The 57671-nt window shown below is 66.9% G+C and carries 52 protein-coding genes (2 of these 52 only partly in view); 43 read left to right on the top strand and 9 right to left on the bottom strand.

The window, feature by feature from the left end; translation table 11 throughout:
- From flgD to FG99_RS04770, 31 genes are all read left to right on the top strand, one after another.
- Positions 1-345, top strand: partial view of a flagellar hook assembly protein FlgD gene (flgD, locus tag FG99_RS04920; protein ID WP_043267665.1) — the end only. 357 nt of this gene lie to the left of the window's left edge; 345 of the gene's 702 nt are visible here — the last part of the coding sequence; its start codon lies beyond the left edge, outside the window; it ends in the stop codon at positions 343-345.
- A 27-nt stretch (positions 346-372) separates the two neighbouring features.
- Positions 373-1680 carry a flagellar hook protein FlgE gene (gene flgE / locus FG99_RS04915; RefSeq protein ID WP_043267663.1) on the top strand — a complete coding sequence of 436 codons (1308 nt, stop codon included), beginning with the start codon at positions 373-375 and terminating at the stop codon, positions 1678-1680.
- Between the two features lie 193 nt (positions 1681-1873).
- Positions 1874-2617, top strand: coding sequence for a flagellar basal-body rod protein FlgF (flgF, locus tag FG99_RS04910; protein ID WP_009620836.1), 744 nt, complete (start codon positions 1874-1876; stop codon positions 2615-2617).
- A 46-nt stretch (positions 2618-2663) separates the two neighbouring features.
- Complete coding sequence (flgG, locus tag FG99_RS04905; protein WP_009620838.1) at positions 2664-3449, top strand: flagellar basal-body rod protein FlgG; 786 nt, start codon at positions 2664-2666, stop codon at positions 3447-3449.
- A 58-nt stretch (positions 3450-3507) separates the two neighbouring features.
- Positions 3508-4200 (top strand): flagellar basal body L-ring protein FlgH, encoded by a 693-nt coding sequence (gene flgH, locus FG99_RS04900; RefSeq protein WP_009620840.1) that lies wholly within the window; start codon positions 3508-3510, stop codon positions 4198-4200.
- A gap of 14 nt (positions 4201-4214) precedes the next feature.
- Positions 4215-5324 carry a flagellar basal body P-ring protein FlgI gene (locus tag FG99_RS04895; protein ID WP_009620845.1) on the top strand — a complete coding sequence of 370 codons (1110 nt, stop codon included), beginning with the start codon at positions 4215-4217 and terminating at the stop codon, positions 5322-5324.
- Positions 5325-5334: 10 nt separating this feature from the next.
- Positions 5335-6552, top strand: coding sequence for a flagellar assembly peptidoglycan hydrolase FlgJ (gene flgJ / locus FG99_RS04890; RefSeq protein WP_043267661.1), 1218 nt, complete (start codon positions 5335-5337; stop codon positions 6550-6552).
- A 26-nt stretch (positions 6553-6578) separates the two neighbouring features.
- Positions 6579-8585 (top strand): flagellar hook-associated protein FlgK, encoded by a 2007-nt coding sequence (flgK, locus tag FG99_RS04885; protein WP_043267659.1) that lies wholly within the window; start codon positions 6579-6581, stop codon positions 8583-8585.
- A 10-nt stretch (positions 8586-8595) separates the two neighbouring features.
- Entirely contained in the window at positions 8596-10185 is a 1590-nt protein-coding gene (locus tag FG99_RS04880; protein ID WP_043267657.1) for a flagellar hook-associated protein 3, read from the top strand.
- A gap of 320 nt (positions 10186-10505) precedes the next feature.
- Positions 10506-10955, top strand: a complete 450-nt coding sequence (gene tagD, locus FG99_RS04875; RefSeq protein ID WP_081884565.1) for a glycerol-3-phosphate cytidylyltransferase — start codon at positions 10506-10508, stop codon at positions 10953-10955.
- A 12-nt stretch (positions 10956-10967) separates the two neighbouring features.
- Complete coding sequence (locus FG99_RS04870) at positions 10968-12569, top strand: CDP-glycerol glycerophosphotransferase family protein (protein ID WP_051878454.1); 1602 nt, start codon at positions 10968-10970, stop codon at positions 12567-12569.
- Positions 12559-13839 (top strand): ATP-grasp domain-containing protein, encoded by a 1281-nt coding sequence (locus FG99_RS04865; protein ID WP_043267655.1) that lies wholly within the window; start codon positions 12559-12561, stop codon positions 13837-13839. The genes FG99_RS04870 and FG99_RS04865 overlap by 11 nt, the downstream gene beginning before the upstream one ends.
- A gap of 37 nt (positions 13840-13876) precedes the next feature.
- Positions 13877-15415, top strand: coding sequence for a glycosyltransferase family 2 protein (locus FG99_RS04860; RefSeq protein ID WP_043267653.1), 1539 nt, complete (start codon positions 13877-13879; stop codon positions 15413-15415).
- An 86-nt stretch (positions 15416-15501) separates the two neighbouring features.
- The gene (locus FG99_RS04855; RefSeq protein WP_043267651.1) at positions 15502-16623 is read left to right on the top strand and encodes a DegT/DnrJ/EryC1/StrS family aminotransferase; all 1122 of its coding nucleotides are present in this window, start codon (positions 15502-15504) and stop codon (positions 16621-16623) included.
- Between the two features lie 10 nt (positions 16624-16633).
- Positions 16634-17911: a CDP-glycerol glycerophosphotransferase family protein gene (locus FG99_RS04850; RefSeq protein ID WP_232244787.1), complete on the top strand. Its 1278-nt coding sequence runs from the start codon at positions 16634-16636 to the stop codon at positions 17909-17911.
- 9 nt (positions 17912-17920) lie between these two features.
- Positions 17921-21448, top strand: coding sequence for a glycosyltransferase (locus tag FG99_RS04845; RefSeq protein ID WP_043267649.1), 3528 nt, complete (start codon positions 17921-17923; stop codon positions 21446-21448).
- Between the two features lie 227 nt (positions 21449-21675).
- Entirely contained in the window at positions 21676-22794 is a 1119-nt protein-coding gene (locus tag FG99_RS04840) for a flagellin N-terminal helical domain-containing protein (protein WP_009620862.1), read from the top strand.
- Between the two features lie 76 nt (positions 22795-22870).
- Complete coding sequence (locus FG99_RS04835) at positions 22871-23242, top strand: flagellar protein FlaG (RefSeq protein ID WP_051878452.1); 372 nt, start codon at positions 22871-22873, stop codon at positions 23240-23242.
- Between the two features lie 75 nt (positions 23243-23317).
- Complete coding sequence (gene fliD / locus FG99_RS04830) at positions 23318-24730, top strand: flagellar filament capping protein FliD (protein ID WP_051878449.1); 1413 nt, start codon at positions 23318-23320, stop codon at positions 24728-24730.
- Positions 24731-24854: 124 nt separating this feature from the next.
- Positions 24855-25235 carry a flagellar export chaperone FliS gene (gene fliS / locus FG99_RS04825; RefSeq protein ID WP_009620865.1) on the top strand — a complete coding sequence of 127 codons (381 nt, stop codon included), beginning with the start codon at positions 24855-24857 and terminating at the stop codon, positions 25233-25235.
- Positions 25236-25261: 26 nt separating this feature from the next.
- Positions 25262-25558 carry a flagellar protein FliT gene (locus FG99_RS04820; RefSeq protein ID WP_043267646.1) on the top strand — a complete coding sequence of 99 codons (297 nt, stop codon included), beginning with the start codon at positions 25262-25264 and terminating at the stop codon, positions 25556-25558.
- Positions 25559-25780: 222 nt separating this feature from the next.
- Complete coding sequence (locus FG99_RS04815) at positions 25781-27256, top strand: sigma-54 dependent transcriptional regulator (RefSeq protein WP_024128246.1); 1476 nt, start codon at positions 25781-25783, stop codon at positions 27254-27256.
- Positions 27257-27378: 122 nt separating this feature from the next.
- The gene (locus tag FG99_RS04810; protein ID WP_141766099.1) at positions 27379-28584 is read left to right on the top strand and encodes a sensor histidine kinase; all 1206 of its coding nucleotides are present in this window, start codon (positions 27379-27381) and stop codon (positions 28582-28584) included.
- Between the two features lie 4 nt (positions 28585-28588).
- On the top strand, positions 28589-30004 hold the full coding sequence (fleR, locus tag FG99_RS04805) for a sigma-54-dependent response regulator transcription factor FleR (protein WP_043267642.1): 1416 nt from the start codon (positions 28589-28591) through the stop codon (positions 30002-30004).
- A 427-nt stretch (positions 30005-30431) separates the two neighbouring features.
- Positions 30432-30767, top strand: coding sequence for a flagellar hook-basal body complex protein FliE (fliE, locus tag FG99_RS04800; RefSeq protein WP_009620871.1), 336 nt, complete (start codon positions 30432-30434; stop codon positions 30765-30767).
- Positions 30768-30790: 23 nt separating this feature from the next.
- Positions 30791-32581, top strand: a complete 1791-nt coding sequence (gene fliF, locus FG99_RS04795) for a flagellar basal-body MS-ring/collar protein FliF (RefSeq protein WP_043267640.1) — start codon at positions 30791-30793, stop codon at positions 32579-32581.
- A 6-nt stretch (positions 32582-32587) separates the two neighbouring features.
- Positions 32588-33604 (top strand): flagellar motor switch protein FliG, encoded by a 1017-nt coding sequence (gene fliG, locus FG99_RS04790; RefSeq protein WP_009620873.1) that lies wholly within the window; start codon positions 32588-32590, stop codon positions 33602-33604.
- Positions 33605-34390 (top strand): flagellar assembly protein FliH, encoded by a 786-nt coding sequence (gene fliH / locus FG99_RS04785; protein WP_051878446.1) that lies wholly within the window; start codon positions 33605-33607, stop codon positions 34388-34390.
- Positions 34380-35735, top strand: coding sequence for a flagellar protein export ATPase FliI (fliI, locus tag FG99_RS04780; RefSeq protein ID WP_043267638.1), 1356 nt, complete (start codon positions 34380-34382; stop codon positions 35733-35735). Before fliH ends, fliI begins: the two co-directional genes overlap by 11 nt.
- A 32-nt stretch (positions 35736-35767) precedes the next feature.
- Positions 35768-36211, top strand: coding sequence for a flagellar export protein FliJ (gene fliJ, locus FG99_RS04775; RefSeq protein ID WP_043267636.1), 444 nt, complete (start codon positions 35768-35770; stop codon positions 36209-36211).
- A gap of 38 nt (positions 36212-36249) precedes the next feature.
- Entirely contained in the window at positions 36250-36900 is a 651-nt protein-coding gene (locus tag FG99_RS04770; RefSeq protein ID WP_043267634.1) for a DUF1345 domain-containing protein, read from the top strand.
- Positions 36901-36906: 6 nt separating this feature from the next.
- Here FG99_RS04770 and FG99_RS04765 read toward each other — a convergent pair whose 3' ends face one another.
- Positions 36907-38361 carry a TrkH family potassium uptake protein gene (locus tag FG99_RS04765; RefSeq protein WP_043267632.1) on the bottom strand — a complete coding sequence of 485 codons (1455 nt, stop codon included), beginning with the start codon at positions 38359-38361 and terminating at the stop codon, positions 36907-36909.
- Positions 38362-38513: 152 nt separating this feature from the next.
- Here FG99_RS04765 and FG99_RS04760 point away from each other — a divergent pair, with 152 nt between their 5' ends.
- Positions 38514-38891: a YkgJ family cysteine cluster protein gene (locus FG99_RS04760; protein ID WP_043267630.1), complete on the top strand. Its 378-nt coding sequence runs from the start codon at positions 38514-38516 to the stop codon at positions 38889-38891.
- A gap of 405 nt (positions 38892-39296) precedes the next feature.
- A complete protein-coding gene (locus FG99_RS04755) occupies positions 39297-39857 on the top strand; it encodes a nitroreductase family protein (protein ID WP_043267628.1) in 561 nt (186 codons plus the stop codon).
- On the opposite strand, the gene FG99_RS04750 is transcribed toward FG99_RS04755, so the two are convergent.
- The 7 genes from FG99_RS04750 to FG99_RS04720 form a co-directional block, all read right to left on the bottom strand.
- The gene (locus FG99_RS04750) at positions 39838-40317 is read right to left on the bottom strand and encodes a hypothetical protein (protein ID WP_081884562.1); all 480 of its coding nucleotides are present in this window, start codon (positions 40315-40317) and stop codon (positions 39838-39840) included. The two genes, FG99_RS04755 and FG99_RS04750, sit on opposite strands and share 20 nt — an antisense overlap.
- Before the next feature lie 15 nt (positions 40318-40332).
- Positions 40333-41673, bottom strand: a complete 1341-nt coding sequence (locus FG99_RS04745) for a sensor histidine kinase (RefSeq protein ID WP_009620894.1) — start codon at positions 41671-41673, stop codon at positions 40333-40335.
- Between the two features lie 94 nt (positions 41674-41767).
- Positions 41768-42229 carry a Spy/CpxP family protein refolding chaperone gene (locus tag FG99_RS04740; protein WP_009620895.1) on the bottom strand — a complete coding sequence of 154 codons (462 nt, stop codon included), beginning with the start codon at positions 42227-42229 and terminating at the stop codon, positions 41768-41770.
- Positions 42230-42369: 140 nt separating this feature from the next.
- On the bottom strand, positions 42370-43047 hold the full coding sequence (locus FG99_RS04735) for a response regulator transcription factor (protein ID WP_043267626.1): 678 nt from the start codon (positions 43045-43047) through the stop codon (positions 42370-42372).
- Positions 43048-43061: 14 nt separating this feature from the next.
- Positions 43062-43475: an SH3 domain-containing protein gene (locus FG99_RS04730; protein WP_043267624.1), complete on the bottom strand. Its 414-nt coding sequence runs from the start codon at positions 43473-43475 to the stop codon at positions 43062-43064.
- A 118-nt stretch (positions 43476-43593) separates the two neighbouring features.
- Positions 43594-43893 (bottom strand): YciI family protein, encoded by a 300-nt coding sequence (locus tag FG99_RS04725; protein WP_009620898.1) that lies wholly within the window; start codon positions 43891-43893, stop codon positions 43594-43596.
- Position 43894: 1 nt separating this feature from the next.
- Positions 43895-44491 carry a septation protein A gene (locus FG99_RS04720; RefSeq protein WP_043267622.1) on the bottom strand — a complete coding sequence of 199 codons (597 nt, stop codon included), beginning with the start codon at positions 44489-44491 and terminating at the stop codon, positions 43895-43897.
- Between the two features lie 147 nt (positions 44492-44638).
- Here FG99_RS04720 and FG99_RS04715 point away from each other — a divergent pair, with 147 nt between their 5' ends.
- The 7 genes from FG99_RS04715 (at position 44639) to FG99_RS04685 (ending at position 52651) form a co-directional block, all read left to right on the top strand.
- Complete coding sequence (locus FG99_RS04715) at positions 44639-45508, top strand: PHP domain-containing protein (RefSeq protein WP_009620900.1); 870 nt, start codon at positions 44639-44641, stop codon at positions 45506-45508.
- On the top strand, positions 45505-46134 hold the full coding sequence (locus FG99_RS04710; protein WP_043267620.1) for an L-threonylcarbamoyladenylate synthase: 630 nt from the start codon (positions 45505-45507) through the stop codon (positions 46132-46134). Before FG99_RS04715 ends, FG99_RS04710 begins: the two co-directional genes overlap by 4 nt.
- Before the next feature lie 40 nt (positions 46135-46174).
- Complete coding sequence (locus tag FG99_RS04705; RefSeq protein WP_043267618.1) at positions 46175-47389, top strand: tryptophan--tRNA ligase; 1215 nt, start codon at positions 46175-46177, stop codon at positions 47387-47389.
- A 506-nt stretch (positions 47390-47895) separates the two neighbouring features.
- Positions 47896-48744 carry a segregation and condensation protein A gene (locus FG99_RS04700; protein WP_232244792.1) on the top strand — a complete coding sequence of 283 codons (849 nt, stop codon included), beginning with the start codon at positions 47896-47898 and terminating at the stop codon, positions 48742-48744.
- 83 nt (positions 48745-48827) lie between these two features.
- Complete coding sequence (gene scpB / locus FG99_RS04695; protein ID WP_043267614.1) at positions 48828-49817, top strand: SMC-Scp complex subunit ScpB; 990 nt, start codon at positions 48828-48830, stop codon at positions 49815-49817.
- 214 nt (positions 49818-50031) lie between these two features.
- Positions 50032-52320, top strand: coding sequence for a beta-glucosidase BglX (bglX, locus tag FG99_RS04690; RefSeq protein WP_043267970.1), 2289 nt, complete (start codon positions 50032-50034; stop codon positions 52318-52320).
- Between the two features lie 148 nt (positions 52321-52468).
- Entirely contained in the window at positions 52469-52651 is a 183-nt protein-coding gene (locus tag FG99_RS04685) for a DUF1289 domain-containing protein (protein WP_009620910.1), read from the top strand.
- A gap of 268 nt (positions 52652-52919) precedes the next feature.
- On the opposite strand, the gene gap is transcribed toward FG99_RS04685, so the two are convergent.
- Entirely contained in the window at positions 52920-53924 is a 1005-nt protein-coding gene (gene gap, locus FG99_RS04680) for a type I glyceraldehyde-3-phosphate dehydrogenase (protein ID WP_043267610.1), read from the bottom strand.
- Positions 53925-54052: 128 nt separating this feature from the next.
- On the opposite strand from gap, the gene edd reads away from it, so the two are divergent.
- The 3 genes from edd to FG99_RS04665 form a co-directional block, all read left to right on the top strand.
- Positions 54053-55879: a phosphogluconate dehydratase gene (gene edd / locus FG99_RS04675; RefSeq protein WP_043267608.1), complete on the top strand. Its 1827-nt coding sequence runs from the start codon at positions 54053-54055 to the stop codon at positions 55877-55879.
- 67 nt (positions 55880-55946) lie between these two features.
- On the top strand, positions 55947-56945 hold the full coding sequence (locus FG99_RS04670) for a glucokinase (protein ID WP_051878443.1): 999 nt from the start codon (positions 55947-55949) through the stop codon (positions 56943-56945).
- Positions 56946-56987: 42 nt separating this feature from the next.
- Positions 56988-57671 carry the 5' portion of a response regulator gene (locus FG99_RS04665; RefSeq protein WP_043267606.1) on the top strand. It continues 45 nt past the right edge of the window, so 684 of the gene's 729 nt are visible here — the first part of the coding sequence; the start codon lies at positions 56988-56990; its stop codon lies beyond the right edge, outside the window.

The following is a 57671-nucleotide window of genomic DNA, read 5'->3' as shown; positions in this document are numbered from 1 at the left end:
GGCGTGCAGGGCTCGCTGGTGATGCCGTCCAACGGCGATGGCGTGACCCTGAAAATCTATGACGACGACGGCGAGCTGGTGCGCACCATCGACATGGGCAGCCAGAAGAGCGGCAATATCGACTTCACCTGGGACGGCAAGGACGACAGCGGCGAGCAGGTGGCCTCCGGCACCTACACCATCAAGGCCACGGCCTCGCTGGACGGCACCAGCACCGCCCTGACCACCTACCTGCCGGCCACGGTCAACAGCGTCACGCTGGGCCAGAGCGGCGGGGAAATGACTCTCAATCTCGCTGGCATAGGCAGTGTCTCCGCCTCCAGCATTCAGACCATCGGAAAATAACGCCGTCCTTCGGCACGGGAGCTGACCATGTCTTTCAATACCGCCCTGAGTGGTTTGAACGCCGCTAGCACGGACCTGAACGTGACCGGCAACAACATCGCCAACGTCGGGACCACCGGCTTCAAGTCCTCGCGCACCGAGTTCGCCGACCTGTATGCCGCCTCGATGCTCGGCACCGGGCGCAACGCCGTGGGCAGCGGCGTGATCACCCAGTCGGTGTCGCAGCAGTTCACCCAGGGCAACCTGACCTCCACCGGCCGCAGCCTGGACCTGGCCATCAGCGGCAACGGCTTCTTCATGGTCAGCGACAACGGCAGCCGCCTGTACACCCGCAACGGCTCCTTCAATACCGATGCCAGCGGCTACATCGTCGACGGCTCCGGCAACCGCCTGCAGGGCTATGGCGTCAACGGCAACGGCTCGGTCGTCAACGGTGTGATCACCGACCTGAAAGTGGACACCGCCAACCAGCCGCCGAGCCCGACCTCGAAGATCACCTCGACGCTGAGCCTGAACTCGGCAGCCAGCACGCCGACCAACGCCACCTTCGACCCGGCCGATTCCGACAGCTACAACTGGTCGACCTCGGTGGACATCTACGACTCCCAGGGCAACTCGCACACCATGACGAACTACTTCGTCAAGGACAGCAGCAACAACTGGACCATGCACACCCTGGTGGACGGCCGCTCGCCGACCGACCCGACCAGCACCACGCCGCTCACCAGCCAGCTGAGCTTCAACAGCGCCGGCCAGCTGACCGGCGTCACCTCCACCGGCATGACCGTCAATGCGGACAAGACCATGACCCTCACCGGCTGGGTGCCGGCGGCGATCACCGATTCCACCACCGACCCGGTGACCTGGGGCGCCAACGGCGCGGCCGGGGCCACCGGCGGCATCAGCCTCGACCTGACCAAGACCACCCAGACCAACGCCGCCTTCGCGGTCACCGCGGTGACCCAGGACGGCTACGCCACCGGCCAGATGTCCGGCCTGTCGGTGGACGTGGACGGGCAGATGTACGCCACCTACACCAACGGCCAGTCCAAGGTGATCGGCCAACTGGTGCTGGCCAACTTCGCCAACACCCAGGGCCTGACCCCGGTCGGCAGCACCGCCTGGAAACAGTCGCTGGCCTCGGGCGAGGCGGTGATCGGCACGCCAACCTCTGGCACCCTCGGCTCGGTGGGCTCCGGCTCGCTGGAGGAGTCCAACGTCGACCTCACCGCGCAGCTGGTCAACCTGATCGTCGCGCAGCGCAACTACCAGGCCAACGCCAAGACCGTGCAGACCGAGAGCACCATCTCCGACACCATCATCAACCTGCGTTGATGGCGGCAAAGCGCTCTTGCCGCAGGCGGCAGCCCCTCGCCGCCTGACGGCCCCTCAGGCTCCTTCGGGAGCCTTTTCTTTTTCATTCGTCCTTTCGAATCAGCGGCTTGCGCTGATTTTTCAATTCTGGCACAGCCCTTGCTGAGACACCTCCAGCACCGCCGGGAATCCGACCCGGCACTGGAGGAATGCCTTGGACAGAATGCTGTATGTCGCCATGAGCGGCGCGAGCCAGAACACGCAGGCCATGCAGGCTCACGCCAACAACCTGGCGAACATTTCCACGACCGGTTTCCGTCGCGACTTCGAACAGGCGCGGGCGATGCCGGTCTTCGGCGACAGCTTTCCGGCGCGCGTGTTCGCCATGAGCGAACGCCCGGCCACCGACTTCACCGCCGGCGCCCTGCAGGAAACCGGGCGTGACCTGGACGTCGCCGCCAAGGGCGACGCCTGGATCGCCGTGCAGGCCCCGGACGGCGGCGAAGCCTACGTGCGCACCGGCAGCCTGGAAATCGACGCCCTCGGCCAGCTGCGCACCGGCGACGGTTTGCCGGTGCTCGGCAACGGCGGGCCGATCGCCATTCCGCCGGAAGAGAAGATCGAGATCGGCGAGGACGGCACCATCACCGTCCGCGGCCAGGGCAACAATCCCAACGCGCTGGCCACCGTCGACCGCATCAAGCTGGTCACCCCGGACCCGAAGCAGCTGGAGAAGGGCACCGACGGCATGATCCGCATGAAGCAGGGCCAGCCGGCGCCGCAGCCCGACGCCAACGCCACCGTGCAGTCCGGCTTCCTCGAGGCGAGCAACGTCAACGCGGTGGAAGAGATGACCTCGATCCTGGCGCTGTCCCGCCAGTTCGAGCTGCACGTGAAGATGATGCGTACCGCCGAGGACGATTCCCAGGCCATGGCGCGGGTTTTGCAATTTAGCTAATCACCAGATCGAGGCGTCATGAATCCGACGCCCGAGGAGAAGACATATGCTTCCGGCACTGTGGGTCAGCAAGACCGGCCTGTCCGCCCAGGACATGAACCTGACCACCATTTCCAACAACCTGGCGAACGTCTCGACCACCGGCTTCAAGCGCGACCGCGCCGAGTTCCAGGACCTGCTGTACCAGATCAAGCGCCAGCCCGGAGCCCAGTCGACCCAGGACAGCCAACTGCCCTCGGGCCTGCAGCTGGGTACCGGCGTGCGCATCGTCGGCACCCAGAAGAACTTCACCGCCGGCAGCCTGCAGACCACCGACAACCCGCTGGACATGGCGGTCAACGGCCGCGGCTTCTTCCAGGTGCTGACCCCGGACGGCACCGTCGCCTACACCCGCGACGGCAGCTTCCACCTGAACTCCGACGGCCAGATCGTCACCTCCAACGGCAACGCCCTGGAGCCGGCCATCGTGGTCCCGGCGGAAACCCAGACCTTCACCGTCGGCAACGACGGCACCGTCTCGGTGACCGTGGCCGGCAACTCGCAGCCGCAGATCATCGGCAACATCCAGACCGCCGACTTCATCAACCCGGCGGGCCTGCAGGCGACCGGCAACAACCTGTTCCTGGAAACCGCCGCCAGCGGCGCGCCCCAAGTCGGCACCCCGGGCCTGAACGGCCTGGGCACCGTGCAGCAGAACACCCTGGAGAACTCCAACGTCAGCGTGGTGGAGGAGATGGTCAACATGATCACCACCCAGCGCGCCTACGAGATGAACTCCAAGGTGATCTCCACCGCCGACCAGATGCTGTCCTTCGTCACCCAGAACCTTTGATGCATGACGCGGGCCCCGCGGCCCGCCAGTTAGTGGCTCTCCCCGAGAGGTAGTTGCAATGAACCGTTCCCATCTTCTCCCGCTGCTGGCGCTCGCCGCGCTGGCCGGCTGCGTCAGTCCTCCGCCGAAGCCGGACGACCCGTACTACGCGCCGGTCATGCCACGCACGCCCATGCCCGCGGCGCAGAACAACGGTTCCATCTACCAGGCCGGGTTCGAAAACAACCTCTACGGCGACCGCAAGGCCTTCCGCATCGGTGACATCATCACCATCACCCTCAACGAGAAGACCCAGGCGAGCAAGAAGGCCAACTCCGACATCTCCAAGGACAGCAGCAACAAGATGGGGCTGACCTCGCTGTTCGGCAGCAAGGCCACCACCAACAACCCCTTCGGCAGCGGCGACCTGAGCCTCAGCGCCGAGTACAGCGGCAACCGCGAGACCAAGGGCGACAGCGCGGCGGGGCAGAGCAACAGCCTGACCGGCTCGATCACCGTGACCGTGGCCGAAGTCATGCCCAACGGCATCCTCGCCGTGCGCGGCGAGAAGTGGATGACGCTGAACACCGGCAACGAGCTGGTGCGCATCGCCGGGCTGATCCGCGCCGACGACATCGCCACCGACAACACCGTGTCCTCGACCCGCGTGGCGGATGCGCGCATCACCTACTCGGGCACCGGCGCCTTCGCCGACGCCAGCCAGCCGGGTTGGCTGGACCGCTTCTTCCTCAGCCCGCTGTGGCCGTTCTGAGCAGGTGACCTGAGATGTCGATGTTCTCCCGCCTGCTCTTAGTACTCGGCCTGTCCTGCCTGACGCTCGCCGCCCACGCCGAGCGCCTGAAGGACATCGCCAGCATCCAGGGCGTGCGCAGCAACCAGCTGATCGGCTACGGCCTGGTGGTCGGCCTCAACGGCTCCGGCGACCAGACCACGCAGACGCCCTTCACCCTGCAGACCTTCAACAACATGCTGGCGCAGTTCGGCATCAAGGTGCCGGCCGGCAGCGGCAACGTGCAGCTGAAGAACGTCGCCGCGGTGTCGGTGCACGCCGACCTGCCGGCGTTCGCCAAGCCGGGCCAGACCATCGACGTGACCATCTCCTCCATCGGCAACGCCAAGAGCCTGCGCGGCGGCAGCCTGCTGATGACCCAGCTCAAGGGCATCGACGGCCAGACCTACGCCATCGCCCAGGGCAACCTGGTGGTGGGCGGCTTCGACGCCGAGGGTCGCGACGGCTCGAAGATCACCGTCAACGTGCCGTCGGCCGGGCGCATTCCCTCCGGCGCCACCGTCGAACGCGCGGTGCCGAGCGGCTTCGACCAGGGCAACAGCCTGACGCTGAACCTCAACCGCCCCGACTTCACCACCGCCAAGCATATCGTCGACCGCATCAACGACATGCTCGGCCCGGGCGTGGCCCAGGCCATCGACGGCGGCTCGGTGCGCGTCAGCGCGCCGCTGGACCCGAACCAGCGGGTGGACTACATGTCGGTGCTGGAGAACCTGGAGATCCAGTCCGGCGAGGCGGTGGCCAAGGTCATCATCAACTCGCGCACCGGCACCATCGTCATCGGCCAGAACGTGCGCGTATCGCCGGCCGCCGTGACCCACGGCAGCCTCACCGTGACCATCACCGAGGACCCGATCGTCAGCCAGCCCGGCCCCTTCTCCAACGGCGAGACCGCGGTGGTGCCGCGCTCGCGGGTGAACGCCGAGCAGGAAGCCAAGCCGATGTTCAAGTTCGGCCCCGGCACCACCCTGGACGAGATCGTCCGCGCGGTGAACCAGGTGGGCGCGGCGCCCAGCGACCTGATGGCCATTCTCGAAGCCCTCAAGCAGGCCGGCGCGTTGCAGGCCGAGCTGATCGTCATCTGAGGACGCCGCCATGGACGCACGACTGCTCAACTCCGGCACCAGCGCCAGCGACAGCCAGGCCTACACCGACCTCAACCGCTTGAGCCAGCTGAAGAGCGGCGACCGCAACAGCCAGGGCAACATCCGCAAGGTGGCCCAGGAGTTCGAGTCGCTGTTCCTCAACGAGATGCTCAAGTCGATGCGCTCGGCCAACGAAGTGTTCGCCAAGGACAACCCGCTCAACAGCGAGACCGCCAAGCAGTACCAGGACATGTACGACCACCAGCTGTCGGTGTCCCTGGCGCGCGAGGGGCACGGCATCGGCCTGGCCGACGTGCTGGTCAAGCAGATGGAGAAGATGCAGGGCGTGCGCCACACCGGCGACAACCCCTTTGCCCAGGTGCAGGCGCAATCCGATACCCAGGCCACCCAGGCTGTAGCGGGGCAGGACCGGCAGCGGGCGAAGAGCCTGTGGTCTGCCAGCGGCAAGCCGCTGACGCAGCCCGAGCCCGGCCGCGACGACCGCCAGGCGCTGAACGCGCGGCGCCTGGCCTTGCCGGGCACGCTGGCCAAGCGCATCGCCGCCAGCATAGTGCCGGACGCCAATGCCACCGGCACCAGCCAGCCGGCGCAGTTGGCCAGCAGCGACTGGCGCAACGGCAGGGGCTACGCCCGCCAGGACGATACCGCCGGCAGCGCCGCCGTCGCCGATACCTCGGCCATCTCGACCAGGCCGGGCAAGTCCATGTTCGCCTCGGCCGACGACTTCGTCGCCACCATGCTGCCCATGGCCGAACGCGCGGCCAAGCGCATCGGCGTCGACCCGCGCTACCTGGTGGCCCAGGCCGCGCTGGAAACCGGTTGGGGCAAGAAGATGATCGCCCAGCGCGACGGCAGCAGCAGCCACAACCTGTTCGGTATCAAGAGCGGTTCGAGCTGGAGGGGCGACTCGGCGCGCGCGCTCACCAGCGAGTACGAGAACGGCAAGCAGGTGAAGGAAGTGGCCTCGTTCCGCGCCTACAACTCCTTCGAGCAGAGCTTCCAGGACTACGTCAGCTTCCTGCAGAACAACGACCGCTACCAGGGCGCCCTGGACTCCGCCGCGCGCCCCGAGCAGTTCATGAAGGAACTGCAGCGCGCCGGCTATGCCACCGACCCGCAATACGCGCGCAAGGTCTCGCAGATCGCCAGGCAGGTGCAGGTCTACCAGACCGTGGCCATGGCCGACGCCCCGACCCGTACGCTTTGAAGAATGGAACGCTCTAAGGAAAGCCCATGAGCCTGTTATCCATAGGATTGTCCGGCCTCAACGCCTCGCAAACGGCGCTGAGCACCACCGGCAACAACATCACCAACGTCGACACCGCCGGCTATACCCGCCAGCAGTCGATGCAGGTCAGCTCGGCCGCGCAGTTCTCCGGGCGCTACTACGTCGGCACCGGCACCACGGTGCAGGACGTGCGCCGGATGTACAGCGAGTTCCTGGCCAACCAGCTGCGTGGCGCGACCGCGGTGAACAGCGATGCGCAGACCTACCTGAGCCAGGTCAACCAGGTCGACTCGCTGCTGTCGGACAGCACCACCGGCCTGTCCTCGGTGATGCAGAACTTCTTCGCCTCGCTGCAGACCGCGGCCGGCACCCCGACCGACTCCGCCTCGCGGCAACTGGTGCTGACCCAGGCGAAGAACCTGGCGCAACGCTTCAATTCCATCTCCACCCAGTTGGGCACCCAGAACAGCTACGTCAACACCCAGATGAGCAGCCTGGCCGGGCAGGTCAGCGACCTGGCCAAGACCATCGCCCAGTACAACCAGGCGATCACCGCCGCCGAATCCGCCGGCGCCAGCGCCAACGACCTGCAGGACAAGCGCGACCAGGCGGTGGTGCAACTGTCGGACATGATCGGCGTCAGCGTGGTCAAGCAGGGCAGCAGCTACAACCTCTACCTGGGTTCCGGCCAGCCGCTGGTGGTGGGCAGCAACGCCTCGACCCTGAGCGCCGCGCCCAGCGCCAGCAACCCGTCGCAGTACAGCCTGTCGCTGAACTCCAGCTCCAGCGGCGTGACCGTGGATGTCACCTCGGTGGTCACCGGCGGCCAGATGGGCGGCCTGCTGCGCTACCGCAGCGAGGTGCTGAACACCACCCAGAACGAACTGGGGCGCATGGCCATCGTCCTCGCCGACACCTTCAACAGCCAGCTGGCCCAGGGCCTGGACCTCAACGGCAACTTCGGCGCCGCGCTGTTCAAGGACATCAACGACGCCAGCGTGATCGGCAACCGCAGCCTGGCCAACGGCCTCAACAGCGGCACCGGCAACCTCAACGTCAGCATCGACGACAGCAGCGCGCTGACCACCAGCGACTACGAGGTGACCTTCACCTCGGCCACCGGCTACAGCGTCCGACGCCTGTCCGATGGCGAGGTGATGGGCAGCGGCGACCTCACCGACGATCCGCCCAAGGAATTCGACGGCTTCAGCCTCAGCCAGCAGAGCGTCGGCACCATCCAGGCCGGCGACCGCTTCACGGTGATCCCCACGCGCACCGCCGCGGCGGACATCTCCGTGGCGATGACCGACGCCAACCGCCTGGCGCTGGCCTCGCCGCTGGTCTCCACCACCACCACCGGCAACATCGGCAGCGGCACCATCAGCGGCACCAGCCTGACCACCGAGCTCGACGCCAGCAACAGCGCCGACCTGGCGGCGGCGATCAAGGCCGGCATGCCGGTCAAGCTGGTGTTCGACGCCGCCGCCAGCGACGGCACCCAGGGCTACACGATCTACGATTCCGCCGGCAACTCGCTGGGCACCGGCAGCATAGTGCCGGGGCAGAACAACGACATCAGCGTCACCGTGCCCGGCACGCCGTCGTTCAGCTTCCAGACCAGCATCGGCGGCTACCCCGGCAGCGGCGACAGCTTCACCGTCGCCTTCAATTCCGATGGCGACGCCGACAACGGCAACGCGCAGAAGCTCATCGACCTGCAGAGCGCCAAGACCGTGGGCAGCGGCACCGGCAGTGGCAGCGGCATGAGCCTGACCGGCGCCTACAGCAGCCTGACCGAGACCGTCGGCGCCCAGGCCAACCAGGCCAAGCTGGACGCCACCGCCACCGACGCGGTGCTGACCCAGGCGCAGAACACCCGCGACTCGCTGTCGGCGGTCAACCTCGACGAGGAAGCGGCCAACCTGGTGAAGTTCCAGCAGTACTACACGGCCTCCGCGCAGATCATCAAGACCGCGCAGACGCTCTTCGACACCCTGATCAACAACATCTGAGGCGGCCGTGATGCGTATTTCCACCCCGCAGATCTTCAGTTCCAACATCGACAACTACAACCGCGGCTACGCCAGCCTGGCCAAGACCCAGGAGCAGATCTCCAGCGGTGTGCGCATCCAGACCCCCGCCGACGACCCCGTCGGCGCCGCGCGCCTGCTGCAACTGCAACAGCAGCAGGCGCTGCTGACGCAATACAGCAGCAACATGACCACCGCGCAGAACGCCCTGAACCAGGAAGAGAGCGTGCTGTCCTCGATCACCAACGTGCTGCAGCAGGCCCGCGAGGTCGCGGTACGCGCCGGCGACGGCTCCCTCACCGACGACGACCGCAAGGCCCTGGCCGACCAGCTCGGGCAGATCCAGCAGCAGCTGCTGACGCTGATGAACAGCAAGGACGCCAGCGGCAACTACCTGTTCTCCGGCAGCAAGAGCACGGTGCAGCCGTTCATCCAGAACGCCGACGGCACCTACAGCTACCAGGGCGACCAGAGCTCGCTGAACCTGCAGATCGCCGATAACCTGCTGCTGCCGACCAGCGACAATGGCTGGAGCATCTTCGAGATGGCGGCCAACGCCAGCCGCACCACCAGTTCGCTGAGCAGCAACCCGAACAGCGACGGCGTGCAGCGGGCGTTCCTCTCCCAAGGCACGGTGACCAGCGACAGCACCTACAACGCCAGCTTCCGCGATGGCGCGCCCTACACCCTGAACGTGCTCAGCGGCACCCAGTACCAGATCCTCGACAAGGACGGTAACGACGTCACCAGCGAGGCCAACACCAACGGCACCTACGACGCCACCTCCGCGGACAGCAACGCCATCAGCTTCCGCGGCGCGCAGTTCCAGCTCGATGTCTCCTTACCCAGCAGCGACGACGCCAGCGACATGGACAGCCTGGTCGGCGGCTACAGCTTCAGCTTCGGCATGGCCCCCGACGACATCTCGATCAAGCGCAGCGCCACCAACACCTCGGGCGCGCAGATCACCAGCGGCACGGTCAGCAACCAGACCGCCTACGCCACCCAGTTCCCGGCCAACGGCGTGCAGCTGAAGTTCACCAGCGCCACCGACTACGAGGTCTACGCGCTGCCGGCTGCCCAGGGCGCCACGCCGATCTCCAGCGGGACCCTCGGCGGCACCTTCCCGCAGACCATCAGCGTGGCCGGCGTCGACCTCTCGATCAGCGCCTCGCCGGCCGCCGGCGACCAGTTCAGCGTCACCGCCAGCTCGCCGGAGCGGCAGAACATCCTCAACACCATCGGCGACCTGCGCACCGCGCTGAGCGCCTCCACCGCCGACGATCCCCAGGCCCAGCTGAACATCCGCAACATGGTGGCCTCGGCGCTGACCAACATCGACAATGGCATGAACCAGGTGATGAACGTGCAGTCGTCGGTGGGCTCGCGGCTGAACACCATCGATGTGCTCAGCCAGGAAAACCAGAGCCTGAGCCTGACCAACAGCACCACCCAGTCGTCGATCCGCGACACCGACATGGCCGAGGCCACCTCCAAGCTGGTGCTGCAGCAGACCATGCTCGAAGCGGCCCAGGCAGCGTTTGCCCGAGTCAGCCAGTTGAGTCTGTTCAACAAGCTCTGAGCCTACTCGATCGCCGTGCGTCTTCCGTGGGAGGGCGCGCGGCGTTTCCTTCGGCGGCAATCCCTTGCCGCTGCCTCCCGCCTTCTCCTGCCAGCGCTTCAAGCCTTCCCCAATCCCTCATACGCCGCGTCCCGCGCACCTTCGCGGAAGATGGCATTCAATTTGCTGTAGTCCCCCTGAGCGCGAGAGTCCGTCAGTAGATTGGCGACTTCGCCAGTGCTTCGGTCGCGAGACCGCAAGCCAGGATCGGAAGGGACCGATGCCGCTTCGCGGCAGGTCCGCCAACCTCTGCAGTGGTGGCAGACAGGGTGAGACGCAGCATGAAGACAATCATTACCTATGGAACCTTCGATACGTTCCATGTCGGCCATGTGCGCCTGATCCGCCGCCTGCGCGAGCTCGGCGAGCGCCTGATAGTCGCGGTGTCGACCGACGAGTTCAACGCCCTCAAGGGCAAGCGCGCCCTGGTGCCCTACGAGCAGCGCAAGGAAATCATCGAGTCGTTGCGCTACGTCGACCTGGTGATCCCGGAGACCTGCTGGGAACAGAAGGTCAGCGACATCCGCGAGCACGCGGTGGATATCTTCGCCATGGGCGACGACTGGAAAGGGAAGTTCGACTTCCTCCTGCCGCATTGCCAGGTGGTCTATCTGGAGCGCACCGCGGGTATTTCCTCCAGTCAGCTGCGCGAGGCCCATGCGCGTCAGCCCGTTGTCGGGCAGCCAGCGAGTTCCGAGATACGCGTCGGCAAGGCCGCGCAGCAGGATTGAGCTCGCGACTCGATGCCTGAATCCATTACGGCGTTGCTGCCGGAGAAGCCCCCGATGTCCTTTCTGCCGACCCATATTCCTCTGCTGCGCGATATCCAGATAGATGCCGATGGCTGCCTGCGGATTCGCCTGGATCTGCACGAGCCGGCTACCGAGCATGCTTATCGCCTGGTCCTGCGCCGGCGCGGTGACGGTCTGGAGGTCGTCGGCGACATCGAGGACGGGGCGCAGGCATCGATCGCCGCCACAGCACTCCTCGCTGACGAGAGCAATCGCTGGGACGTACGTCTGCAGATGCTGGTCGGGGAGGTGTGCCAATACGATGAGTTGCTGCGGGGCGCACCGCTGCCGGCCGAGCAGCCGCGGCACTTCTTCCAGGGGCGCTATGGCGATCACGGCCTCTCCGCGTATTTCACCGAGAGCGCCAACTCCCTGGCGTTGTATATCGCGGAAGCGGAGCGGCATGCTCGCATCGTTGCCACCGAGAACGCCCGTCATATGTACCAGGGCTACTTATCCGAGCTGCCACTGATCGATAACCTGGTGTTCTTCGAGAGCTTCCTGGGCAAGACCTATTCGGGCAACCCGCGGTATCTCTACGAATTCCTCCTGCGTACGCGTCCGGACCTGCAATTCGTCTGGTCCTACGATGGCCTGCAGCCCATCCCCGGCAATCCCCGGATCGTCAGCCGCAGCTCTGCGGACTACTACCGACTGCTTGCCCAGGCACGTTATCGCGTCAACAACGTGCTGTTTCCCGTGCACGGGCGCAAGCCCGAGACTTTCTACTTGCAGACCTGGCATGGTACGCCGCTCAAGCGCCTGTCCTTCGACATCGAGCTGAAGGGGCCGGAAGTCGATGCCCGTGAAAACTTCTACCGCGAGTCGCGTAGCTGGAGTTGTCTCCTCAGCGAGAACGCCTATTCCACTCAGGTATTCCGCCGCGCCTTCCGCTATGACGGTGAAATTCTCGAAGCCGGCTATCCACTGACCGACCCGCTGCTCGATCGGGGCATCTCTCGTGCATTGCTGGCCGAGCGCCTAGGCCTCCCTGCCGGCAAGCGCTTTATCCTCTATGCGCCGACCTGGCGCGATAACAATGCGACGGCGTTGTGGCAGCACAGATTCGATCTCAAGCTTGATCTGGAGGCTGTGTCGCATGCTCTCGAGGACGATCAGGTGCTGCTGATCCGCGCACACCACCTGGTTTCCGAGCGCCTGGACCACCGCCGCCTGCCGGCGAATGTCATCGACTTGTCCGCGCTCGATGACATCAACGAGTTATGCATGCTCGCCGACGTGCTGATTACCGACTATTCCTCGGTGTTTTTCGACTTCGCGGTGACCGGCCGGCCCATCCTGTTCTACTGCTATGACCTCGAGGAGTACGCCAACGAAATCCGCGGCTTCTACCTCGACGTCCATGACGATCTGCCCGGGCCGGTGGCACGCAGCACCGGGGAGCTTCTCGGTTTGCTCGCACGGCTCCAGCAGGTCAGTGCGGATTACGCATCGCGCTATCGCGAATTCCAGCGGCGCTTCTGTTCGCTCAACGACGGGCGGGCGGCCGAGCGGGTCGCCGCCAGCATTTTTGGAGGTGCCCATGCCGATTAAGGTCCTGGTCTTTCCCTGTGGTTCGGAGATCGGCCTGGAGATCAGCGCCGCACTGCGTTACAGCAAATTCGTGGAGCTCTTTGGCGTGTCGTCGGTCGCCGATCATGGCGAGTTCGCCTACCGGCGTTATCGCGAGGTGAACGCTCACGTCGATTCGCCGGACTTCATCGACCAGCTCAACACGCTAATCGCCGAGTGGGGCATCGACATCGTCATGCCGGCCCACGACAGTGTGATGCTGCGACTCGCCCAGGGCCGCGAGCAGTTGCAGGCACGCGTGGTGGCACCTGAGCCGGCTATTGCCGAGGTCTGCCGCAACAAGAACGCCACCTACGACTTTCTTGCCGATTGCGATTTCATTCCGCAACGCATTCGTGGTCTGGCAGAACACTATCCGATCTTCGCCAAACCGGCCGTCGGCCAGGGCTCCCAGGGGGCCGAGCGAGTGGACTCGGCGGCTCGTCATGCTCAGTTGATCGACAGCGGTCGCGAATACGTATTCGCCGAGTACCTGCCTGGCGCCGAGTACACCCTGGATTGCATTTCCAGCCACGATGGCGAGCTGCTTCATGTCTCCCCGCGTCGCCGGCTGCGGATCAAGGCTGGCATCAGTGTCCGCACCGAAGCCGTGGCTGCCGATGAGCGGATACTTGAGATGGCTGCCGCTATCGCTGAGCGCCTGCGTCTGAAAGGCGCCTGGTTCTTCCAGATCAAGCAGGCTGCCGACGGTCGCTTCAAGCTGCTCGAAGTGGCACCGCGCATCGCAGGTTCAATGGGGATGTCGCGCGCCCTGGGCATCAACTATCCCTTGCTGACGCTTTACGCCCACCTCGATATGGCCTTCTCTGTTTTGCCACAGCAGTACCCGATCCAGCTCGACCGGGCGTTCAAGAACTGCTATCGGGCCGGACTCCATTACGAACGCGTCTACCTTGACCTGGACGACACCCTGATCGTCAACGGCAAGGTCAACCTGCTGTTGATCTCCCTGCTGTACCAGTGGGCCATGGCCGGGATTCCCTGCGTACTCGTGACCCGCCACGCCGGCGTACCCGAGGAGACGCTGAAGATACAGCGAATTTCCCCGGACCTGTTCGAGCGCATCGTGCACATCCGTGATGAATCGCCGAAGAGTTCGGTGATCCCCGTGGGCGAGGCAGCGCTGTTCATCGACGACTCCTACCGCGAGCGACTCGACGTCAGTCAGGTACACGGCATCCCCGTGCTCGATGTCGATGCCGCCGAGCAACTGCTGGACTGGCGGGCCTGATATGTCGCAATCGACCGATCTTCGCAACGAGCTCTCCATGCAGCCTCTGCTGAGCATAGTGGTGTTGGTCTTCAACGCTGCCGAGTACCTGCACGAATGCCTGGATTCCCTGCTGGGCCAGCGCTACTCCAATATTGAAATCATCGCTGTCGACGACCTGAGTACTGACGACAGCCTGGCAATCTGCCGAGCTTATGAGGCGAAGCATGCCAACTTCCGCTGCGTAGCCAAGACCCTCAACGAGGGTGGAGCGGTCTCGGGAAATCTCGGTGTCTCCCTGGCTCGGGGCGAATACGTTGCCCTGGTCGATTCCGATGACCTAGTCAGCCCCGATGGCTATGCCTTGCTGATGGAGCAGGCGGTCGCCCACGAGGCGGACATCGTCGTTGGCCGCGCTGCGCGCCTGGAAGGACGTGAAGTATCGGCGGTGGCTTTTCTCTACGAGCCCTTTGTCTGGACTCATCGCCGGGTGTTGCGGTCCGCTGGTGAATTCCCTGACCTGATCCACGATGGCTTCTACTGGAACAAAGTGTTCCGTACCGCCTTCCTGCGTGAGTACGGACTCGGCATGGAGCCAGGGTTGCTCTACGCCGACCGTCCCTTCGTCCACGGCGCCTACTTCCGCAGTCGCAAGACCGTGATCATTCCCGAGCTCGTGTACTTGTGGCGTGCTCGCCCGGCCGGCGCTACTGCTTCCATCACCCAGAGCAAGATGGATGGGAGGAACTTCCTCGACCGCCTGCGTTCGATGACCCTCGAATGGGTCGCTTTCGAGGGCGTCGCCGATGCCGAGGAGTATCGCCGCGCCATTGCCGTGACCAACCTGCAGCGAGCCCTCCACGTGATGCCGGCGATGGTCGCTTCTCCATCGTTCCGTCAGGTCTTCGTCGAGGGCATGCAACGCCTGCTGAAGCTGTACGGCAATCTCGACTATCGCGCCCTGGGAGTACGTCGCACGCTGTACCTTCGCTTGCTGGAGAAGGGGGATAGCGCAGCCGTCTGTTACCTGCTGGCGCTGCCGGTGAATGGGCAGGTGCGCGAAATCGACGGCGAGTGCTACTGGGACCAGCCCTTCCTCGACAATCCGGAAGTGGGTATCGACAACAGTGTGTCGCGTATCGACTTCCCCACCATCGGTTTCTTCCACATCTGCACTCTGGCAGTACACGACGGTTATCTCCATCCGGAACTCGCATTGCACGACAGCGTGGTGTGCAAGAGCCCGGTCAGCTTCGAATTGCAGTCGTTGCACGGCAACGGCGTCATCGCCTTCGAGCCGCTGGATAGCAGTGCGGCGCACCGGCATATCTATCGCCTGGCGCTCGACCAGTTGGCACATCGCATGGCCGCGGGCGATCTGTACGGCTTGATCCTGAACTATGTCACCAACGGTACGCCGGGGCGCTATCGGGTTGGTCGCGCGCTGCTGACACCGGAGGTGCTGAAGCTGTTGCCGCTGCAGCCGTTCGCTGGCTGCCAGCTGTCGTTGTCTGCTGAATCCGGCGGGATAGGGGTGCGCCTCGATGGCACCCACGTTTCCCGCCTGGCAAGCCTTGAGGCTTGCGTCAGGGAGTGAACTCCGGTGGCGCCGCGAGCGCGGTGCCGAGAAGTCTGCGGCGTCCCGGTGACGCGCAGTTTGAGGTTTTTCGAGAGGTACTCGACATGAACAAGATTATCCCGGTCACCCGGCCCCTGATGCCGCCGTTGGAAGAGTTCATCCCCTATCTGCAGAAGATCTGGGACAGCCACGTGCTGACCAATGGCGGCAACATGCACCAGGCGCTGGAGGCCGCACTCTGCGAATACCTTGGCGTCGAGCATATCGCCCTGTTCGCCAACGGTACCCTCGCGCTGGTGACCGCGCTGCAGTCGCTGCGCATCACTGGAGAGGTGATCACGACACCGTATTCCTTCGTCGCCACCGGACACTCGTTGCTGTGGAACGGCATCAAGCCGGTCTTCGTCGATATCGACCCGAAGACACTCAATCTCGACCCAAGCAAGATCGAGGCGGCCATTACCCCGCAGACCACGGCCATCATGCCGGTGCATTGCTATGGCAACCCCTGCGACGTCGAAGAGATCGCTCGTATCGCCGATACCTACAACCTGCGGGTGATCTATGATGCCGCGCACGCCTTCGGGGTTCGCGACCAGGGTGGCAGCATTCTTCGTCATGGAGACCTTAGTGTGCTCAGCTTCCATGCCACCAAGGTCTTCAATACCTTCGAGGGCGGCGCGATCATCTGCCCTGATGCCAAGACCCGCCAGCGCATCAACCACCTGAAGAACTTCGGTTTTGTCAACGACACCACGGTGGTTGCGCCAGGCATCAATGGCAAGATGAGCGAGATCAATGCCGCCTTCGGTCTGCTCCAGCTCAAGTACATCGACGACGCACTGGCCTGGCGCCGCCGGATCGACGAACGTTATCGCCGCCTGCTCGATGGCGTACCCGGGTTGAGCTACCTGGAGCGCGAGAATGACGCGGTATCCAACTATGCCTACTTCCCGGTGCTGATCGACAGCGACTTTGCCTTGTCGCGTGATGATCTGTTTGCCCACCTGCGTGCGCAGAACATCCACGTGCGGCGGTACTTCTATCCGCTGATCAGTGATTTCCCCATGTACCGGGGCCTGCCTTCGGCCGAGGCGGCTCGTCTGCCCGTCGCCCGCGACGTTTCTCAGAAGGTACTGTGCCTGCCCATCTACCCGGATCTCAGCGAAGCCGAAGTCGATGCTATCTGTGCGGTCATCCACGATGTCAGTCGACCGACTGCCTGAGGCCAGATCCTTGCCGATCGGGCAGCGCCATGTCCGCAGCCGTCTCCTTGGACAATGGCTGCTGCCGCTGTGGTATCTGCTCGACCGGCTGGTGCCCAAGCGCCAGGAGTGTTGGGCATTCTTCGTCCATCCATTGAAGGACGAGCAGTTCATCGAGAACGCCCGCGCTGTCTTCGAGGCTGTGAAGGGGGACGTGCGAATCCGCAAGCTCGTATTCACCCGGCGCGGTGAGGTGGACTTGGGGCTGGAGGGCGCCTGCAATACCGAGGTGCTGGACCTGCAGAGCCTGGCCGGCCTCTGGGCCCTGGCCCGCAGCGGGGTCTATCTGCTGACCAATGCCGTGGCCCTGGACATGTCCTGGCGCTGGGAGGACGGCTCGTTCAGCGTGCTGCGCCCGAGTCTGACCCGCCGCCGGCTGGTCAACCTCTGGCATGGTATCCCGCTCAAGCGCCTCTTCGCCCTCGCCAACCCGGACTCGCGGCAGCATGCCGACCGCGTCGCTTTCCGTCGCAAGGAGCGCGCCTATTACCATGGTCTGATCTGCTCCTCTGACGTCGATAGTTACGCCATGGGGTCGATCTTCTATCCCATCGATTTCTCTGCCGTATGGCTCACCGGCCTGCCACGCAACGATTTCCTGCTGATGGAAGAAAACGCACTGCCTGCCGTATTGCGCCAGGAAACCGAGCTGGTGCGCCGTCTGCGCGCGGGCAAGCGACTGGTCACCTATGCGCCGACTTTCCGCGACAGCACTGTGCAAGGCAGCCGCTACTACCAGTTCAGCGATGACGAGATCGCGCGCCTGAAGGCGCTACTGCGCAAGCATGATGCTGTGCTCGGCTTCCGCATGCATTACTTCCGCAAAGGCGACCAACTGTTCAATATGGAGCGGCACATCGATGGCGAGACAATCGTCGATCTCGGTCACGCCATCGTCAGCGAGTTGGCGCCTGTCCTACGCGAGTCTGCACTGGTGATCACCGATTATTCCTCGGTCTACATCGACGCGCTCTACCTCGACCTGCCCGTGCTGAGCTTCGCCTACGATCTGAATCATTACCGGACCCAGCAGAATGGCCTGCTCTATGAGATGGACCTGGCGTTCCCGGGACCGGTCTCCGACGACTTCGAGCACCTGCTGGCCGCCCTCGATCATGAGCTTGCGTACCCCGAGCAGGTGGGTAGCGAACGCTATCGGATGGTCAAGAAACTGTTCTTCAAATACCTGGACTGCCAGAACGCCCAGCGCGTGGTGGACAGGATCAAATCGCTCTGCGCAATGCCTTGAGAGGTTGTCATGCCGAACCCCAATGAATTCGCCCCGCTGGTCAGCGTGATCATGCCGGCCTACAAGGCTCAGTACCTGGAGCAGGCGCTGGAAAGCATCCTGTGTCAGCGCTATCGCCCCCTTGAGCTGGTGGTCTGCGACGACTGTCGTTCCGATGAGGTAGAGCAGACGATCGAGGCCTTCCGCGAGCGCGCCGACTTCCCCATCATCTACAGCCGCAACGAGACGCGCCTGTACGAGACGCGCAGCGCGGCCCGCGCCATTGGCATGGCCTCGGGTACCTATGTCAAGTTCCTGCACGACGACGATGTCCTTCAAGCGGACTGCATCGGCGCCATGGTGCAGGTCATGGAAGCCCATCCGGGTGTTTCGCTGGTCAGCTCACGGCGGCGCCGGGTGGATGAGGAGGGCAAGTCGCTGCCGGACATCCTGGCCACCGCCTTCCCGTTCCGTGAGGACGTTCAGATCAATGGCGATGAGTTGGTGTCCTTCTTCGCCGAGCATACGGTCAACTTCATCGGGGAGCCGAGTACCGTACTTTGTCGCCGCTCCGACCTGTTGGAGTTCGGTGATGGCTTGCCGGTGCTCAACGGCGTGCGTATCACCTGGGTAGCCGACCTGGCGCTCTATGCCAAGCTGCTCAAGCGTGGCCGTCTTGCCATGTTGTCCGCCCCCCTGGTGGACTTCCGCGTCTCCCGCGAGCAGTTCAGCCAGCTCGGCCGCGACAAGCCGGGCATCGGCGACAAGGGCCACCAGGACTTCCGCCAGGCCGTGCGGGACCTGGGCTGGTACATCGAGGGCGGCGACCAGTTGGTCGGTGTTTCGCCGTTGCATCGAGAACAGGTCCCCGAACGCGTCGACCTGCTTGCCGCCCTGCGCCAGGCCCATGCCCTGAGCGAGATGACCGAGCGCTTCGACGAGTGGTTGGCGGCGCGCAAGCCGAGCCCGATCCAGAAGCGCCTGATCGACGAGCACCTGCGGGCCAATGGCCTGGGCGTGCACGTGGAAGTGCTGCTGCCGGCGGGCGAGGATGCCGCGGCGCTGCAGGCGACGCTCGACAGCCTGGCGGTGGCCGCCCAACTCTACCCGAATGTCAGTGTGACGTTGCTGGGTGCCCAGGCGCAGGCTGTGGACAGCGGGCTTCGCCTGCGTCATCAGCCGGTGGGAAACGATGGCATGGCCTGCGCAATCAACGAGGCGCTGCGCAGCAGCACCGCCGACTGGGCGGTGCTGGCCGGTGCCGGTGATCTCTTCACCGCATCCGGGCTGATGGTCGCCGGCCTCGAACTGATGGGGGCGGGCGGTTGCCGCGCCGTGTCCACCGACCTGGTGCTGCGTGGCGAAGATGGCCGCGAAGGGCCGGCCATGCGTCCGGATTTCAACCTCGACCTGCTGATCAGCTTCCCCACCTCCCTGGCGCATCACTGCCTGTTCAACCGCGAGGCCATCCTCCAGATAGGCGGTTTCGACGGGGAGTATCCCCAGGCGCTGGAGCTGGATCTGCTGCTGCGCCTGGTAGAGCAGGGCGGCCTCGATGGCCTGGCGCACCTGTCCGAGCCGCTGCTGTCGACCGCCGCGCCGAGCCTGCAGGCCAACCCCGACGAGGAGCGCACCCTGCAGCGCCATCTCGCCGCGCGTGGCTACGGGCAGGCGCGGGTGCAGAGCCATCTGCCGGGGCGCTACCACATCGACTACGGCCATGCGGCTCAGCCGCCGGTGTCCATCCTCATCGTCCTGCGCGACCAGCTCGCGGCCGTGCAGCGCTGCGTGATGAGCCTGCTCGAACACACGGCCTACCCCAACTACGAAATACTGCTGGTGGACAACGCCAGCGAGAACCCGGCCACCCGCCAGTGGTTGGAGGGCGTCGAGCAGATGGCCGCCGAGCGCGTCCGCGTGCTGCGCTCGGGCGAGCCGCTGGCCGATGCGCACCTGAAGAACCTGGCTGCCGCCCACGCGCGTGGCGACTACCTCTTGTTGTTGCGTCCGGAGACCGCTGTCTTCCAGGGCGAGTGGCTGGGCGAGCTGGTCAACCAGGCGCAGCGTCCGGAGGTCGGCGTCGTCGGCGCGAGGACCATCGACGGTGACGGACGCATCACCCATGCCGGGCTGGTGCTGGGCCTGCGCGGCGTCGCCGGGCACGCCTTCATCGGCGAGGACATGAACGCCACCGGCTACATGAACCGCCTGCAGGTGGCGCAGAACTACAGCGCGGTCTCCGATGGCTGCCTGATGATCCGCAAGGCGCTGTTCGACGAGCTGGGTGGCCTGGACGAGGGCGACTTCGCCGAACGGGGCGCCGATGTCGATCTCTGCCTGCGCGCCGGCGAGGCCGGTTACCTGGTGTCGTGGACGCCCCATGCGACCTTGCTGCACAGCCAGGTTCCGGAAGCCGAGCCGGTGGAGCTGCAGGACGCCTTTTACGCCCGCTGGCTGCCGCGCCTGGCCCGCGATCCGGCGTACAACCCGAACTTCTCCCTGGTCCGCGCCCGCGGCGGCTTCGTCCTCACCGACACCCAGCTGACCTTCCGGCCCCTGGCCTGGCAGCCATTGCCGACAGTGCTGGCGCATTTCGCCGACACCTTCGGATGCGGGCACTACCGGGTCATCCAGCCCTTCCTCGCGCAGCGCGAGCAGGGCCTGATCGAAGGCGTCGTGACCCACGGCCTGCTGCATGTCGCCGACCTGGAGCGCTTCTCTCCGGACGTGGTTCTGCTGCAGCGCCAGATCGGCGACGAGCGCCTGGACGCCATGCGCCGCATGAAGGCCTTCTCCCGTGCCTTCAAGGTCTACGAGCTCGACGACTACCTGCCGAACCTGCCGTTGAAGAACCAGCACCGCGAGCACATGCCCAAGGACATCCTCCGCTCCCTGCGCCGCGGCCTGGGCTACGTCGACCGCTTCGTGGTTTCCACCGAGGCGTTGGCCGAGGCCTTCTCCGACCTGCATCCGGATATCCGCGTCGCCTACAACCGCCTGGCTCCCGGCTGGTGGGGCGGCCTGCAGCCGAGCCAGCGGCGGCGTTCGGCGAAGCCGCGGGTGGGCTGGGCAGGCGGGGTCAGCCACACCGGCGACCTCGAACTGATCGCCGACGTGGTCAAGGAACTGGCCAACGAAGTCGAATGGGTCTTCTTCGGCATGTGCCCGGAAAGGATCCGTCCCTATGTGCACGAGTTCCATCCGGGCCTGCCGATACAGCAATACCCGGCCAAGCTCGCGAGCCTGGATCTCGACCTGGCCCTGGCGCCGCTGGAGGACAACCTGTTCAACCAGTGCAAGAGCAACCTGCGCCTGCTGGAATACGGCGCTTGTGGCTTCCCGGTGGTGTGCAGCGACAACCGTGCCTATGCCGGAGACCTGCCGGCGACCCGGGTGAAGAACCGCTTCCGCGACTGGGTGGAGGCGATCCGCATGCACCTGGCCGACCTCGACGCCACGGCACGAATGGGCGACGAACTGCGTGACAGGGTGCGCGCCGAATGGATGCTGCAGGGCGACAACCTGCAGACCTGGCACCGCGCCTGGCAACCGGACTGAGTTCCCGGGTACCGCTGCCCGAATGCTGAAAGCCCCGCCAAGCGGGGCTTTCAGCACTTTCCTAGGGCAGGGTGCAAGAGGGGCTTGAAAAAAAATCGAAAATCGCCCTAAAGCAAAATCCGCCACGGACGATAACCCTAACGAAGGTTCTCCAGGCCATACCGGGCGGCACTAGCCAAGGGCCAGGGACCAACTGAAAGCAGTCGCCTATCCACGAGGATCTCGTCATGGCCCTTACCGTAAATACCAACATCTCTTCGCTGACCGTTCAGAAGAACCTGAACAACGCTTCGAAAAACCTCAACACTGCCATGACCCGGCTCTCCACCGGCCTGCGCATCAACAGCGCCAAGGACGACGCCGCCGGTCTGCAGATTTCCAACCGCCTGAGCAGCCAGATCAACGGCCTGAACAAGGCAGTGGACAACGCCAACGACGCCATCTCCATCGCCCAGACCGCCGAAGGCGCCCTGCAGGAATCCACCAACATCCTGCAGCGCATGCGTGTTCTGGCCGTGCAGTCCGCCAACGGCTCCAACAGCGAAGACGACCGTACCTCGCTGAACCAGGAGTTCAAGTCGCTGACCGCCGAACTGACCCGCATCTCCGAAACCACCACCTTCGGTGGCGGCAGCACCGCGGTGACCCTGCTCAACGGTAAAGCCGGCACCAACGGCACCATGACCTTCCAGGTCGGCGCCAACGCCAACGAAACCGTCAGCTTCACCCTGAACGACATGAGCGCCAAGGCCCTGAACGGCAGCTACACCCTGGCCAGCGGCACCATCGCGGTCACCGGCGTCAACGACACCACCACCGCCGCTACCTCGGGCAGCATCACCGTCAACGGTGTCGAAGTCGACTACGCCAAGGGCGCCAGCCTCAACGACATCGTCGCCTCGATCAACACCAACGTCAGCGGCATCACCGCGGTCGCCAGCGGCGGCAGCATCAAGGTCACCTCGCAGGACGACATCACCGTCACCGCGGGCGGCACCCTGACCGGCGGCACCGCCACCGTGGCTTCCGGCCAGACCGTGCAGTCGCTGAACATCGGCACCGCCGACAAGGCCCAGGCCGCGATCCAGGTGATCGACGATGCCCTGAAGCAGATCGACACCCAGCGTTCGGCCCTCGGTGCGGTACAGAACCGTCTGGACAGCACCATCTCCAACCTGCAGAACATCGCAGAGAACGCCACCTCGGCACGCAGTACGATCCAGGATGCCGACTTCGCCGCGGAAACGGCGGAGATGACCAAGCAGCAGACCCTGCAGTCGGCAGCCACCGCTGTACTGGCCCAGGCCAACCAGCTGCCCTCTGCCGTACTCAAGCTGCTGCAGTAAGGTCATCGGCGGTTGATACGAAGGAAGGGCGCACTGCGCCCTTCCTGCATTTGTCCAGAACAATGAGGAGTCGATGATGAGCGTGACTTTCTCTACGATCGGACTGGGAGCCCCCGTCAGGGCGGACCAGGCCCAGGCGGCCACGCCCATCGCGGCCGGCGGCAAGACCGTTGCCGTCGACGGCAAGGGTTCGCCGTCCACCGGCAGTACCCAGGCCGAGCCGGACAAGGCTACCCTGGATCGTGCGCTGGACAGCCTGCGCAGCAATGCCCAGGTCATCCACCGCAACCTGGAGTTCTCGGTCGACCAGGAGTCGGGCATCACCGTGGTCAAGGTGGTGGACAGCACCAGTGGCGACGTGATCCGGCAGATTCCCTCCGAGGTCGCGGTGAAGCTGGCGGAGAGCATCAAGGAAGCCGGCAACCTGCTGTTCCGGGAGCAGGCCTAGGAAGCTGGCCTGCTTCTTGCCTGAAGGCTCTGGTACGAGCAATTGCGTCAAGAAACCGTTTAAAGGAGCGCGGCAATGACTACGATCAGTTCTTCCTCGTCGGGCAGCATCGCCTCTACCGGCCTGGGGTCCGGCCTGGACATCGACTCGATCGTCAGCGCCCTGGTGAAGGCACAGACCAGTGCCAAGCAGACGCAGATCACCAACCTCACCAAGTCGAACACCACCCAGCTATCCGCCGTGGGCTCGCTCAAGAGCGCGCTCTCGACCTTCCAGCTGGCAGTGGCGACGCTCAACACCGCCGACTCCTTCTCCGGGCTCAAGGCCACTTCGTCGGACGATACGAAGGCGACTGCCACCGCCAGCGCTTCGGCCACCGCCGGTACCTACACCCTGGAGGTCGACAAGCTGGCAACCGCCTCCAAGGTGGCCAGCCAGTACGTCGGCAGCTCCGACAAGTTCGGCGCCGGTCGTCTTACCCTCAGCCAAGGCGGCAGTAACTATTACGTGGCAGTGTCCGCTGGCGATTCGTTGTCGACCATCCGCGACAACATCAACAAGCTCAGTTCCACCAGCGGCATCTCCGCCAACATCGTCACCGACTCCAGCGGCTCGCGCCTGGTGCTCAGTTCCACCACCACCGGTGCCGGCACCGATATCAGCGTCAAGGCCTCGGGCGACAGCAGCCTGAGCAAGCTGGCGATCGACGGCTCGGCAGCCTACAGCAGTTCCACCGGCGGCTATCTGGTTCAGGCCGGCGATGCCGAGTTCAAGCTCGACGGCCTGTCGATGACCAGTTCCAGCAATACCCTGGACAAGGCCGTCAGCGGCGTGACCTTCAATCTACTGACGACCGGCAGTTCCACCGTGACGGTGGCGACCAACACCGACGACCTGACCGCCAACATCCAGAAGTTCGTCGACGCCTACAACACGATGGTCAAGTCGATCTCCAGTCTGACCGACATCACCACCACCACCAATGAAGACGGTACCACCAGTACCAGTGCGGGGCCGCTGTCCAGCGATGCCACCACCCGCACCCTGCTCAACGGTCTGCGCAACGAGTTCGTCAATCTGTCCAGCGGTAGCGGTACCCTGCAGGTGCTGTCGCAGCTCGGCATCACCAGCCAGAAAGATGGCACCCTGAGCGTCGACAGCAGCAAGCTGAGCAAGGGGCTGGAGACCTATGCGGGCAACATCCAGAGCTTCTTCACCGGCAGCGACGGCTTCCTCAAGCGCATGTACAACGCCGTCGACACCTATGCCAAGACCAATGGCATCCTCGACCAGCAGACCGACTCGATCAACGCCACCATCAGCAGCCTGAAAAAGCAGCAGACCGACCTCGACGACCGCACCGCCAAGCTGACCGATATCCTGTACGCCAAGTACAACGCCATGGACAGCCTGGTCGCCCAGCTCAATGCCACCAGCAGCAGTGTGATGACCACGCTGAATGCGCTGAACAAGAGCTCCGACGACTGACGCCGGCAGCGTCTAGCCGACCGGCAGCGCCCGGCGCAGACGCAATTCGCGATTAAAGTCTGGCGCCGCCGCGCCGATACCCTGGACATCGGATATGAAACCTTCCACACCAGGGGATCTCGAAATGAATGCGATGGCAGCGCTTCGCCAATATCAGAACGTGGGTGTCCAGGCACAGCTCCACGAGGCGAGTCCGCACCGTTTGATCCAGATGCTGATGGAAGGTGGCCTGAGCCGCATCGCCCAGGCCCGCGGCGCCATGCAGCGCGGCCAGATGGCGGAGAAGGGCCAACTGATCGGCAAGGCCGTGGCCATCATCGGTGGCCTGCGCGACGGCCTGAACCTGGAAGCCGGCGGCGATTATGCCGAGCGCCTGAACGCCCTGTACATCTACATGGGGCGCCGCCTGCTTGAGGCCAACCGGCAGAATGACGAACATATGCTCGACGAAGTGGCCAACCTGCTTCGCAGCATCAAGGAAGGTTGGGACGGTATCCCGCAGTAATACCGTCCCTCCAGGAGACACCAAGCATGACCCTCGCCGTCGAGCGTATCGAACAAACCCGCAGCGCCCTGGGCACCGCCCTGGCGGAGCAGGACTGGGAAGCCATCGCGCGGCTGGACCTGGAGTGCCGCCAGCACGTGGATGCCGCCATGCACGAGCCGCTGGACGACGACAGCGACCTCAAGCGCAGCCTCGAAGGCCTGCTCGTGCTGTACCGCGAACTGGTCCAGGAAGTCACCCGCCAGCGCCAGGGCGTGGCCGAGGAGATCATCCGCGTCAATCGGTCGCACAAGGGCGCCAAGGTCTATCAGCTTTTCGGCTGAGCCCCGCGGGTCGCCCGTTCGGCGCGGCCCCCCGTTTTCGCCGTTGCCGCCGTTCGTGCCAGCAGGTAAGTTCTTCCGTCGGAAACAACGAATAAATCACGCCATAAATTTGACTCCTGCCACATTTTTGACTTTACTTGGTGGCTAAATGATGGCGGATTGTTTCCGCCTCTTTCCCGTTGCCGTTCGCCGGCCCACATGCCTTCGGAAGACAAGAGCAAGATGTGGCGTGAAACCAAGATTCTGCTGATTGACGACGACCTGGAGCGTTGCCGCGAACTCTCCACCATCCTCAACTTCCTCGGCGAGGACCAGTTGTCCTGCCGCAGCCGCGAATGGCGCCTGGCGGTCGACGACCTGCCCAACGGCAGCCGCGGCGTGCTCTGCGTGCTGCTCGGCAGCGTCGAGCACAAGGGCGGCGCCCTGGAGCTGCTCAAGCAGCTTTCGGCCTGGGACGAATTCCTGCCGGTGCTGCTGATCGGTGACTCGGCGCCGACCGACTGGCCGGAAGAGCTGCGCCGCCGCGTGCTGGCCAGCCTGGAGATGCCGCCCAGCTACAACAAACTGCTCGATTCCCTGCACCGCGCCCAGGTCTACCGCGAGATGTACGACCAGGCCCGTGAGCGCGGCCGCCAGCGCGAGCCCAACCTGTTCCGCAGCCTGGTCGGCACCAGCCGGGCCATCCAGCAGGTACGGCAGATGATGCAGCAGGTCGCCGACACCGACGCCAGCGTGCTCATCCTCGGCGAGTCCGGCACCGGCAAGGAAGTGGTGGCGCGCAACCTGCACTACCACTCCAAGCGCCGCGAAGCGCCCTTCGTGCCGGTTAACTGCGGGGCCATTCCCGCCGAGCTGCTGGAAAGCGAACTGTTCGGCCACGAGAAGGGCGCCTTCACCGGCGCCATCACCAGCCGCGCCGGGCGCTTCGAGCTGGCCAACGGCGGCACCCTGTTCCTCGACGAGATCGGCGACATGCCGCTGCCGATGCAGGTCAAGCTGCTGCGCGTGTTGCAGGAGCGCACCTTCGAGCGCGTCGGCAGCAACAAGACGCAGAACGTCGACGTGCGCATCATCGCTGCGACCCACAAGAACCTGGAGAAGATGATCGAGGGCGGCAGCTTCCGCGAGGACCTGTACTACCGCCTCAACGTCTTCCCCATCGAGATGGCGCCGCTGCGCGAGCGGGTGGAAGACATCCCGCTGCTGATGAACGAACTCATCTCGCGGATGGAGCACGAGAAGCGCGGCTCCATCCGCTTCAACTCCGCCGCCATCATGTCGCTGTGCCGCCACGACTGGCCGGGCAACGTGCGCGAGCTGGCCAACCTGGTGGAACGCCTGGCGATCATGCACCCCTACGGGGTGATCGGCGTGGGCGAGCTGCCGAAGAAATTCCGCCACGTCGACGACGAGGACGAGCAACTCGCCAGCAGCCTGCGCGAGGAGCTGGAAGAGCGCGCCGCCATCACCGCCGGGCTGCCGGGCCTGGACTCGCCGGCGATGCTGCCGGCCGAGGGCATCGACCTCAAGGACTACCTGGCCAACCTCGAACAGGGGCTGATCCAGCAGGCCCTGGACGACGCCAACGGCGTGGTCGCCCGCGCCGCCGAGCGCCTGCGCATCCGCCGCACCACCCTGGTGGAGAAGATGCGCAAGTACGGCATGAGCCGCCGCGAGGAGGAAGTGGCGGAGGATTGACGCCGCTTGCCTTTGCGTTTCAATAAGTGCCTGAAAATAAAGGACTAATTTTTAGGCACGCAGATTGCTAAGACTCTGCCAGCCGACGCTTTCACGACGTCGGATGGAAGAGAGACAGCATGATGCCAGCCGTACCCCAGCAGTCCCAGCCGACCTCCAGCGATGCGCCGGAGGAGAACGGCCGCGCCGGCCTGGACCAGGCCTTCGCCCTGTTCAACCAGATGTCCACCCAGCTGAACCAGTCGTACAGCATGCTGGAGGCGCGGGTCAGCGAACTGAAGGGACAGCTGGCCCTGGTCAGCGCCCAGCGCATGCAGGAGCTGGCGGAGAAGGAACGCCTGGCCAACCGCCTGCAGAGCCTGCTGGACCTGCTGCCCGGCGGCGTCATCGTCATCGACGGCCAGGGCGTGGTGCGCGAGGCCAACCCGGCGGCGCGCGGCCTGCTCGGCCAGCCCCTGGTGGGCATGCTGTGGCGCCAGGTCATCGCCCGCTGCTTCGCGCCGCGCAAGGATGACGGCCACGAGATTTCCCTGCGCGACGGGCGCCGCCTGTCCATCGCCACCCGCTCGCTGAACGGCGAGCCGGGGCAACTGGTATTGCTCAACGACCTCACCGAGACCCGCCGCCTGCAGGACCAGTTGGCCCGCCACGAGCGCCTGTCGGCCCTGGGCCGGATGGTCGCGTCCCTGGCCCACCAGATCCGCACGCCGCTGTCCGCGGCCATGCTCTATGCCGGCCACCTGAGCGAGCAGGCACTGCCGCTGGAGCAGCAGCAGCGCTTCGCCGGGCGCCTCAAGGAGCGCCTGCAGGAGCTGGAGAACCAGGTGCGCGACATGCTGGTGTTCGCCCGCGGCGACCTGCCGCTGCCGGACCGCCTGAGCCCGGCGGAGCTGTTCGCCGGCCTGCGCGCCGCCGCCGAGTCCCATGTCGCCGGCCTGCAACTGCGCTGGCAATGCGACGTGCGCGGCGGCGAACTGCTGTGCAACCGCGACACCCTGGTCGGCAGCGTCCTCAACCTGCTGCACAACGCCATCCAGGCCGGCGGCCAGGACGTGCGCCTGAAAGTCCACCTCTACGCTCGCGGCGACAGCCTGCGCCTGGCCATCAGCGACAGCGGCCCGGGCATGGACGCCGCCACCCTGGCGCGCCTGGGCGAGCCCTTCTTCACCACCAAGACCACCGGCACCGGCCTCGGCCTTGCGGTGGTCAAGGCGGTGGCCAAGGCGCACCACGGCGAACTGCGCCTGCAATCGCGACCGGGCCGTGGCACCTGCGCCAGCCTGGTCCTGCCGCTGATCGCGGCCCCCGTCCGTGAACACAAGGAATAACCCCATGCCCGCCAGAATCCTGCTCGTCGAAGACGACCGCGCCCTGCGCGAAGCCCTCTCCGATACCCTGCTGATCGGCGGCTGCGAGTTCACCGCCGTGGACAGCGCCGAGGCGGCCCTGGTCGCCCTGCAGCGCGAGGCCTTCGGCCTGGTGGTCAGCGACGTCAACATGCCCGGCATGGACGGCCACCAGTTGCTCGGCCTGATCCGCGCCCGCTACCCGCAGCTGCCGGTGCTGCTGATGACCGCCTTCGGCGCCGTCGAGCGCGCCGTCGACGCCATGCGCCAGGGCGCCGCCGACTACCTGGTGAAACCCTTCGAGCCCAAGGTGCTGCTGGAGCTGGTGGCCCGCCACGCCCTGGGCCAGGCGCCCGTCGCCGAGGGCGAGGGGCCGGTGGCCGTGGAGCTGGCCAGCCGCCAGTTGCTGGAGCTGGCCGCGCGGGTGGCGCGCAGCGATTCCACCGTGCTGATCTCCGGCGAGTCCGGCACCGGCAAGGAAGTGCTGGCGCGCTACATCCACCAGCAGTCGCCGCGCGCCAACAAGCCCTTCATTGCCATCAACTGCGCGGCCATCCCCGACAACATGCTCGAGGCCACCCTGTTCGGCCACGAGAAGGGCGCCTTCACCGGCGCCATCGCCGCGCAGCCGGGCAAGTTCGAGCTGGCCGACGGCGGCACCATTCTCCTCGACGAGATTTCCGAAATGCCCCTGGCCCTGCAAGCCAAGCTGCTGCGCGTGCTGCAGGAGCGCGAGGTGGAGCGCGTGGGCGCGCGCAAGCCGATCGAGCTGGACATCCGCGTGCTGGCCACCACCAACCGCGATCTGCTCGGCGAGGTGGCGGCGGGGCGCTTCCGCGAGGACCTGTACTATCGCCTGTCGGTCTTCCCCCTGGCCTGGCGCGCCCTGCGCGAGCGCCCGGCGGACATCCTGCCGCTGGCCGAGCGCCTGCTGGCCAAGTACGTGAAGAAGATGAACCTGGGCGCGGTGAGCCTGGCCGCCGACGCCCGCGACGCCCTGCTGACGCACCCCTGGCCGGGCAACGTGCGCGAGCTGGACAACGCCATCCAGCGCGCGCTGATCCTGCAGCAGGGCGGCCAGGTCCGCGCCCTGGACCTGTGCCTGAACGCCCCCATCGGCATGGCGCCCGTAGCGCCCGTGATCCCCCTGGTACAGCCCGCCCCGGTGGCGGCCGCCGCCAGCGCCGGAATTCCGTCGGCGCCCGCGGACAACGCCGGCGGCCTCGGCGAAGACCTGCGCCGCCGCGAGTTCCAGATGATCATCGACACCCTGCGCAGCGAACGCGGCCGCCGCAAGGAAGCCGCCGAACGCCTGGGCATCAGCCCGCGCACCCTGCGCTACAAGCTGGCGCAGATGCGTGACGCGGGGATGGATGTGGAGGCCTACTTGTACGCCAGCTGACGCTGGGGCTGTAAGCGGCAAGCCATAAGCTGCAAGCAAGAGCGAAAGCCTGGTTCCATGCCGTAATGCTGTTCATTCAAGCGACGACCTGGTTCGGCGAAGGCGGGAACGTAGGGCGGATAACCGTTCGCGGTTATCCGCCGTTGCCGGAGACGCCGATGCCCGTGAACGATGGCGGATAACGCCGTAGGCGTTATGCGCCCTGCGGAGCTGCGTTCCATATGAAAATGCCGTTTCTCTCATGGAGAGAAACGGCATTTTTCTTAAGTGAACAGCATTAGGTTCCACGCTGGGCTTTTTGCTTTTTGCCTGCCGCTTACAGCTTGTAGCTTGTCGCTGCCCCAAACCTGGCACCCTTGTTGCAATCCCCTATGCCAAAGCGCCGCGGCGTCAAAAAAGCCGCGGCCCGTAGTCAGAGGGAAAGCCAATGAGTCAGGGTATCGAGTTCAACCGCCTGCTGCTGGAAATGCGCTCCATGCAGATGGACGCCATGGCCAAGGCCAAGCCGGCCGCTTCGGCGCCGGCTGCCGTGGAGGGCGCGCCGAGCTTCTCGGACATGCTCGGCCAGGCGGTGAACAAGGTGAACTCCACCCAGCAGGCCGCCAGCGCGCTGGCCAATGCCTTCGAGGTGGGCCAGAGCAACGTCGACCTGACCGACGTGATGATCGCTTCGCAGAAGGCCAGCGTGTCCTTCCAGGCCATGACCCAGGTGCGCAACAAACTGGTCCAGGCCTACCAGGACATCATGCAGATGCCCATCTGAGCCACGGGGTAGGTAGATAGTTCATGGCCGAAGCCACTGTAGACAACCAGGTCCCCGCCAAAGCCGGCGCAGCCGAAATGCTGAAGAAGCCGCTGATGGGCCTGCAGTTCCTCGAGAACCTCGCCGAGATGCCGGTGCTGCGTCAGGTCGGCCTGCTGGTCGGGCTGGCGGCGAGCATCGCCATCGGCTTCGGCATGGTGCTGTGGTCCCAGCAGCCGGACTACAAGCCGCTGTACGGCAGCCTCAACGGCGTCGACGCCAACAAGGTGATCGAGACGCTGAACGCCGCCGACATCGGCTACAAGGTCGACCCCAACTCCGGCGCCCTGCTGGTCAAGGCCGACGACCTCGGCCGCGCCCGCATCAAGGTGGCCGGCGCCGGCCTGACGCCCACCGACAGCAACGTCGGCTTCGAGATCCTCGACAAGGAACAGGCCCTGGGCACCAGCCAGTTCATGGAGGCGACCAACTACCGTCGCGGCCTGGAAGGCGAACTGGCGCGCACCATCTCCAGCCTGAACAACGTCAAGGCCGCCCGCGTGCACCTGGCCATCCCGAAGAGTTCGGTGTTCGTCCGCGACGAGCGCAAGCCCACCGCCTCGGTGCTGGTCGAGCTGTACCCGGGGCGCAGCCTGGAGCCCAGCCAGGTGCTGGCGATCGTCAACCTGGTGGCCACCAGCGTGCCGGAACTGGACAAGTCCCAGGTCACCGTGGTCGACCAGAAGGGCAACCTGCTCTCCGACCAGCAGGAGCTTTCCGAGCTGACCATGGCCGGCAAGCAGTTCGACTATTCCCGGCGCATGGAAAGCATGTTCACCCAGCGTGTGCACAGCATCCTGCAGCCGGTGCTGGGCGACGGCCGCTATAAGGCCGAGGTCTCCGCCGACGTCGACTTCAGCGCCGTGGAATCCACCGCCGAGTCCTACAACCCGGACCAGCCGGCCCTGCGCAGCGAGCAGGTGAACAACGAGGAACGCCAGAACAGCAACGGCCCGCAGGGCGTGCCGGGGGCGCTGTCGAACCAGCCGCCGGGCCCGGCCAGCGCGCCGCAGCAGACCGGCAAGAGCGCCGGCGGCGATTTCGTCGCCCCGGGCCAGCCGCTGAAGGACGCCAACGGCCAGACCATCATCGACCCGAAGACCGGCCGTCCGGTGCTGGCGCCGTACCCCACCGACAAGCGCGAGCAGAACACCCGCAACTACGAGCTGGACCGTTCCATCAGCTACACCAAGCAGCAGCAGGGTCGCCTGCGCCGGCTTTCCGTCGCGGTGGTGCTGGACGACCACATGGTCGCCGACGCCAAGACCGGCGAGGTCAGCCACAAGCCCTGGAGCGCCGACGAACTGGCGCGCTTCACCCGCCTGGTGCAGGACGCGGTGGGCTACGACGCCAGCCGCGGCGACAGCGTCAGCGTGATCAACGCGCCCTTCGCCCCTGAGCAGAACCTGGAGATCGCCTCGCCGCCGTTCTACTCGCAGCCCTGGTTCTGGGACATCGTCAAGCAGGTGCTGGGCATCGTCTTCATCCTGGTGCTGGTGTTCGGCGTGCTGCGCCCGGTGCTGAACAACCTCGCCGGCAACAAGAGCAAGGCCCTGGTGGCCGGCGCCGGCGGCGACATGGCCCTGGGCGAGATGGGCGGCCTGGAGGGCGAGCTGGCCGAGGACCGCGTCAGCCTGGGCGGCCCGCCGAGCATCCTGTTGCCCAGCCCCAGCGAGGGGTACGATGCGCAACTGAACGCGATCAAGAGCCTGGTGGCTCAGGACCCGGGCCGCGTGGCCCAGGTAGTGAAGGATTGGATCAACTCCGATGAGTGATGCGGTATGAGCGAGACCCGGTTGAACGCCAAACTGACCAAGGTCGACAAGGCTGCGATTCTCCTGCTGTCCCTCGGCGAGACCGACGCGGCCCAGGTGCTGCGGCACATGGGCCCGAAGGAAGTGCAGCGGGTCGGCGTGGCCATGGCGCAGATGCGCAACGTGCATCGCGAGCAGGTCGAGCAGGTGATGAGCGAGTTCGTCGAGGTGGTCGGCGACCAGACCAGCCTGGGCGTCGGCGCCGACGGCTACATCCGCAAGATGCTCACCCAGGCCCTGGGCGAGGACAAGGCCAACAACCTCATCGACCGCATCCTGCTGGGTGGCAACACCAGCGGCCTGGACAGCCTGAAGTGGATGGAGCCGCGCGCCGTGGCCGACGTCATCCGCTACGAGCACCCGCAGATCCAGGCCATCGTCGTCGCCTACCTGGACCCGGACCAGGCCGCCGAGGTGCTCAGCCACTTCGACCACAAGGTGCGCCTGGACATCGTCCTGCGCGTGTCCTCGCTGAACACCGTGCAGCCCTCGGCGCTGAAGGAACTCAACCTGATCCTCGAGAAGCAGTTCGCCGGCAACGCCAACGCCACCCGCACCACCATGGGCGGGGTGAAGCGCGCGGCGGACATCATGAACTACCTCGACAGCTCGGTGGAGGGCGCCCTGATGGACGCCATCCGCGACGTCGACGAAGACCTCTCCGGGCAGATCGAGGACCTCATGTTCGTCTTCGACAACCTCGCCGACGTCGACGACCGCGGCATCCAGGCGCTGCTGCGCGAAGTCTCCTCGGACGTGCTGGTGCTGGCCCTCAAGGGGTCGGACGAGGGCATCCGCGAGAAGATCTTCCGCAACATGTCCAAGCGCGCCGCCGAACTGCTGCGCGACGACCTGGAGGCCCGCGGTCCGGTGCGCGTCAGCGAAGTGGAGGGCGCGCAGAAGGAAATCCTCACCATCGCCCGGCGCATGGCCGACTCCGGCGAGATCGTCCTCGGCGGCAAGGGTGGCGAGGAGATGATCTAAGTGAGTGGTCCCGCGAAACCCAAGGGCGAGGAGCACGATGGCCTGATTCGCGCGCGCGACGTCGCCGGCTTCGACCGCTGGGCGTTGCCCAGCTTCGACCCGGTGGTGGAACGGCCGCCGGAGCCTGCGCCCGAGCCGGAGGCGCCGGAAACCCCGGCGGTGGAGGAAGTCCCCGTCGAGGACGTCAAGCCGCTGACGCTCGAAGAGCTGGAAGCGATCCGCCAGGACGCCTACAACGAAGGCTTCGCCACCGGCGAGAAGGACGGCTTCCACGCCGGCCAGCTCAAGGCCCGGCAGGAGGCCGAGGCGGCGCTGCAGGAGCGCCTGGCCGGCCTGGAGACGCTGATGGGCCAGCTGTTCGAGCCCATCGCCGAGCAGGACCTGCTGATCGAGCAGATGCTGGTCAACCTGGTCGGCCAGGTGGCGCGCCAGGTCATCCAGCGCGAGCTGGAGGGCGACTCCAGCCAACTGCGCCAGGTATTGCGCGAGGCGCTCAAGCAACTGCCGATGGGCAGCGACAACGTGCGCATCCACGTCAACCCGCAGGACTTCGAACTGGTCAAGGCCCTGCGCGACCGCCACGAGGAAAGCTGGCGCATCCTCGAGGACGAGCAGCTGCTGCCCGGCGGCTGCCGCATCGAGACCGAGCATTCGCGCATCGACGCCAGCATCGAGACGCGCCTGGCGCAGATCACCAAGCAGCTCTTCGAACAGCAGCGCGAGCAGGCCACCCACGCCCTGGAGCCGGACCTGCACATCGACCTGGACCAGCCCGATGCGCCTTGACCGGGTGAGTTTCGCCAAGCGCCTGGAAGGTTATATGGAAGCCGCCAAACTGCCGGCGCAGCCGGTGGTGGAGGGCCGCCTGCTGCGCATGGTCGGCCTGACCCTGGAGGCCGAAGGCCTGCAGGCTGCGGTGGGCAGCCGCTGCATGGTGATCAACGACAGCGGCTACCACTCGGTGCAGGTGGAAGCCGAGGTCATGGGCTTCTCCGGCAGCAAGATCTTCCTCATGCCGGTCGGCAGCCTGGCCGGCATCGCCCCCGGCGCCCGCGTGGTGCCGCTGCCCGACAGCGGCCGCCTGCCCATGGGCATGTCCATGCTCGGCCGGGTGCTCGACGGCGTCGGCCGCGCCCTGGACGGCAAGGGCGGGATGCGCGCCGAGGACTGGGTGCCGATGGACGGCCCGACCATCAACCCGCTCAAGCGCGAGCCGATCCACGAACCCATGGACGTCGGCATCCGCTCGATCAACTCGCTGCTCACCGTCGGCCGCGGCCAGCGCCTGGGGCTGTTCGCCGGCACCGGCGTGGGCAAGTCGGTGCTGCTGGGCATGATGACCAAGTACACCAAGGCCGACATCATCGTGGTCGGGCTGATCGGCGAACGGGGCCGCGAGGTGAAGGAATTCATCGAGCACATCCTCGGCGAGGAAGGCCTCAAGCGTTCGGTGGTGGTCGCATCCCCCGCCGACGACGCGCCGCTGATGCGCCTGCGCGCGGCCATGTACTGCACGCGCATCGCCGAATACTTCCGCGACAAGGGCAAGAACGTGCTGCTGCTGATGGACTCGCTGACGCGCTTCGCCCAGGCCCAGCGCGAGATCGCCCTGGCCATCGGCGAGCCGCCGGCGACCAAGGGCTACCCGCCATCGGTGTTCGCCCGCCTGCCGCGCCTGGTGGAGCGCGCCGGCAACGGCGAGAAGGGTGGCGGTTCGATCACCGCCTTCTACACCGTGCTCAGCGAGGGCGACGACCAGCAGGACCCGATCGCCGACTCCGCCCGCGGCGTGCTCGACGGCCACTTCGTGCTGTCGCGCCGGCTGGCCGAGGAAGGCCATTACCCGGCCATCGACATCGAGGCCTCGATCAGCCGGGTGATGCCCCAGGTGGTCAGCCCCGAGCAATTGCAGCACGCCCAGCGCTTCAAGCAGCTATGGTCGCGCTACCAGCAGAGCCGCGACCTGATCAGCGTCGGCGCCTACGTCGCTGGCGGCGATGCGGAAACCGACCTGGCCATCCAGCGCTTCCCGGTGATGCGCCAGTTCCTCCGCCAGGGCCTGAACGAAAGCCAGAGCCTGGAAGACAGCGCCCAGCTGCTGGACGCCGTGCTGTCCGGCAAGGCCGGCTGAGGTTGCCGCACCATGCCTGAGGCCCGCCTGCCATGAACCGCCGCGCCGACCGTCTGGCTCCTGTCGTGGAGATGGCCCTGAAGGCCGAACGCGAGGCCGCGCGCCAGCTCGGCCAAGCGCAGAACCAACTGCTCCAGGCGCAGCGCAAGCTGGCCGAGCTGGAGCGTTTCCGCGCCGACTACCAGCAGCAGTGGATCGACCGCGGCCGCCAGGGCGTCAGCGGCCAGTGGCTGCTGGACTACCAACGCTTCCTGGCGCAGCTGGAAACCGCCGTGGAGCAGCAGAACCGCAGCCTGGCCTGGCACCAGGACGTGGTGGAGAAGGCGCGTGTCACCTGGTCGGAGAAGTACGCCCGCCTGGAGGGCCTGCGCAAGCTGGTGGAACGCTACCGCGAAGAAGCGCGGCTGCTGGCCGACAAACAGGAACAGAAGCAGCTCGACGAATTCGCCCAGCGCCTGCGGCCGCCGGTCTACTGAGCTAGGCTCAGCCCAGGTCCCCGCCTGGAACGCCACGCATGCTGCTCAGCCGTACCCTGCTGCACACCCATCCGCGCCTGCTCCTCGCCTGCGCCTCCGGCCTGGCGCTGGGGCTGGCCTGCTACCACCTGCCGCCGCTGATGCGCACGCTGGTCGGCTGGAACGTCGCCGCCTGGGGCTATGTGCTGCTGATCACCGTGCTCGCCCTGCGCGCCGGGGCGGATCAGGTGCAGCGCCTGGCCGCCATCGAGGACGAGAACGCCCAGGCGGTGCTGGTGCTGGTCAGCGCCGCGGCCATCGCCAGCCTGGTGGCGATCGTCTACGAGCTGGCCGGCGCGCGCCAGCTGCCGGGGAGCGAGCGGCTGCTGCGCTACGCCTTCACCGGCAGCACGGTTTTGGGTTCCTGGTTCCTCATCGGGACCATCTTCGCCATGCACTACGCGCGCATGTTCTACACGGCGGCGGACGGCGAGGCGCCGCTGCAGTTCCCCGACCGCGGGCGGCAGCCGGACTACTGGGACTTCGCCTACTTCTCCTTCACCCTCAGCGTCGCCGTGCAGACCTCGGACGTGGCCATCGCCTCGCCGGCGCTGCGCCGGGTGGCCCTGGCGCAGTCGATCATCTGCTTCCTGTACAACACGGCGATCCTCGGCCTGAGCATCAACATCGCCGCCGGCATCCTCGGCTGACGCGCCTCAGTGGCGCCAGAAGGCCGGGGTGAACAGCACCAGCACGGTGAGGATCTCCAGGCGCCCGGCGAGCATGCCGGCGCACAGCAGCCACTTGGCGGCATCCGGCAGGGACGAGAAGTTGCCCGAGGGGCCGATCACCGGGCCCATCCCCGGGCCGACGCCGGAGACGGTGCTGGCGGCTCCGGTCAGCGCGGTCATCCAGTCCAGGCCGAGGAAGGTCAGGGCCAGGCCCAGGCCGCCGACGGTGGCGCCGAAGAAGAACGAGAAGGTCAGGATCGAACGCACGATCTCCTCGTCCAGGCGGTGGCCGTTGTAGCTCTGGCGCAGCACCGCGCGCGGGTGGATGAGCTGGTACAGGCTGGCCTTGAGCAGGATGTAGGCGACCTGGAAGCGGAAGATCTTCAAACCGCCGGCGGTGGAGCCGGAGCAGCCGCCGATGAAGCCCAGGTAGAAGAACACCATGATCGAGAAGTGGCCCCACAGGCTGTAGTCGCCCAGGGCGAAGCCGGTGGTGGTGACCACCGAGGTGACGTTCACCGCGACGATGCGCAAGGCGTCCTGCCAGGACAGGTCGGAATTGAAGGCGTACCAGGTGCCCATCACCAGCCAGGTGAATACCAGCAGGCCGATGAAGCCGTGCACCTGGCTGTCCTTGAGCAGCGCCTTGCGATGGCCGCGCAGGGTGGCGACGTAGAGGGCGAAGGGCAGGCTGCCGAGGATCATGATCACCACCGCCACCCAGTGCACCGCCGGCTGGTGCCACTTGGCCAGGGACTGGTCGGAGGTGGAGAAACCGCCGGTGGAGATCGCCGACATGGCATGGTTGAGCGAATCGAACAGGCCCATGCCGGCCCACCACAGGCCCAGGGTGCCGAGGATGGTGATGCCGACGTACACCGCGACTATGTACTTGGCGACCATGTGCGAGCGCGGCATGACCTTGTCGCTGCGGTCCGAGGATTCGGTCTGGAACAGGCGCATGCCGCCGATGCGCAGCATCGGCAGGATCGCCACCGCCATGCCGATGAAGCCGATGCCGCCCAGCCAGTGCAGCATCGAGCGCCAGATGAGGATGCCCGGCGACATGTTGTCCAGCCCGGAAAGCACCGTCGAGCCGGTGGCGGTGATGCCCGACATGCTCTCGAAGAAGGCGTCGGTGACGCTCATGTGGCGGGCGATGATGAAGGGCAGGGCGGAGAAGAAGCAGACGATCACCCAACTGGAGACCGTGAGCATGTACATGTCCCGCGGGCGCAGGTGGGCCTGCTCGGGGCGGCCCGGCAGGACCAGGCCGAGGCCGGCGCTGAAGGTGATCAGGCTCGACCAGATGTAGGGCGAGAGTTCCTGCGGGCGGTGGTAGTAGAGCAGGGTGGCCATGGGCACCAGCATGGCCACCGCCAGGGTGATCAGGAACAGGCCGATGATGTATCCGAGGGTGCGTAGTGTCGGCAGCGCCATGAAGCGGACTCGATGGACATGAACCCTCCATTGTACCTGCCCTCGGCGCGATGCGCAGCGCGCCGGAGGGCTCTTCACAACGGCTGCGCAATCGCTAGAATTCTGCGCTGCCCGCCGGCGCTCGCCGGTTTCTTCTGGTGCATTCGCACATCATGTCCATCGACAATCCGTGTTTGAACTGTGGCGCCTGCTGTGCGCATTTCCGTGTGTCCTTCTACTGGGGCGAGTGCCGTTCCGCCGGCGGCAGCGTACCCGACGACCTGGTGGTGCAGGTCGGCCCGTACCATGCCGCCATGCGCGGCACCGAGGCCAAGCCGGTGCGCTGCGTGGGGTTGCTGGGCGAGGTCGGCTGCGGCGTGCGCTGCACGGTCTACGAGCAGCGCTCCAGCACCTGCCGGGAATTCGAGGCCTCCTGGGTCGACGGCCAGCACAACCCCAACTGCGACGCGGCCCGCGCCGCCTACGGCCTGCCGCCGCTGACGCCGCCGTTGCAGCCGATCGTCACGCCGTCGCCGGAGCGGGTGGCTTGACTGTGGGCGCATGACTTTGGGCTCCCTGTAGGAGCGAGCTTGCTCGCGAAGGGGGCTCATCGGCGAGCGCTGGTGTTTATCCCGAGAGCCCCTCTCCCTAACCCTCTCCCTGAAGGGAGAGGGGACCGTTCGGTGCGTTTTGACAGTCCTGAGTCAGCCGGCAATTCCGAAGGCCTCCGGCTGAAACCATTCCTTCTCTCGGCACGGACAAGCCCCCTCTCCCTTCAGGGAGAGGGTTGGGGAGAGGGAAGGGCGTCAATCCGAAACACGGGAGTCGCCGGCAAGCCCCCTTCGCGAGCAAGCTCGCTCCTACACGGATACGAAGCACCCTGGCTGCAGGTGAGCAGGCAGATGAGAAGCCTTTGCGACTACAATGGCCGTCCTTGTGTGTACAGGAGGTAGCCCATGGAGGCCTACGAAGCGCTGGTCAACCGTGTATCCCATGCCCGCCTGGGCGAGCCGGCGCCCACTGCCGGGCAGCTCGAGCGGCTGTTCCGCGTCGCCCTGCGCGCGCCGGACCATGGGCAGTTGCGCCCGTGGCGCTTCCTCACGGTGGAAGGCGAGGCGCGGCAGCAACTGGGTGAGTTGTTCGCCCGTGCGCTGAATGCCGAACAACCCGACGCCAGCCCCGAGGCGCTGGCCAAGGCCCGCGCCATGCCGTTGCGCGCGCCGACCCTGGTGGTGGCCATCGCGCGCCTGCAGGAGCACCCCAAGGTGCCGGAGATCGAGCAGATGCTGGCCGCTGGCTGTGCCGCCTACGGCATCGTCCAGGCGGCGTTCGTCGAGGGGCTGGGGGCCATGTGGCGCACCGGCGCCATGGCTTTCGATCCAGTCGTGCACCAGGGCCTGGGCCTGGCGGCCAACGAGCGCATCGTCGGCTTCATCTACCTGGGCACGCCCATGGGTGAGCTGCGCCAGCCGGCGCCGCTGGACCCGGCGGCCTTCGTCAGCGCCTGGCGGGGCTGAGCGGCAGGCTCAGGCGCACTTTCCAGCGCTCCCCTCCGGCCCGCCAGAGCAGCCGGCCGCCCTGCCAGGCGGCCAGGCGCTGGGCGGCGCGCAGGGCCCGGGGCAGCCAGCGCCGGGCCTGTTCGTCGGTGCCGCCGAGGTCCAGGCGCAGCAGGCCGCGCTCTAGGCGCGGTTCCAGCACGATGGCGGCGTCCTGCTGCCACTCCACCGCGGTATCCAGCAATTCATCCAGGGCTTCGTGCAGCGCCTGCGGCCAGCTGTGCAGCGGCCAGGTGCCGCCGCGCGGCAGGCTCAGGCGCAGTTCCGGCCAGCGGCGCCGCCAGCGCTGCGCCAGCAGCCCCAGTTCCACCGCCAGCACCAGGCTCTGCGGCTCGTCCCGCGGGCGCTCGCGCGGCAGGCCGGCGGCCGCCAACGGCAGGGCCGGAGTGGGGGGCGGCAGGTATTCGGCGGCTAGGTTCATGATCGGGCTCCGGGGTCAGGCGGCGTGGCGCGCCAGCGGTATTTCCAGGGTGGCGACGAAACCGCCGTCGGGGTGATTGGCCAGGCGCAGGCGGCCGGCGTGGCGCTCCACCGCGCGGCGGGCGATGGCCAGGCCCAGGCCGTGGCCGGGGCTGTCCTGGTTGGGCGCGCGGAAGAAGGGTTCGCCCAGTTGCGCCAGGTGCTCGGCGTCGGCCCCCGGGCCATGGTCGCGCACGCGCACGCGCAGCACGGCGCCGTCGCTGTCGGCTTCGACTTCCAGCGGCTTGTCCGTCGGGTTGAAGCGCAGGGCGTTGCGCAGCAGGTTGTCCAGCGCCCGTTCGAGCATGTCGGGCCAGCCATCCAGGGCCAGGTCGGCGGGAACCCGCAGCTGGATGTGCTGTTCCGGGGAAAGCAGCTGGGCGTCCTCGCGCAGGCGTTCGAGCAGCGGCAGCAGTTCGACGCGGCTGGTCGGCCCGGGCTCGGCGTCCAGGCGGGCGAGGGCGAGGATTTCGGCGATCAGCGCTTCCAGGCGGTCGCATTCCTGCTCCAGGCGCGGCCACATGCTGGCGCGCTGTTCGGGGCTGGCGCGCTCGGCCAGGGCCAGGGCGATGCGCAGGCGCGCCAGCGGCGAACGCAGTTCGTGGGAAACGTCGCGTAGCAGCTGGCGCTGGCTGCTGATCAGCCGTTGCAGGCGCGCGCCCATGCGGTTGAAGTCGCGGGCCAGCACGCCCAGCTCGTCGCCGCGGCGGGCCAGGCGCGCCAGGCTGTCCTGCTGGTAGGCGGTCTGGCCGAGGTCGTGCACGGCGCGGCGCAGGCGGTTGAGCGGGCGGGTGATGGAAAGCGTCACCAGCAGGCTGAAGATGGTCAGCACCACCAGGGCGATGCCCAGCGCGCTGAGCGGCCACAGCAGGCTGCCGCGGTGCCAGGCTTCCAGCGCGCCGTGGGGAATCCGGTAGATGAACAGGTAGGTGTGGTCGCTTTCCGCGCTGGTGTATTCCTGGCTGAGCTGGCGCCAGGGGAAGCGCGGCAGGTTCCGGCGGTCGAAACCTTCGTCGTTGTTGCGTCGTGGCGGGCGCGGCAGGTAGGTGCCGTCGACCAGGCGCTGGCCGCTTTCGTCGAGCACCTGCACCGACAGGTCGTAGTCGCGGCGGCGTTGCTCCAGCAACTGCTGGGCGGCGGCGGGGCCCTGGTTTTCGTAGAGCCGCGTCCATTGCTGGGCGAGGTCGTGCATGCCGGGGTAGCGGGCGATGATCCAGGTGTCCTGGTTCAGCGCGCGACCGAGCAGGATGGACAGGCCGGCAACCAGCAGCAGGGCGAGCCAGAAGGCGGCGAGGATTCGCCAGAAGAGCGAGCGCATGGTCTTTCGGTTCAGTCGCATGTCCGTTTCGGGTCAGGGGCGCGGGCACGCCGGGGCGCCGGGGGTGAGCCCGGCGCCCGGGTGGCTGGCGCTATCAGTTGGTCTTGCCATCCTTCTGCGCTTTCCATTGCTGGAACTCGGCCCATTCGGCCTTGCGCTGCTCGCGCTCTTTCTTCAGCTCGTCGAACTTCTTCTGCTGTTCGGGCGTCAGGAGCGCGCGGATGTCCTTCTGCGTCTTGTCGTGGCTGGCCTTGAGCTCGTCCTGCATGGCCTTCTGGTCGGCGGCCGAGAGCTTGCTCAGGTATTTGTCGGTGATGTCGTGGCGGCTCTTCATCGAGTCGCCCATCAGCTTGCCGACCTGCTGGCGCTGCTCGGGGCTCAGGTTCAGGGCCTTGAAGGGGCCGTTCCAGCCGCCGCGCGGGCCGTGGCCGTCCTTCATGTGGCCGCCCATCATGTGAGCGGGCGGCGGCGGGGTATCGGTTGGGACCGGCGTGGCAGCCATGGCCAGGGTCGGCAGGGCGGCGGCGAACATCAGGGCGGTGAGGGTCTTGCGCATGAATCTTCTCCTTTCGTGGACCGGTTTCTGAACCGGATGTGCCCAGTCTAGGGATGGCAAGGTCAAGGGCGGTCAGGGCCGGGTAAAGCTTCGGTAAAGATTGCGTCTACCGCTCTGGGGCGGGGTTCCCGGCCGTTCGCTCAGGGCGCGTAGAAGTAGCCGCGCCCGCGCAGGGCGAGGATGCGCGGACGCCCGTCCGGGTGCGCGCCGAGCTTCTTGCGCAGGTTGCTGACGTGCATGTCCAGGCTGCGGTCGTAGAGCGTCAGCTTGCGGCCCAGGGCGATCTGCGCCAGGGCCTGCTTGTCCAGCGGCTCGCCGGGCTGGCGCAGCAGCGCTTCGAGGATGCGGCTCTCGGACAGCGTCAGGCTGACCTCCTGGCTGGCGACGCTGGCCACGCCGCGGGCCAGGTTCAGGCTCAGGTCGCCGAGGTCGACCTGGGCGCTGGGCTGCGCCGGGTGGCTGCGGCGCAGCACGGCGCGCAGGCGCGCGGTCAGCTCGCGCGGATCGCAGGGCTTGGCCAGGTAGTCGTCGGCGCCCAGCTCCAGGCCGAGGATGCGGTCCAGCGGCTCGCCGCGGGCGGAGAGCATCAGCACCGGCAGGTCGGGGTGCTCGCTGCGCAGCTGCTTGAGCAGCTCCAGGCCGCTGCCGTCGGGCAGCATCACGTCCAGCACCACGGCGTCCGGCGTGCGGCTGGCCAGGGCGCTACGGGCCGCGCCGCCATCGTGGCTGGCGCGCACGCTGAAGCCTTCCTGGGTCAGCCAGGTGCACAGCAGTTCGCACAGTTCACGGTCGTCGTCGATCAGCAGCAGCTCACTCATTGCTCGGGCTTCTTTCAGTTGATCCATTCACGCCGCCGGCGGCGACGGCCGCGGCTCAGGGCGCCGAGGACGAAGGCGACGAGGGCGACGGCGCCGCCGGTCGCGAACCAGGTCTGCTCGTCGCTGAGCAGACGCGGCGGTTGTTGGGCCTGCAGCTCGCGCAGTTGCAGCTTCAGGCGCTGGTTTTCCTGGCGCAGGCGGCCCACCACGGCGCTTTCCGCCCCTTGCAGCTGGGCGGCGAGGTCGGTGCGCTGCTTCTCGCTCTCGTCCAGGCGCTGTTGCAGTTGGGCGAGGTCGTCGCTGGCCGGGGCCGGCGCGGCAGTGGGAGCCGGCATGGCGCCGGGGTCGTCGGTGGCGGGCTCCTCGCCGTGGGCGGCGAGCGGCAGGCTCAGGCAGAACAGCAGGGGCAGCAGATGACGTCGGGACATCGGAACTCCTTGTACGCTGATGAGCCGCCGGGCACCGCGCTCCGGGCGCTGTCCGGTCGCGGGGCCGGGCCTGGGTGTCCGGCCATGCGGCGTCGTCCGTCCGCCGCTGCTCGCCGGTTTACGGCAGGACTTTCTTGAACGGCTTGACCACGACTTCGGCATAGACGCCGGCGGCGCGGTACGGGTCGGCATCGGCCCAGGCCTGGGCGGCGGCCAGCGACTCGAACTCGGCGACGATCAGGCTGCCGGTAAAGCCGGCCGCGCCCGGGTCGGGGCTGTCGATGGCCGGGTGCGGCCCGGCCAGGACCAGGCGGCCCTCGTCCTTGAGCAGCTCGAGGCGGGCCAGGTGCGCCGGCCGCGCGGCCAGGCGGCGTTCTTGGGAAGCGGTGATGTCGCGGGCGATGATTGCGTAGAGCATGTCAGTCCTTGGGCTTTTCGCCGGTTGGGGCGTCGTGCATGTGGCGGGCCAGGAACACGCCCTGGCCGATCAGGAAGAGCAGGGTCATGCCCAGGCTGCCGAAGACCTTGAAGTCCACCCAGAAACGCTCGAAGGTGAAGGCGACGAACAGCTGGATGCAGCCGCAGAACACGAAGAACAGCACCCAGGCCAGGTTCAGGCGCTGCCAGATCGGTTCCGGCAGGTGCACGGCATGGCCCATGATGCGCTGGATCAGCGGCCGGCGGTCGCCCACCAGGGTGCTGCCGAGAAAGCCCAGGGCGAACAGCCAGTTGACCACCGGGGCCTTCCACTTGAGGAAGGTCTCGCTGTGGAAGGCCAGGGTCATGCCGCCGAACACCAGGCAGGCGGCCAGGGTCAGCCACTGGCCCTTGTCCAGCTTGCGCTGCTTGATCAGCAGCGCGCCGTAGACCACCACGGAGGAGGCGATCAGCACCGCGGTGGCGCTGTAGATGCCGCCCAGGCTGAAGGAGTGTCCGGCGAGTTCGACCGTGCGCGGGTCCAGCTTGTAGACGATGAAGAACAGGATGAGGGGGATGAAATCGATGAATTGCTTCATTACGGCAGCCAGAGCCCAGTTGTGGCGGCATAATACCAACCTGCGGAAGAACTGAAATAGTCACCCGTCTCGTGCCGTTGCGCTCGCACGCCGTGAATCGCCGCCGCGCAGCGTCTATACAGAAGTAAAACCCGTCCCGGTATGCCCATGCGTGTCGACCTGCATTGCCATAGCACCGCCTCCGACGGCCAGCTGCCGCCCGCCGCCGTGGTGGCCCGCGCGCACCAGCGCGGCGTGCGCCTGCTCGCCCTGAGCGACCACGACACCCTGGAGGGCCTGCCCGAGGCGCGCGCCGCCGCCGAGGAACTGGGGGTGACCCTGGTCAACGGCGTGGAGCTGTCCTGCACCTGGGGCGGGGCGACCATCCACGTCCTGGGTTACGCCTTCGACAGTGCCGCCGAGCCGCTGGTTCGCGCCCTGGACGACCTGCACCGCGGGCGCTGGGCGCGCGCCGAGGAGATCGGCCGGCGCCTGGAGGCCAAGGGCATGCCCGGCGCCTTCGAGGGCGCGCGGGCCATCCAGCGCGAGCTGGGCGACAGCGAAAACGCCCCGGCGCGGCCGCACTTCGCCGAGTTCCTGGTGCGCGCCGGCCATGTCGCCGAGCGCGCCGAAGCCTTCCGCAAGTGGCTGGGCGCCGGCAAGCTGGGCGACGTCAAGCAGCACTGGCCGAGCCTCGCCGAGGCGGTCGGCACCCTGCGCGCGGCGGGGGCCTGGGTCAGTCTGGCGCACCCCTACCAGTACGATTTCACCCGCACCAAGCGGCGCAAGCTGATCGCCGACTTCATCGACGCCGGCGGCCATGCCATCGAAGTGGTCAACGGCCTGCAGCCGGCCGAGCAGGTCGGCGTGCTGAGCATCCTGGCCCGCGAATTCGGCCTGCTGGTCAGCGCCGGCAGCGATTTCCACGGCCCCAGCGACTGGTCGGAGCTGGGGCTGTACCGGCCCGTGCCGGACGACCTTCCGCCCTTGTGGACGCGCTTCGCCGGCGCGGCCCGGGCCCTCGAGGAGACTTCATGAGCCAGTTCTTCCAGGTCCATCCTGAAAACCCCCAGCCACGCCTGATCAAGCAGGCGGTGGAGATCGTGCGCCAGGGCGGGGTGATCGCCTATCCCACCGATTCCTCCTACGCCCTGGGCTGCCGCCTGGGCGAGAAGGGCGCGGTGGAGCGCATCCGCCGGCTGCGCAAGCTCGACGACAAGCACAACTTCACCCTGGTGTGCCGCGACCTGTCCGAACTGGGCCTGTACGCCAAGGTCGACACCCGCCTGTTCCGCCTGCTCAAGGCCCACACCCCCGGGCCCTACACCTTCATCCTCGACGCCACCCGCGAGGTGCCGCGCATGCTGCTGCACCCCAAGCGCCGCACCATCGGCCTGCGCGTGCCGGCCTGCCCGATCGCCCAGGCGCTGCTGCAGGAGCTGGGCGAGCCGCTGATGAGCGTGAGCCTGATCATGCCCGGCGAGACCGAGCCGATGAGCGACCCCTATGAGATGCGCGGCACGCTGGAGCACCAGGTGGACCTGGTGCTGGACGGCGGCCACGGCGGCGTCGAGGCTTCCACGGTGATCAACCTCACCGGCGAGGAGCCGGAGGTGATCCGCGTCGGCTGCGGCGACCCGGCCCCCTTCGAGGCCTACGCCTGAAGCGCTCTTCCATACTGCCGCCCTTGCCGAGGTCCCGCGCTTGAGCAATGTCGAATCCCAGCGCCGTGTGCTGTCCGGCATGCGCCCTACCGGGCGCCTGCACCTGGGCCACCTGCACGGCGTGCTGCGGAACTGGGTGCGCCTGCAGCACGAGTACGAATGCTTCTTCTCCATCGTCGACTGGCATGCCCTGACCACCGAATACGACGACGTCGGGCCGATCCGCCAGCACGTCCGCGACATGGCCGTGGACTGGCTGGCGGTGGGCGTCAGCCCCAGCGCCTCGACCCTCTTCATCCAGTCCCAGGTGCCCGAGCACGCCGAGCTGCACCTGCTGCTGTCGATGATCTGCCCGCTGCCCTGGCTGGAGCGGGTGCCAACCTACAAGGAGCTGCAGGAAAAGCTCGGCCACAAGGACCTGTCGACCTACGGCTTCCTCGGCTACCCGCTGCTGCAGGCGGCGGACATCCTGGTCTACCGCGCCGGCCTGGTGCCGGTGGGCTCGGACCAGCTGGCCCACGTCGAGTTCGCCCGCGAGGTGGCGCGGCGTTTCAACCACCTCTACGGCGGCGAGGTGGACTTCGAGGACAAGGCCCAGGCCGCCGTCGCGCGCCTGGGCAAGAAGACCTCGAAGCTCTACGGCAGCCTGCGCAAGGCCTGGCAGGAGCAGGGCGACGAAGATGCCCTGGACACCGCGCGGGCACTGCTCAAGGAGCAGCAGAACCTGACCCTCGGCGACCGCGAGCGGCTGTTCGGCTACCTTGAAGGCAGCAGCCGCGTGCTGCTGCCCGAACCGCAGACGCTGGTCGGCAGCACTTCGCGCATGCCGGGGCTGGACGGGCAGAAGATGTCCAAGTCCCACGACAACACCATCGGCCTGCGCGAAAGCCCGGCGGAAGTGGAGGAGAAGATCGCGCGCATGCCCACCGACCCGGCGCGGGTGCGGCGTAATGATCCGGGCGACCCGCAGCGCTGCCCGGTGTGGCAGTGGCACCTGATCTACTCCGACGACGCCTGTCGCCAGTGGGTGCAGGAGGGCTGCAGCAGCGCCGGCATCGGCTGCCTGGATTGCAAACGGCCGCTGATCGAGTCGATCAACCAGGAACTGGCGCCGATCCGCGAGCGCGGCCTGGACTACGAGGACAACCCCGAACTGGTGCGCAGCATCCTCGCCGAGGGCGCCGAACACGCCCGCGAAGCGGCGCGCGAGACCCTGGTGGAAGTGCGCCAGGCCATGGGGTTGGTGTACCGCTAGGCCGCCCGGCTGCGTTGCAGGCGAGCATGGCTTTTCGTAGGAGCGAGCTTGCTCGCGAACAAACGCGGTGCCATGCGATTCGCGCGCAGGGCGCGCTCCTACAGGGGAATGGCCTGGGTGGGGCCGCGTAGGAGCGGATCTCATCCGCGAATCGCGCCGGCGGTTCCGGCTATCGCGGACAAGGTCCGCTCCTACGGGGGAGGAATACCGGGCTTCACGGCAGCTTGTAGGAGCGGGCCCTGCCCGCGATTCGCGCGCAGGGCGCGCTCCTACAGGGGATGGCGTGGATGGGCGCCATTCCGTCCAATTCCCTCACCATCGCCGCTGAAAAGCAGGGATAATGCCGCCCTGAGCCCGCCCCGCCCGACGAGAGTCCGATGAGCGACCTGAACGAGCCGCAAACCCCGCCCAGCCCCGCCGAATATCGCGAACCGGTGCAGCTGGCGCTCGTCTATGGCGAGGCGGTCACCGAACTGCCCCAGGACCTGTACATCCCGCCGGACGCCCTGGAGGTCTTCCTCGAAGCCTTCGAAGGCCCGCTCGACCTGCTGCTGTACCTGATCCGCAAGCAGAACATCGACGTCCTTGACATCCCGGTGGCGGAAATCACCCGCCAGTACATGACCTACGTCGAGCTGATGAAGTCGGTGCGCCTGGAGCTGGCCGCCGAATACCTGGTGATGGCCGCCATGCTCGCCGAGATCAAGTCGCGCATGCTGCTGCCGCGCTCGGCCGAGGCCGAGGAGGACGAGGAAGACCCGCGCGCCGAACTGATCCGTCGCCTGCAGGAATACGAGCGCTTCAAGCAGGCCGCCGAAGACCTCGACGGCCTGCCGCGCCAGGGCCGCGACTACGTGGTGCCGACCGTGGCAGCGCCGGAGGCCAAGGCGCGTAAGCTGCTGCCGCAGGTGGACATGCAGGAGCTGATGCTGTGCATGGCCGAGGTGCTGCGCCGCGCCGACCTGTTCGAGAGCCACCAGGTGACCCGCGAGATGCTCTCCACCCGCGAGCGCATGAGCGAAATCCTCGAACGCCTGAAGGACGCCGGCTTCGTGCCTTTCATCGAGCTGTTCCGCATCGAGGAAGGCCGTCTGGGCGTGGTGGTGACCTTCATGGCGGTGCTGGAGCTGGTCAAGGAACAGTTGGTGGAGCTGGTGCAGAACCAGGCCTTCGCGCCCATCCACGTGCGCGCCCGCATCGAGGTGGAGGAGGGCGCTGCGCCGGTCGAGGCCCTGGAGGAGGGCGACGAAGGTGTGTTCGAGGAGACCGAGGCACCGGCGCCGGAGCCGACCTTCGAGGACGGTGGCTTCGACGAGACGGCGGACCCGGCCGAGCTGGACGACGAGCCGCTCTGAGCCCTCGGCGTTGCCCTGGCGCCGCGCATTGAGTAGTTTTCCCGCCAGACCGGCGATTCCCGCAACCCGAACCGAGCGACCCGATGAACCTCTCCGACCCCCGCGAACTGGCGACCCTGCTCGAAGGCATCCTGCTGGCTTCCGGCCGCCCGCTGTCGCTGGAGCGCCTCGGCGAGCTGTTCGAGGAGGCCGAGCGCCCGGAGCCGCAGCAGTTCCGCGATGCGCTGGCGATCCTGTCGCTGTCCTGCGCCGGGCGCGCCTTCGAACTCAAGGAGGTGGCCAGCGGCTACCGCCTGCAGATTCGCGAGCCGCTCTCGCCCTGGGTCGGCCGGCTGTGGGAGGAGCGCCCGCAGCGCTACTCCCGCGCGCTGCTGGAAACCCTGGCGCTGATCGCCTACCGCCAGCCCATCACCCGCGGCGAGATCGAGGAAATCCGCGGCGTGGCGGTGAACACTCAGATCATCAAGACGCTGATGGAGCGCGAGTGGATCCGCATCGTCGGCTACCGCGAGGTGCCGGGGCGCCCGGCGATGCTCGCCACCACCCGCGCCTTCCTCGACTACTTCAACCTCAAGAGCCTGGAAGAACTGCCGCCGCTGGCCGAGCTGCGCGAGATGGAAGCCGAGCCGGAAGACGTGCAACTGGTGCCGGTCCACCTGCCCAGCCCGATCCTCGACGAAGACTACGTGCCGGCGTCGATCCAGGCCCTGGCCGACCAGGCGCTGCGCGAAGCCGGCGAGGAGCCGGAAGCCGCGGCGCCGGAGGAGAAGCCCGAGGAGACCAGCTTCCGCAGCTTGCTGGCCGAACTGGATGAGATGGAGCAGGGCCTGAAGACCGACTTCGACGACCTGATCGAACCGCCGCCGGTCGCCGAAGACGAGGCCGCGGACGACCCCGCAGCGGCCGAAGAAGCCTTGCCGATAGCGCCCGACGACGCCGTCGAGGCAGCCCCGGAACCCGCCGCAGAGCCCGCCGCGCCGGTGCCCGAGGCCGACGAATACGACGAGGAACGCGCCCTGGCCGAGGCCATGCGCGAGGAACTCGAGGCCATGGCCAGGGAGCGCGACCACTGATTCGCGCGTCCGAAAGTCGGGGCGCCGCCCCTGAAAGCTTTCAACCGTTGACTTCCGCCGCGCGCGGGACGACCTTATGTGCCGCGCCGCACGGGCGCCGGCGGCAGCACCTGGGGGAGCCGCCGGAACAGCGCCGGGCATGGCCGTCATCGAACCTTCCAACATTCAACAGTCGGCCGCCGCCCTGGCGCGGGCCACTGAGTGCGCATACATAATGAAGAGAAAACACCTCTGCCTCGGCCTCCTGCTGGGGTTGAACAGCGTCTCCCTGCTCGCTGCCGAGGGGCCGGCGGTTCCGCTGCCGGGGCAGTCCAAGGACGCCTTCATCAGCCAGCTGATGCAGCAGATGACGCAGGACGAGAAGATCGGCCAGCTGCGCCTGGTCAGCGTCGGCCCCGACCATCCCAAACCGGTGCTGCTGGAAGAGATCAAGGCCGGCACCACCGGCGCCATCTTCAACACCGTGGTCCGCCCGGGCATCCGCGACCTGCAGGACGCGGCCATGCACAGCCGCCTGAAGATCCCGCTGTTCTTCGCCTACGACGTGGTCCACGGCCATCGCACCGTGTTCCCCATCGGCCTGGGCCTGGCCGCCAGCTGGGACATGGACGCGGTCGCCACCAGCGCGCGCATCGCCGCCCTGGAGGCCAGCGCCGACGGCCTCAACCTGACCTACTCGCCCACTGTCGACATCGCCCGCGACCCGCGCTGGGGGCGCGTGTCCGAAGGCTTCGGCGAGGACACCTACCTGGTCAGCCGCATCGCCGAAACCGTGGTCAAGGCCTACCAGGACAAGGGCCTGGACCAGCCGGGCACCATCATGGCCGGGGTCAAGCACTTCGCCCTGTACGGCGCCGGCGAGGGCGGGCGCGACTACAACACCGTGGACATGAGCCTGCCGCGCATGTTCCAGGACTACCTGCCGCCGTACCGCGCGGCCATCGACGCCGGCGCCGGCGCGGTGATGGTCTCGCTGAACAGCGTCAACGGCGTGCCGGCCACCGCCAACAAGTGGCTGCTGCAGGACGTGCTGCGCAAGCAGTGGGGCTACAAGGGCGTGCTGCTCAGCGACCACGGCGCGGTCATGGAGCTGATCAAGCACGGCGTCGCCGGCGAACCGCGCGAGGCCGCGCGCCTGGCGATGACCGCGGGCGTCGAGATGAACATGAACGACGACCTCTACGGCAAGGAGCTGCCCGAACTGCTCAAGGCCGGCGCCATCAGCCAGGCCGACATCGACCGCGCCTGCCGCGACGTGCTGGCGGCCAAGTGGGACATGGGCCTGTTCAAGGACCCGTACCGCTACCTGCAGGGCGCCGACCCGCTCGACACCGACGCCGAGAGCCGCCTGCACCGCGCCGAGGCCCGCGACGTGGCGCGCCGCGGCATGGTGCTGCTGAAGAACGAAGGCGACGTGCTGCCGCTCAAGCGCGGCGGCACCATCGCCCTGGTCGGCCCGCTGGCCGACAGCAAGCGCGACGTGATGGGCAGCTGGTCCGCCGCCGGCAAGGCCTTCCAGGCGGTAACCCTGCTCGAAGGCATGGGCCACGCCACCCGCGGCAAGGCCGCGCTGCTCTACGCCAAGGGCGCCAACGTCACCAACGACGAAGAGATCATCAAGTACCTCAACGAATACAACGAGGACGTGAAGATCGACCCGCGCAGCCCGCAGGCAATGATCGACGAGGCGGTGGCCAAGGCGAAGCAGGCCGACGTCATCGTGGCGGCGATCGGCGAGGCCCAGGGCATGGCCCACGAGGCGTCGAGCAAGACCAACCTGCACATCGCCCAGAGCCAGTACGACCTGCTCAAGGCGCTGAAGGCCACCGGCAAGCCGCTGGTGCTGGTGCTGATGAACGGCCGCCCGCTGGACCTGCGCTGGGAAACCGCGAACGCCGACGCCGTGCTGGAAACCTGGTTCAGCGGCACCGAGGGCGGCAACGCCATCGCCGACGTGCTGTTCGGCGACTACAACCCCTCGGGCAAGCTGCCGATGACCTTCCCGCGCTCGGTGGGGCAGATTCCGATCTACTACAACCACCTCAACACCGGCCGCCCGTTCGACCACGAGCACCCGAACAAGTACACCTCGCGCTACTTCGACTCGCAGAACGGCCCGCTGTACCCCTTCGGCTACGGCCTGAGCTACACCCGCTTCAGCGTTTCCGACGTGCAGCTGTCCAGCCCGCGGATGCACAAGGGCGACACCCTCAAGGCGCGGGTGACGGTGAAGAACACCGGCAAGCGCGCCGGCGAGACCGTGGTGCAGCTGTACCTGCGCGACGAGGTGGCTTCCATCAGCCGCCCGGTGAAGGAGCTCAAGGGCTTCCGCAAGGTCATGCTGCAGCCGGGCGAGTCGAAGGTGGTGGAATTCCCGATCCGCGAGGAAGACCTGCGCTTCTACGACAGCAACCTGCGCTACGCCTCGGAACCGGGCGAGTTCAAGGTGATGATCGGCCTGGACTCGGACGACGTGAAGGAAAGCCAGTTCACCCTGCTCTGAGCCGGCGTGCCGCACCGCGATATCGCCCCGATTGGCCCGGCCAATCGGGGCGATGTCTTTTCTGCGTTGGACCTTTCGTCGCCTGTGCCTTCAAGTAGGCTCGGCGCACCCCCATGGTGGAGGTATGCGCAAGCCATCGGGAGGCCCCGTGAAAGATCCCTGCATCAAGGTCTGCGAATTCGACGACGGCATCTGCCGCGGCTGCGGCCGCAGCCGCGCCGAGGTCAAGGCCTGGAAGAAACTCGACAAGCCCGAACGCCTGGCGGTGCTGGCCGAGGCCGACATGCGCCTGCTGGTGCTGCAGGCGCAGGGCCGGCGCAAATACCGCTAGCGGTGACAGGGAAGCTCGGGCGTAGGCGGACCTTGTCCGCGATAGCCGGGCATATCGGCGCGGTTCGCGGATAAGATCCGCTACGAAGAGCTTCGCGGTGTAGCCGGCAAGACAGTTGCTCCTACGTCATGCCCACCTCCGGACCCATTTGTAGGAGCGGGCCCTGCGCGCGAATCGCGGGCAGGGCCCGCTCCTACAGGGGCCCCGTCGTTGGCCGTCGCAACGGTGTTCCGGGCCAACGGCGGATAACCGCGTTCACCGCCGCGCCTCAGGCCGGCGCCCGCCACAGCGCCAGGGCGTTGTCCAGCATGCGGTTGGAAAAGCCCCATTCGTTGTCGTACCAGGCCATGACCTTCAGCAGCCGGCCGCTGACCTTGGTGTGGTTGGCGTCGAAGATGGCCGAGCGCGGGTCGTGGTTGAAGTCCACCGAGACCAGCGGCTGGCTGTTGTAGCCGAGGATGCGCGAGCCCTGGCTGGCTATCCTGAACAACTGGTTGACCTCCTCGACCGTGGTGTCGCGGCCGACCTGCACGGTCAGGTCCACCAGCGAGACGTTGATCACCGGCACCCGCACCGCAAGGCCGGTGAGCTTGCCGGCCAGCTCCGGCAGCACCAGGCCCACCGCCTCGGCGGCGCCGGTGCGCGTGGGGATCATCGACTGGGTGGCCGAGCGCGCGCGGTAGAGGTCGCCGTGGTACACGTCGGACAGGCTCTGGTCGTTGGTGTAGGCGTGTATGGTGGTCATCAGGCCCTGTTCGATGCCCAGCTCGCGATGCAGCACCTGGGCCACCGGGGCCAGGCAGTTGGTGGTGCAGGAGGCGTTGGAGATGATCTGGTGCGAGGCGCGCAGCAACTCGTGGTTGACGCCATGGACGATGGTGGCGTCGACGCCGGCCCCCGGCGCCGAGACGATCACCTTGCGCGCGCCGGCGGCCAGGTGCGCGGCGGCCTTGTCGCGCTGGGTGAAATGTCCGCTGCACTCCAGGACGATATCGACGTCCAAACCTTTCCAGGGCAACTGCGCCGGGTCGCGCAGGGCCGTGACGGCGATGCGGTCGCCGTTCACCGTGAGGCTGTCGTCGTCGTGCTCGACCTGCCCGGGGAAGCGCCCGTGGACGCTGTCGTACTGCAGCAGGTGGGCGTTGATGGCGGCGTCGCCGAGGTCGTTGATGGCCACCACTTCGAGCTGTTGGCGGTAGTCGGCGGTATAAAGGGCGCGGAGGACGTTGCGGCCGATACGGCCGAACCCGTTGATCGCCAGGCGAATGGTCATGGAGGTCGTCTCTTTTGTGTTTTTGTGGTAAAAACCATTAAATTTTTTCGTCAAACAAAAGTAAATATCCTTTAACCGATGATTATGTTGTAAAAACAACAATCGTTAGTCTGCAGGAGAATGCTGCCATGCACCCGCGCGTGCTCGAAGTCACCCGTCGCATCCAGGAACGCAGCGCCGCTACCCGCCAGCGCTACCTCGCCATGGTCAAGGCCGCCGCCACCAAGGGCCCGCACCGTGGCACGCTGCCCTGCGGCAACCTGGCCCACGGCGTGGCCGCCTGCGGCGAGCACGACAAGCAGGCGCTGCGCCTGATGAACCAGGCCAACGTCGGTATCGTCTCTGCCTATAACGATATGCTCTCGGCGCACCAGCCGCTGGAGCGCTTCCCAGGGCTGATCAAGGACGCCCTGCGCGAGATCGGCTCGGTGGGCCAGTTCGCCGGCGGCGTGCCGGCCATGTGCGACGGCGTGACCCAGGGCGAGCCGGGCATGGAGCTGTCCCTGGCCAGCCGCGACGTGATCGCCATGGGCACCGCCATCGCGCTGTCCCACAACATGTTCGACGCCGCGCTGTGCCTGGGCGTGTGCGACAAGATCGTCCCCGGCCTGCTGATCGGCGCGCTGCGCTTCGGCCACCTGCCGGTGGTGTTCGTCCCCGCCGGGCCCATGCCCACCGGCATCTCCAACAAGGAGAAGGCCGCGGTGCGCCAGCTCTACGCCGAAGGCAAGGCCAGCCGCGAGCAGTTGCTGGCCTCGGAGATGGCCTCCTACCACGCGCCGGGCACCTGCACCTTCTATGGCACCGCCAACACCAACCAACTGCTGGTGGAAGTGATGGGCCTGCACCTGCCGGGCGCCTCCTTCGTCAACCCGAACACCCCGCTGCGCGACGAGCTGACCCGCGAGGCCGCGCGCCAGGCCAGCCGCCTGACCCCGGAAAACGGCCAGTACGTGCCCATGGCCGAGGTCATCGACGAGCGCGCCATCGTCAATTCGGTGGTGGCCCTGCTGGCCACCGGCGGCTCCACCAACCACACCCTGCACCTGCTGGCCATCGCCCAGGCCGCCGGCATCCAGCTGAGCTGGCAGGACATGGCCGAACTCTCCGAGATAGTGCCGCTGCTGGCGCGCATCTATCCCAACGGCCAGGCTGACATCAACCACTTCCAGGCCGCCGGCGGCATGTCCTTCCTGATCCGCCAGCTGCTCGACGGCGGGCTGCTCCACGAAGACGTGCAGACCGTGGTCGGCAAGGGGCTGCGCCGCTACCTGCAGGAACCTTTCCTCGACGGCGGCAAGCTGGTCTGGCGCGAGGGCCCGGCCGACAGCCTGGACGAGGACATCCTGCGCCCGCTGTCGCGCCCGTTCTCCGCCGAGGGCGGCCTGCGCCTGATGGAAGGCAACCTCGGCCGCGGCGTGATGAAGGTTTCCGCCGTGGCCGCCGAACACCAGGTGGTCGAAGCGCCGGTGCGCATCTTCCACGACCAGGCCAGCCTGGCCGCGGCCTTCAAGGCTGGCGAGCTGGAGCGCGACCTGGTCGCCGTGGTGCGCTTCCAGGGCCCGCGCTTCAACGGCATGCCCGAGCTGCACAAGCTGACGCCCTTCCTCGGCGTGCTGCAGGACCGCGGCTTCAAGGTGGCGCTGGTCACCGACGGGCGCATGTCCGGCGCCTCCGGCAAGGTGCCGGCGGCGATTCACGTATCCCCGGAAGCCAGCGCCGGCGGCCCGCTGGCGCGCCTGCGCGACGGCGACGTGGTGCGCGTCGACGGCACCACCGGCGAGCTGCGCGTGCTGGTCGACGCCGCCGAGTGGCAGGCCCGCCCGCTGGCGCCGCTGCCCGAGGACGACGGCAGCGGCATGGGCCGCGAGCTGTTCGCCTTCATGCGCCAGTCGTTCAGTTCCGCGGAGCAGGGCGCCTGCGCCTTCACCGCCGAGCTGGAACGCTTGCGGTAGGGGCTATGCTTGGCGGAGCATTCGCCTCCCGGAACCCGCTCAAACCTTTCAGTTGCCCGAGCTTGCGATGAATTCCAACAACAAGTCCCAAGCACCGACCGGCATCGCGCTGGTCGGCGACATCGGCGGGACCAACGCCCGCTTCGCCCTCTGGCGCGAACAGCGCCTGGAGGCCATCGAGGTGCTGGCCTGCGCCGACTACCCGCGCCCGGAAGACGCCGTGCGCGAATACCTGCAGCGCGTCGGCCAGCCGCTCGGCGCCATCCACAGCGTCTGCCTGGCCTGCGCCGGGCCCGTGGGCGATGCCGACTTCCGCTTCACCAACAACCACTGGGTCATCAAACGCGAGGCCTTCCGCGCCGAGCTGGGCCTGAGCCACCTGCTGCTGGTCAACGACTTCAGCACCATGGCCTGGGCCGCCTCGCGCCTGGGCGGCGAGGACCTGGTGCAGGTGCGCGACGGCCAGGCCCTGCCGGGCCGCGCCAAGCTGATCATCGGCCCCGGCACCGGCCTGGGCGTCGGCAGCCTGGTGCCGCTGCCCGGCGGCGGCTGGGACGTGCTGCCCTGCGAGGGCGGCCACGTCGACCTGCCGGTGACCGGTGAGCGCGACTTCGCCATCTGGCAGCAACTACGCGAGAAGTACGGCCACGTCTCGGCCGAGCGCGCGCTGTCCGGCAGCGGCCTGGAGAACATCTACCAGGCCAGCTGCAAGGTCGATGGCATCGAGCCGCTGGCGCTCTCCGCGGCGCAGATCGGCGAACGCGCCCTGGCCGGCGACGCATACTGCGACGCGGTGCTGGAACACTTCTTCGTGTGGCTGGCGCGGGTCGCCGGCAACGCGGTGATGACGGTCGGCGCCCTGGGCGGCGTGTACATCACCGGCGGCATAGTCCCGCGCTTCCTCGAACGCTTCCGGCGCAGCGGTTTCGCCGAGGCCTTCTGCACCCGTGGCAAGACCAGCGGCCCCTACCTGAGCCAGGTGCCGGTATGGGTGATGACCGCCAGCCATCCGGGCCTGTTCGGCGCCGGCGTGGCCCTGGAGCAGGCGCTGCAGGCAAAAGCCTGAACGACCAACGGCAACCACTGGAACAACAACAAGGGATGCCCCGTGAACGCACCCGCCAAATCCATCCTGCTGGTGGATGACGACCAGGAAATCCGCGAGCTGCTGGAAACCTACCTGAGCCGCGCCGGCTTCCAGGTGCGCAGCGCCGCCGACGGTGCGGCCTTCCGCCAGGCGTTGCTGGCAGAGGAGGCCGCCCTGGCCATCCTCGACGTGATGCTGCCCGACGAGGACGGCTTCAGCCTGTGTCGCTGGATTCGTTCGCACCAGCGCCTGGCCTGCATGCCGGTGATCATGCTCACCGCCAGTTCCGACGAAACCGACCGGGTGATCGGCCTGGAGCTGGGCGCCGACGACTACCTGGGCAAGCCCTTCAGCCCGCGCGAGCTGCTGGCGCGGATCAAGGCCCTGCTGCGCCGCGCGCAGTTCACCCAGGTGCGCGGCGGCGAGGTGCTGGCCTTCGACGACTGGCGCCTGGACACGGTCAGCCACCGGCTGTTCCACGAGGACGGCGAGGAGTTCTTCCTCAGCGGCGCCGACTTCGCCCTGCTCAAGCTGTTCCTCGACCACCCGCAGCAGATCCTCGACCGCGACACCATCGCCAACGCCACCCGCGGCCGCGAGGTGATGCCCCTGGAGCGCATCGTCGACATGGCGGTCAGCCGCCTGCGCCAGCGCCTGCGCGACACCGGCAAGGCGCCGCGGCTGATCCAGACCGTGCGCGGCAGC

Source organism: Pseudomonas sp. AAC (assembly GCF_000725445.1).
GTDB lineage: Bacteria > Pseudomonadota > Gammaproteobacteria > Pseudomonadales > Pseudomonadaceae > Pseudomonas > Pseudomonas citronellolis.
Note: the sequence above shows the minus strand (reverse complement) of the source record. Positions and strands in the feature narration are given on the sequence as shown.

What these genes read in the sequence shown, in the direction of transcription:
- flgE (WP_043267663.1), top strand. Translation starts at nt 373, where the DNA reads ATGTCTTTCAATACCGCCCTGAGTGGTTTGAACGCCGCTAGCACGGAC.
- flgG (WP_009620838.1), top strand. Translation starts at nt 2,664, where the DNA reads ATGCTTCCGGCACTGTGGGTCAGCAAGACCGGCCTGTCCGCCCAGGAC.
- flgH (WP_009620840.1), top strand. Translation starts at nt 3,508, where the DNA reads ATGAACCGTTCCCATCTTCTCCCGCTGCTGGCGCTCGCCGCGCTGGCC.
- FG99_RS04895 (WP_009620845.1), top strand. Translation starts at nt 4,215, where the DNA reads ATGTCGATGTTCTCCCGCCTGCTCTTAGTACTCGGCCTGTCCTGCCTG.
- flgJ (WP_043267661.1), top strand. Translation starts at nt 5,335, where the DNA reads ATGGACGCACGACTGCTCAACTCCGGCACCAGCGCCAGCGACAGCCAG.
- flgK (WP_043267659.1), top strand. Translation starts at nt 6,579, where the DNA reads ATGAGCCTGTTATCCATAGGATTGTCCGGCCTCAACGCCTCGCAAACG.
- FG99_RS04880 (WP_043267657.1), top strand. Translation starts at nt 8,596, where the DNA reads ATGCGTATTTCCACCCCGCAGATCTTCAGTTCCAACATCGACAACTAC.
- tagD (WP_081884565.1), top strand. Translation starts at nt 10,506, where the DNA reads ATGAAGACAATCATTACCTATGGAACCTTCGATACGTTCCATGTCGGC.
- FG99_RS04870 (WP_051878454.1), top strand. Translation starts at nt 10,968, where the DNA reads ATGCCTGAATCCATTACGGCGTTGCTGCCGGAGAAGCCCCCGATGTCC.
- FG99_RS04865 (WP_043267655.1), top strand. Translation starts at nt 12,559, where the DNA reads ATGCCGATTAAGGTCCTGGTCTTTCCCTGTGGTTCGGAGATCGGCCTG.
- FG99_RS04860 (WP_043267653.1), top strand. Translation starts at nt 13,877, where the DNA reads ATGCAGCCTCTGCTGAGCATAGTGGTGTTGGTCTTCAACGCTGCCGAG.
- FG99_RS04855 (WP_043267651.1), top strand. Translation starts at nt 15,502, where the DNA reads ATGAACAAGATTATCCCGGTCACCCGGCCCCTGATGCCGCCGTTGGAA.
- FG99_RS04845 (WP_043267649.1), top strand. Translation starts at nt 17,921, where the DNA reads ATGCCGAACCCCAATGAATTCGCCCCGCTGGTCAGCGTGATCATGCCG.
- FG99_RS04840 (WP_009620862.1), top strand. Translation starts at nt 21,676, where the DNA reads ATGGCCCTTACCGTAAATACCAACATCTCTTCGCTGACCGTTCAGAAG.
- FG99_RS04835 (WP_051878452.1), top strand. Translation starts at nt 22,871, where the DNA reads ATGAGCGTGACTTTCTCTACGATCGGACTGGGAGCCCCCGTCAGGGCG.
- fliD (WP_051878449.1), top strand. Translation starts at nt 23,318, where the DNA reads ATGACTACGATCAGTTCTTCCTCGTCGGGCAGCATCGCCTCTACCGGC.
- fliS (WP_009620865.1), top strand. Translation starts at nt 24,855, where the DNA reads ATGAATGCGATGGCAGCGCTTCGCCAATATCAGAACGTGGGTGTCCAG.
- FG99_RS04820 (WP_043267646.1), top strand. Translation starts at nt 25,262, where the DNA reads ATGACCCTCGCCGTCGAGCGTATCGAACAAACCCGCAGCGCCCTGGGC.
- FG99_RS04815 (WP_024128246.1), top strand. Translation starts at nt 25,781, where the DNA reads ATGTGGCGTGAAACCAAGATTCTGCTGATTGACGACGACCTGGAGCGT.
- FG99_RS04810 (WP_141766099.1), top strand. Translation starts at nt 27,379, where the DNA reads ATGCCAGCCGTACCCCAGCAGTCCCAGCCGACCTCCAGCGATGCGCCG.
- fleR (WP_043267642.1), top strand. Translation starts at nt 28,589, where the DNA reads ATGCCCGCCAGAATCCTGCTCGTCGAAGACGACCGCGCCCTGCGCGAA.
- fliE (WP_009620871.1), top strand. Translation starts at nt 30,432, where the DNA reads ATGAGTCAGGGTATCGAGTTCAACCGCCTGCTGCTGGAAATGCGCTCC.
- fliF (WP_043267640.1), top strand. Translation starts at nt 30,791, where the DNA reads ATGGCCGAAGCCACTGTAGACAACCAGGTCCCCGCCAAAGCCGGCGCA.
- fliG (WP_009620873.1), top strand. Translation starts at nt 32,588, where the DNA reads ATGAGCGAGACCCGGTTGAACGCCAAACTGACCAAGGTCGACAAGGCT.
- fliI (WP_043267638.1), top strand. Translation starts at nt 34,380, where the DNA reads ATGCGCCTTGACCGGGTGAGTTTCGCCAAGCGCCTGGAAGGTTATATG.
- fliJ (WP_043267636.1), top strand. Translation starts at nt 35,768, where the DNA reads ATGAACCGCCGCGCCGACCGTCTGGCTCCTGTCGTGGAGATGGCCCTG.
- FG99_RS04770 (WP_043267634.1), top strand. Translation starts at nt 36,250, where the DNA reads ATGCTGCTCAGCCGTACCCTGCTGCACACCCATCCGCGCCTGCTCCTC.
- FG99_RS04765 (WP_043267632.1), bottom strand. Translation starts at nt 38,361, where the DNA reads ATGGCGCTGCCGACACTACGCACCCTCGGATACATCATCGGCCTGTTC.
- FG99_RS04760 (WP_043267630.1), top strand. Translation starts at nt 38,514, where the DNA reads ATGTCCATCGACAATCCGTGTTTGAACTGTGGCGCCTGCTGTGCGCAT.
- FG99_RS04755 (WP_043267628.1), top strand. Translation starts at nt 39,297, where the DNA reads ATGGAGGCCTACGAAGCGCTGGTCAACCGTGTATCCCATGCCCGCCTG.
- FG99_RS04750 (WP_081884562.1), bottom strand. Translation starts at nt 40,317, where the DNA reads ATGAACCTAGCCGCCGAATACCTGCCGCCCCCCACTCCGGCCCTGCCG.
- FG99_RS04745 (WP_009620894.1), bottom strand. Translation starts at nt 41,673, where the DNA reads ATGCGCTCGCTCTTCTGGCGAATCCTCGCCGCCTTCTGGCTCGCCCTG.
- FG99_RS04740 (WP_009620895.1), bottom strand. Translation starts at nt 42,229, where the DNA reads ATGCGCAAGACCCTCACCGCCCTGATGTTCGCCGCCGCCCTGCCGACC.
- FG99_RS04735 (WP_043267626.1), bottom strand. Translation starts at nt 43,047, where the DNA reads ATGAGTGAGCTGCTGCTGATCGACGACGACCGTGAACTGTGCGAACTG.
- FG99_RS04730 (WP_043267624.1), bottom strand. Translation starts at nt 43,475, where the DNA reads ATGTCCCGACGTCATCTGCTGCCCCTGCTGTTCTGCCTGAGCCTGCCG.
- FG99_RS04725 (WP_009620898.1), bottom strand. Translation starts at nt 43,893, where the DNA reads ATGCTCTACGCAATCATCGCCCGCGACATCACCGCTTCCCAAGAACGC.
- FG99_RS04720 (WP_043267622.1), bottom strand. Translation starts at nt 44,491, where the DNA reads ATGAAGCAATTCATCGATTTCATCCCCCTCATCCTGTTCTTCATCGTC.
- FG99_RS04715 (WP_009620900.1), top strand. Translation starts at nt 44,639, where the DNA reads ATGCGTGTCGACCTGCATTGCCATAGCACCGCCTCCGACGGCCAGCTG.
- FG99_RS04710 (WP_043267620.1), top strand. Translation starts at nt 45,505, where the DNA reads ATGAGCCAGTTCTTCCAGGTCCATCCTGAAAACCCCCAGCCACGCCTG.
- scpB (WP_043267614.1), top strand. Translation starts at nt 48,828, where the DNA reads ATGAACCTCTCCGACCCCCGCGAACTGGCGACCCTGCTCGAAGGCATC.
- bglX (WP_043267970.1), top strand. Translation starts at nt 50,032, where the DNA reads ATGAAGAGAAAACACCTCTGCCTCGGCCTCCTGCTGGGGTTGAACAGC.
- gap (WP_043267610.1), bottom strand. Translation starts at nt 53,924, where the DNA reads ATGACCATTCGCCTGGCGATCAACGGGTTCGGCCGTATCGGCCGCAAC.
- edd (WP_043267608.1), top strand. Translation starts at nt 54,053, where the DNA reads ATGCACCCGCGCGTGCTCGAAGTCACCCGTCGCATCCAGGAACGCAGC.
- FG99_RS04670 (WP_051878443.1), top strand. Translation starts at nt 55,947, where the DNA reads ATGAATTCCAACAACAAGTCCCAAGCACCGACCGGCATCGCGCTGGTC.